Annotated in this window: 40 protein-coding genes, 2 rRNA genes and 2 riboswitches; of the genes, 32 read left to right on the top strand and 10 right to left on the bottom strand. The window is 39.9% G+C overall.

Annotated elements, in window-relative coordinates; all coding sequences use genetic code 11:
- Both M3175_RS08545 and rrf read left to right on the top strand, forming a co-directional pair.
- Window positions 1-177, top strand: a 23S ribosomal RNA gene (locus M3175_RS08545); the annotation flags it as partial.
- A 74-nt stretch (window positions 178-251) separates the two neighbouring features.
- A 5S ribosomal RNA gene (gene rrf, locus M3175_RS08540) occupies window positions 252-367 on the top strand.
- Window positions 368-1,004: 637 nt separating this feature from the next.
- Here the strand turns inward: rrf and M3175_RS08535 are convergent.
- On the bottom strand, window positions 1,005-2,228 hold the full coding sequence (locus tag M3175_RS08535; RefSeq protein ID WP_251517643.1) for an IS110 family RNA-guided transposase: 1,224 nt from the start codon (window positions 2,226-2,228) through the stop codon (window positions 1,005-1,007).
- A 403-nt stretch (window positions 2,229-2,631) separates the two neighbouring features.
- Between M3175_RS08535 and M3175_RS08530 the strand changes: the two genes are divergently transcribed.
- Together M3175_RS08530 and M3175_RS08525 are read left to right on the top strand one after the other, a co-directional pair.
- Complete coding sequence (locus tag M3175_RS08530) at window positions 2,632-3,093, top strand: CBO0543 family protein (protein ID WP_251517640.1); 462 nt, start codon at window positions 2,632-2,634, stop codon at window positions 3,091-3,093.
- Between the two features lie 275 nt (window positions 3,094-3,368).
- Window positions 3,369-4,265 (top strand): cation diffusion facilitator family transporter, encoded by an 897-nt coding sequence (locus M3175_RS08525; protein ID WP_251517736.1) that lies wholly within the window; start codon window positions 3,369-3,371, stop codon window positions 4,263-4,265.
- Between the two features lie 54 nt (window positions 4,266-4,319).
- On the opposite strand, the gene M3175_RS08520 is transcribed toward M3175_RS08525, so the two are convergent.
- Window positions 4,320-4,931: a TetR/AcrR family transcriptional regulator gene (locus tag M3175_RS08520; protein ID WP_251517636.1), complete on the bottom strand. Its 612-nt coding sequence runs from the start codon at window positions 4,929-4,931 to the stop codon at window positions 4,320-4,322.
- A gap of 911 nt (window positions 4,932-5,842) precedes the next feature.
- On the opposite strand from M3175_RS08520, the gene M3175_RS08515 reads away from it, so the two are divergent.
- The 3 genes from M3175_RS08515 to M3175_RS08505 all read left to right on the top strand — a co-directional run bounded on the left by M3175_RS08515 (window position 5,843) and on the right by M3175_RS08505 (window position 7,714).
- The gene (locus tag M3175_RS08515) at window positions 5,843-6,211 is read left to right on the top strand and encodes a hypothetical protein (protein WP_251517634.1); all 369 of its coding nucleotides are present in this window, start codon (window positions 5,843-5,845) and stop codon (window positions 6,209-6,211) included.
- A gap of 60 nt (window positions 6,212-6,271) precedes the next feature.
- Window positions 6,272-6,628 (top strand): hypothetical protein, encoded by a 357-nt coding sequence (locus M3175_RS08510; RefSeq protein WP_251517632.1) that lies wholly within the window; start codon window positions 6,272-6,274, stop codon window positions 6,626-6,628.
- A 270-nt stretch (window positions 6,629-6,898) separates the two neighbouring features.
- The gene (locus M3175_RS08505) at window positions 6,899-7,714 is read left to right on the top strand and encodes a carbonic anhydrase (protein WP_251517629.1); all 816 of its coding nucleotides are present in this window, start codon (window positions 6,899-6,901) and stop codon (window positions 7,712-7,714) included.
- 59 nt (window positions 7,715-7,773) lie between these two features.
- On the opposite strand, the gene M3175_RS08500 is transcribed toward M3175_RS08505, so the two are convergent.
- A complete protein-coding gene (locus M3175_RS08500) occupies window positions 7,774-8,343 on the bottom strand; it encodes an MEDS domain-containing protein (RefSeq protein WP_251517625.1) in 570 nt (189 codons plus the stop codon).
- 264 nt (window positions 8,344-8,607) lie between these two features.
- Complete coding sequence (locus M3175_RS08495; protein WP_251517621.1) at window positions 8,608-9,363, bottom strand: MurR/RpiR family transcriptional regulator; 756 nt, start codon at window positions 9,361-9,363, stop codon at window positions 8,608-8,610.
- 197 nt (window positions 9,364-9,560) lie between these two features.
- On the opposite strand from M3175_RS08495, the gene M3175_RS08490 reads away from it, so the two are divergent.
- The 18 genes from M3175_RS08490 to M3175_RS08405 all read left to right on the top strand — a co-directional run bounded on the left by M3175_RS08490 (window position 9,561) and on the right by M3175_RS08405 (window position 29,732).
- Window positions 9,561-10,889, top strand: a complete 1,329-nt coding sequence (locus M3175_RS08490) for a 6-phospho-beta-glucosidase (RefSeq protein ID WP_251517618.1) — start codon at window positions 9,561-9,563, stop codon at window positions 10,887-10,889.
- 121 nt (window positions 10,890-11,010) lie between these two features.
- Window positions 11,011-11,613 carry a YczE/YyaS/YitT family protein gene (locus tag M3175_RS08485; protein ID WP_251517614.1) on the top strand — a complete coding sequence of 201 codons (603 nt, stop codon included), beginning with the start codon at window positions 11,011-11,013 and terminating at the stop codon, window positions 11,611-11,613.
- A 226-nt stretch (window positions 11,614-11,839) separates the two neighbouring features.
- Window positions 11,840-12,322, top strand: a complete 483-nt coding sequence (locus M3175_RS08480) for a hypothetical protein (RefSeq protein ID WP_251517610.1) — start codon at window positions 11,840-11,842, stop codon at window positions 12,320-12,322.
- Entirely contained in the window at window positions 12,306-13,655 is a 1,350-nt protein-coding gene (locus M3175_RS08475) for a 4Fe-4S binding protein (protein WP_251517606.1), read from the top strand. The genes M3175_RS08480 and M3175_RS08475 overlap by 17 nt, the downstream gene beginning before the upstream one ends.
- An 87-nt stretch (window positions 13,656-13,742) precedes the next feature.
- Window positions 13,743-14,969, top strand: coding sequence for an N-acetylglucosamine-6-phosphate deacetylase (gene nagA, locus M3175_RS08470; protein WP_251517733.1), 1,227 nt, complete (start codon window positions 13,743-13,745; stop codon window positions 14,967-14,969).
- 3 nt (window positions 14,970-14,972) lie between these two features.
- Window positions 14,973-15,722, top strand: a complete 750-nt coding sequence (gene nagB / locus M3175_RS08465; RefSeq protein ID WP_251517729.1) for a glucosamine-6-phosphate deaminase — start codon at window positions 14,973-14,975, stop codon at window positions 15,720-15,722.
- Window positions 15,715-16,437 (top strand): GntR family transcriptional regulator, encoded by a 723-nt coding sequence (locus tag M3175_RS08460; RefSeq protein ID WP_251517601.1) that lies wholly within the window; start codon window positions 15,715-15,717, stop codon window positions 16,435-16,437. Before nagB ends, M3175_RS08460 begins: the two co-directional genes overlap by 8 nt.
- An 18-nt stretch (window positions 16,438-16,455) precedes the next feature.
- On the top strand, window positions 16,456-17,205 hold the full coding sequence (locus M3175_RS08455; RefSeq protein ID WP_251517598.1) for an SIS domain-containing protein: 750 nt from the start codon (window positions 16,456-16,458) through the stop codon (window positions 17,203-17,205).
- 35 nt (window positions 17,206-17,240) lie between these two features.
- Window positions 17,241-18,686 carry an N-acetylglucosamine-specific PTS transporter subunit IIBC gene (nagE, locus tag M3175_RS08450; protein WP_251517726.1) on the top strand — a complete coding sequence of 482 codons (1,446 nt, stop codon included), beginning with the start codon at window positions 17,241-17,243 and terminating at the stop codon, window positions 18,684-18,686.
- A gap of 194 nt (window positions 18,687-18,880) precedes the next feature.
- Window positions 18,881-20,080, top strand: coding sequence for an MFS transporter (locus tag M3175_RS08445; RefSeq protein ID WP_251517594.1), 1,200 nt, complete (start codon window positions 18,881-18,883; stop codon window positions 20,078-20,080).
- Window positions 20,081-20,233: 153 nt separating this feature from the next.
- Entirely contained in the window at window positions 20,234-21,196 is a 963-nt protein-coding gene (locus M3175_RS08440; RefSeq protein WP_251517591.1) for a 2-hydroxyacid dehydrogenase, read from the top strand.
- A gap of 38 nt (window positions 21,197-21,234) precedes the next feature.
- Window positions 21,235-22,482, top strand: a complete 1,248-nt coding sequence (locus M3175_RS08435; protein ID WP_251517588.1) for a sugar efflux transporter — start codon at window positions 21,235-21,237, stop codon at window positions 22,480-22,482.
- A gap of 73 nt (window positions 22,483-22,555) precedes the next feature.
- Window positions 22,556-23,935 carry an MFS transporter gene (locus M3175_RS08430; RefSeq protein ID WP_251517584.1) on the top strand — a complete coding sequence of 460 codons (1,380 nt, stop codon included), beginning with the start codon at window positions 22,556-22,558 and terminating at the stop codon, window positions 23,933-23,935.
- Between the two features lie 120 nt (window positions 23,936-24,055).
- Complete coding sequence (locus M3175_RS08425; protein WP_251517721.1) at window positions 24,056-24,445, top strand: ArsR/SmtB family transcription factor; 390 nt, start codon at window positions 24,056-24,058, stop codon at window positions 24,443-24,445.
- Window positions 24,435-26,555, top strand: a complete 2,121-nt coding sequence (locus M3175_RS08420) for a heavy metal translocating P-type ATPase (protein WP_251517718.1) — start codon at window positions 24,435-24,437, stop codon at window positions 26,553-26,555. Before M3175_RS08425 ends, M3175_RS08420 begins: the two co-directional genes overlap by 11 nt.
- Window positions 26,556-26,683: 128 nt before the next feature.
- A complete protein-coding gene (locus tag M3175_RS08415; RefSeq protein ID WP_251517572.1) occupies window positions 26,684-27,016 on the top strand; it encodes a metal-sensitive transcriptional regulator in 333 nt (110 codons plus the stop codon).
- Between the two features lie 13 nt (window positions 27,017-27,029).
- Entirely contained in the window at window positions 27,030-27,236 is a 207-nt protein-coding gene (copZ, locus tag M3175_RS08410; RefSeq protein ID WP_251517563.1) for a copper chaperone CopZ, read from the top strand.
- Window positions 27,237-27,314: 78 nt separating this feature from the next.
- Window positions 27,315-29,732: a heavy metal translocating P-type ATPase gene (locus M3175_RS08405; RefSeq protein ID WP_251517560.1), complete on the top strand. Its 2,418-nt coding sequence runs from the start codon at window positions 27,315-27,317 to the stop codon at window positions 29,730-29,732.
- Between the two features lie 889 nt (window positions 29,733-30,621).
- Here the strand turns inward: M3175_RS08405 and M3175_RS08400 are convergent.
- The 6 genes from M3175_RS08400 to ilvD all read right to left on the bottom strand — a co-directional run bounded on the left by M3175_RS08400 (window position 30,622) and on the right by ilvD (window position 37,544).
- Window positions 30,622-31,584, bottom strand: a complete 963-nt coding sequence (locus M3175_RS08400) for an NAD(P)H-dependent flavin oxidoreductase (RefSeq protein WP_251517558.1) — start codon at window positions 31,582-31,584, stop codon at window positions 30,622-30,624.
- A 164-nt stretch (window positions 31,585-31,748) separates the two neighbouring features.
- A complete protein-coding gene (locus M3175_RS08395) occupies window positions 31,749-32,840 on the bottom strand; it encodes an iron-containing alcohol dehydrogenase family protein (RefSeq protein ID WP_251517555.1) in 1,092 nt (363 codons plus the stop codon).
- A gap of 63 nt (window positions 32,841-32,903) precedes the next feature.
- On the bottom strand, window positions 32,904-33,746 hold the full coding sequence (locus tag M3175_RS08390) for a MetQ/NlpA family ABC transporter substrate-binding protein (protein ID WP_251517553.1): 843 nt from the start codon (window positions 33,744-33,746) through the stop codon (window positions 32,904-32,906).
- A gap of 97 nt (window positions 33,747-33,843) precedes the next feature.
- Window positions 33,844-34,509, bottom strand: coding sequence for a methionine ABC transporter permease (locus tag M3175_RS08385; protein WP_251517550.1), 666 nt, complete (start codon window positions 34,507-34,509; stop codon window positions 33,844-33,846).
- Window positions 34,499-35,512: a methionine ABC transporter ATP-binding protein gene (locus tag M3175_RS08380; protein ID WP_251517547.1), complete on the bottom strand. Its 1,014-nt coding sequence runs from the start codon at window positions 35,510-35,512 to the stop codon at window positions 34,499-34,501. Before M3175_RS08380 ends, M3175_RS08385 begins: the two co-directional genes overlap by 11 nt.
- Before the next feature lie 73 nt (window positions 35,513-35,585).
- Window positions 35,586-35,692: riboswitch (SAM riboswitch) on the bottom strand.
- Window positions 35,693-35,870: 178 nt separating this feature from the next.
- A complete protein-coding gene (gene ilvD / locus M3175_RS08375; protein WP_251517544.1) occupies window positions 35,871-37,544 on the bottom strand; it encodes a dihydroxy-acid dehydratase in 1,674 nt (557 codons plus the stop codon).
- A gap of 267 nt (window positions 37,545-37,811) precedes the next feature.
- Window positions 37,812-37,997, top strand: a riboswitch (cobalamin riboswitch).
- Between the two features lie 201 nt (window positions 37,998-38,198).
- Between ilvD and cbiB the strand changes: the two genes are divergently transcribed.
- Genes cbiB through M3175_RS08340 form a run of 7 tightly spaced genes read left to right on the top strand, consistent with a single transcriptional unit; the run spans window position 38,199 to window position 43,085 of the window.
- Window positions 38,199-39,164 carry an adenosylcobinamide-phosphate synthase CbiB gene (gene cbiB, locus M3175_RS08370; RefSeq protein WP_251517540.1) on the top strand — a complete coding sequence of 322 codons (966 nt, stop codon included), beginning with the start codon at window positions 38,199-38,201 and terminating at the stop codon, window positions 39,162-39,164.
- Window positions 39,139-40,218 (top strand): threonine-phosphate decarboxylase CobD, encoded by a 1,080-nt coding sequence (gene cobD, locus M3175_RS08365; protein WP_251517536.1) that lies wholly within the window; start codon window positions 39,139-39,141, stop codon window positions 40,216-40,218. Before cbiB ends, cobD begins: the two co-directional genes overlap by 26 nt.
- On the top strand, window positions 40,197-40,805 hold the full coding sequence (locus M3175_RS08360; protein WP_251517532.1) for a bifunctional adenosylcobinamide kinase/adenosylcobinamide-phosphate guanylyltransferase: 609 nt from the start codon (window positions 40,197-40,199) through the stop codon (window positions 40,803-40,805). The genes cobD and M3175_RS08360 overlap by 22 nt, the downstream gene beginning before the upstream one ends.
- A complete protein-coding gene (locus tag M3175_RS08355; RefSeq protein WP_251517713.1) occupies window positions 40,786-41,217 on the top strand; it encodes a bifunctional adenosylcobinamide kinase/adenosylcobinamide-phosphate guanylyltransferase in 432 nt (143 codons plus the stop codon). The genes M3175_RS08360 and M3175_RS08355 overlap by 20 nt, the downstream gene beginning before the upstream one ends.
- A gap of 26 nt (window positions 41,218-41,243) precedes the next feature.
- Window positions 41,244-41,735, top strand: coding sequence for an ECF transporter S component (locus M3175_RS08350; protein ID WP_251517529.1), 492 nt, complete (start codon window positions 41,244-41,246; stop codon window positions 41,733-41,735).
- Entirely contained in the window at window positions 41,732-42,442 is a 711-nt protein-coding gene (locus tag M3175_RS08345) for an ATP-binding protein (protein WP_251517526.1), read from the top strand. The genes M3175_RS08350 and M3175_RS08345 overlap by 4 nt, the downstream gene beginning before the upstream one ends.
- 22 nt (window positions 42,443-42,464) lie before the next feature.
- Entirely contained in the window at window positions 42,465-43,085 is a 621-nt protein-coding gene (locus M3175_RS08340; RefSeq protein WP_251517523.1) for a histidine phosphatase family protein, read from the top strand.
- The last annotated feature ends 31 nt before the right edge of the window (window positions 43,086-43,116 follow it).

Here is a 43,116-nt window from a genome sequence, read left to right as displayed (position 1 = left end):
CTATGTGCGGAAGGGATAAGTGCTGAAAGCATCTAAGCATGAAGCCCCCCTCAAGATGAGATTTCCCATAGCGCAAGCTAGTAAGATCCCTGAAAGATGATCAGGTTGATAGGTCAGAGGTGGAAGCGCGGTGACGTGTGGAGCTGACTGATACTAATCGATCGAGGACTTAACCAAATATAAATGATACTCAATCTTTTGACTTTGACTCTTTATCTAGTTTTGAAGGAACAACCTTCAAAATTTAAAAGTCTGGTGGCGATAGCGAAAAGGTCACACCCGTTCCCATACCGAACACGGAAGTTAAGCTTTTCAGCGCCAATGGTAGTTGAGGGTTTCCCTCTGTGAGAGTAGGACGTCGCCAGGCACCTGACAAAAGAGAGTAGTCATAATGACTACTCTCTTTTGTGAATATTCAACAAATTTTCTCTTTACATCAAAGATTCCTTCTTATAACGGGGCCGTAATTCCCTCATTTATTAACTTAAAAATAATTTTCCCTCATAAAAAAATAATAGAGCATAGCTCTCCCACCAACCATGCTCCTAAGAAATCTCATTAAATTCGTTAATATATATAGATCATATATACTTTTATGATTTTTATCAGCTGGTCGATAAAACTTCTATCGGTTAAAGCACCCGAGATGAAAAATAAACGGAGAATTTCCGCTTAATTAATAATGATTATTAAAAATAGCTTAAACAGACGGAGAAATTCCGCGTATTGGCAGGAAAACCTCGAAAAGGGTAGATTTTGCTTTACATAATCGGAAAACCTCCCTTTATTCAGCCCGAAACAAGCTTCATTCGATTTTTAAACGGAAAATCTCCGCTTACTTCTTACGATTAGTCAAGTGTATTTCAGTTAATTCATTAATGTTTTTTTAGATGTATTTGGGAGGGGTCCCCCTCCCAAATACATCTAAATTTTCCCATGACGAAAAGACCTCACGATATTCTTTTTTTCGTAAGGTCAGTGTGCTATAGTGAATATAAACTTGGCTACGATTTCTGAGCTGGTAGTGCGGACTCATAATCGTAAAGTATGCCGTGTGTCAGTAACTGAAACGTCACTTTCAGAAACTTATTGATACACGCCACAATCGCAACCTTATGAGGCTTTCTCTGAGGTTGCGTTTTTAATTTGTAATAATAGTCTACTAAATGATTAGGTTTTCCTTTTGCCATAAGCATCGTACAAATCATAAAAAATAAAATCTTCCGTAACTTCTTATTTCCTCGTTTATTAATACGATCACTGTATTGTGTATTGCCAGATTGATAGCGCATAATATCGATGCCAACGTAAGCGTTCAGTTGTTTCGCATTTTTAAATCGGCGAATATCACCTAGTTCGCCAATAAGTCTGCACGCTGTTGTATCACCAATTCCTGGAAAAGAGCGTAATACGGTATATTCCTTTCTTCCTTCAGACATCATAACCATTTGTTTCACAAGCTGGTCTTTCTTTTCCATTAAATCCGCAATACGTTGGGCATAATCGCGTACTTGATTACAACGAATATCTGTTGGTTCAATGGCAGGATATGAATTTTTCGCCGCTTCTAATAACACGATGGCTTTTTTCTCTGCACGTTCTAGTGAAAGATGTTTACGTGTATTGCTTTTTAAACGATTTTTAATCATTGTCTTTGAATGAGCTAATAAAAGGGTGGGATGTGGATACAATTGCACAAAATTTAAAAATAGCGCTGAACTCGGTGTAATAAGTCGTTCCAACTCTGGAAATGACATATGTAAAATGGCATGCATACGATTGCGTAAAAGAATAAGTTCTTCTTCAATTTCGTCATAATAACGAGTAATCGCCCGCATCTGTTCATAATAATCATTCTGCACATACGTCGTTTCACGTTCCAATTTAAAGTGGGTTTTCGCTAACTCATGGGCATCGCTAATATCGGTTTTATGTCGACGCATGGAAGCCATTTGTAGGTTCGCTTCAAGAGGGTTCATGCGACAGTATGTATGTCCGTGATCCCGTAGAAACTTTTCAACTGGTTTTGAATAGACACCCGTTGCCTCAAATACGATTTCAGGGGCTTGTCCATCGAGAGCTGTTATTTCCTTAATTCGAAGGTGGAGCTGCTCAAAATCCATGCGTGTATGATGCAATTCCCCTTCAAATTCACATTGTCTATAGCCATCATAAATGGCAATGGTACTTTTCCCTTTACTTACATCAAGAGCGATGACATGTTTCATATAAATATTCTCCTTTTATAACCAATCATAGAAGTCTTCACAATGCCTTATCGATTCCCTTTTCTTATACACGATCTCTAGGACCCAACATACTAAACTGATTCAAACAAGGGTGTGAAGTTGGCCTGTTTTAAATACGGACTCTAACATGGTCCCATAAGCGGATCGACCTTCCTTCACTTCTACTATAAAAAAATAGTAGCACAAACCATGGCCTTGGTTTGTGCTACTAATGTTAGTATGTTTTACTTTTATTGATAACTAGTACGACTGTCATTTCTGCACGTATTTTAAGAAAAGCAATTCTATACGGAACTATCATTACTAATTCAGTGAATAGTTTTTTCAATCAGGGGAGATTTTAGTAATATCTAAAATTAACTTTGGTAAAGGGTGCTTTGGTATGGAGAAAAAATTACTAAATTTATTAACGACAACATGTACTATTGTCGTTCCTTTTTTATTTACTGGAAAAAATATGAGAGAAAACCTAGTAGTATTTTTCTCTAAAGGTGTAATAGCCACTTTACTGGATGCATATGTTGTTGGAAAAAATAAGGTGGAATATCCCGTCCGTCCATTCCCTAAGATTTTTAAAACAAACATTGTTTATGATATGCTGTTTTTTCCTCTCTTAAGTGTTGTATGGGTGAAGCTAAGCTATCATGATAATCTTCCTAAAATCCTTTTAAAAAGCTTACTTTTTAGTGTTCCAATGAGTTTGGGGCAATGGTTCTTTGAAAAAAACACGAGTTTGTTTAAGTGGAAAAAATGGTCACCCCTCCATACATTTGTTAGTGTGAATTTTACCCTATTTTTAATTAGAGGTCTGGTAGGGTTAATAAAAAAATTAGATGTTGAATAAACAACTAATCCGTGAAAAAGGGGTAGTAAAACGAAGGTGCTGGTCTTAAGGATTAGTGCCTTTTATTATTGATATCACCTTAGTTATTTAAGGAAATAAATCTAGTATTTTTACAGATATGAATGTTCAACCCTTTTGATTAATGCATTAGTTTTTACCTTGAGAAACATAGTTATCCCTAGGTTAGATTTGTTTATCGTGCAAAAAAGGTTGCTGTAGACCCACACGAATTTACTTTGCTAATATAGATTGGCTTGGTAAGGGAGGTAGTTTTGTTGGAGGAAGAAAAATATAGAGATCTTAAACGGGGAGAAAGAGGAGCAATTATTAGTATTATTACTTATATATTCTTATCAATACTTAAGGTAGTCGTTGGTCTATGGTCAGGTTCAGAAGCCTTAAGGGCAGACGGTCTGAATAACGCCACGGATATTGTCGCTTCTATTGCTGTATTAATCGGTTTGAAATTTGCACAGAAACCAGCTGATAGAAACCATCCATACGGGCATTGGAAAGCAGAAACAGTAGCTTCCATGGTTGCATCATTTATTATGGCAGCTGTGGGCGTAAATGTTGTTTATGAGGGAATTCATACGTTTGTTAGTGGTACTCATGAGTCCCCCAACTTAATTTCTGCATGGATTGGCTTGTTCTCAGCCATCGTTATGTATTTTGTTTATCGCTATAATAGAAATCTAGCAAGAGAAATCAAAAGTCACTCTGTTATGGCGGCTGCTAAAGATAACTTATCAGATGCCTTAGTAAGTATAGGAACTGTAGTTGGTATCTTGGGTGCACAATTAAATCTTCCATGGTTAGATCCATTAACAGCTGTTCTTGTTGGTGTAATAATTTGTAAAACTGCATGGGAAATCTTTAGAGAGGCATCACATCACTTAACTGACGGATTTGATGAAGAGGAAATTATGACTTATAAAGAAACCATTCTTAACACTCAAGGAGTTAAAGAAGTTAAAGATATTAAAGCTAGAAATTATGGCAACAATCAAGTGGTGGATGCGGTGATTTTGGTTCGCTCGGACCTTAGTCTACACGAAGCTCATCACATCTCTACAAGAGTTGAAAATGAACTTAAGATCAAGCATGAAGTATATAATGTTCATGTACACGTTGAACCCCTAGAATTAGAAAGACTAGTCAAAATTAATTAAGGTATAAAGGAGTATCTCTAAAAAGGGATACTCCTTTTTTTAAAGGACTCAATTTTACCCTAAAATACTATTAACCCCTATTTTATAAAATAAATACATATCTTCGATTTCCATAATATGCGTTTGAATAGGAACACCGTACATTAATGCAAGGAACTGGCAGGATATATGATAGTAATCTGCTTCATTGACAGATTCCATTTGGGAAAGGTAATAGATAAAAATTTGGTTTAGCTCCATAGGTTTTACCTTATTTTGAAAAGCCTCTTCATTAAATAAATAATATTCATAAGGAGTAATCTCCATAATAGTTGGTTTTTCATTAAGTTTTGAGTAGTAGTGAACCAGAGAAACCATGATTTTTTTACCTAAGGTATCTTCACTTATAGTTTGAAAGATATGGAGGATCCCTTCTTTTCCATTGAAGTGTTTACTATGAATCTCATTGCTTCTTTCATAAAGCCATCGAATGACAAAGTAATCAAGAACTTGTTCCTTATAGCGAAAGTATTTAAAAAAAGTTACTTTAGTAGTTTGGATATTTTGACATAATTCTTCAACAGAGATCTCAGAAAGTTCTTTTGTTCTTAATAATCGAAGCATTTCATCTAGTATGGCCATCTTTAATTGTGCTTTTTTCTTCTCCCGAATACTGAAGTTTTCCAACTGTTTTCTTCTCCCTTATTTTATATTGAACCCAACTAGCACTATTCATCAATACAATTAGTAAACAAATACAATAGAATATTGTTGTGGACATGCTTTTAATAATTGTGAAAACATTAGCTGTTGAGACGATCATGATGGGAACATTTTCTTTAATTGAAAGCATGGTGAAGATCAAAATATTTTCTGAATAATCAAAAACCAAAGCTATTAACGGAAAAAACAGAGATATCCATAAAAGGAATTGAGAGGGGCGCTTCCCTCTTTTCAATTTAGAGTATGATCGTAGTAGTAAAACCAACATACAAAATCCGGCACCGAAATTGAAAATAGGAAAGAAGATATCCAATGGTAACTGAACATACTTATACAAATGATAACCTTGCTCAGTAAGAAGAGACAAGAATGAATTTGCATAGTTGTAGGAGTATCCTAGGGGCATCATATCAAATGTTTTCATTCCTCCGGCCTCACGTGAAATTTTAGGAATAATAGTTGATAACATTAAGACATAGATGGACTGAGATAATAGAAGAAAGCAAAGCCAATGTTTCCAATTTATCTTTTCAAATGTTTTAGTTAAGAAAGTATACATTAGCTAACCCCATTTCAATTAAAGTTAACTTCAGTTTATTAATTAACTCAAGTTAACTTTTATATTAATTGTCCATTACGATTTAGTCAACCACTTATTTCCACATTTTTTTATCTTACCGATTAGGGTGGATCATTCCTTTATAAGTGGATGCCTTTTAGCATTCAACTTTTCACGAAACTGCCTTTCTTGTAGAAGCTAGAAAATATTTCTCGAAATTACTTTAAAATTCCACACTTGTCCTATGATGCTTGTCCATTCATCTTTAAGATTAATTAATATATTAATCATGAGAAAAATATTAGGAGGAATATGGATGAGTAATATTTGGTTTCCAAGACGTGGTAGTAACAATGAAGAAAGCAGGGGAGGGAATAGTCAAAGTAAGAGTAAGAGTCGTTCTGACAGCGAAAGCAGTTCTAATTCAAATGTAGAATTTGATTCTGACATTGATAATGATTTAAGAACAGATGTGCAAAACGAAAATGATGTAAAAAACGTTGATAAAAATACAAACGTTGCTAAAATTACTAATTCAGGAAATGCAAGAGTCGACCTGAACATTGACGTTGACTCTGATTCTAATGCACGTGTTCGCTCTCGTTCTAGAGCAAATGTAGATTCAGAACAGGATCAGGATCAAGATAACAACCAAGATGTTGAGCAGGATGTTGAACAAGATTAATTGAGAATAAGACAAGATTGGATATTCCAATCTTGTCTATTTTACAAAGGAGGGTAGACAATGATTGAAAATCCAGAATGGAATAGCAAGAGGAATGTCTACCAGTTTCGTAATAAGGGGAGTTCAGATTTAGATAGTAATCAAGCAAGCATTGGACATAGTGGTAACTCAGATGTCGATGTACACGTGAATATTGATGTAGATACAAGACCAATTGCTTACGCCGTATTATGTTCACTTCTTGCAACAAAACAACTGTCCCAATCCGAATTTGAAATCGCAGTAAAAAAAATGGAGGAGCTTACTGGTGGTAACAGTAGGATGAGACAAACCATAAGTGATACTTCAAATTCCCGTGAACAGGTTCATAAAAAGGGAACTTCACAATTACGACTTTTTGGACCTAACTTCTTCTAGCTATTTAGTTAGTTATAATGAAATGGTAAGAACTGTAGAGAATCTCTACGGTTTTTTTATTGAAGAATTAGGATAAGCAGGCCATAAGCTATCTGTACTTATCGCTCTTCTTCAAGTATCGAGATTTCCTTTGAAAATTCAGATAGTAAAATTCACCCAATTTTCATAATGTAAGCGTTGCACCATGAAAATGGGTATATGTATTTTATTGGATATTTAGTATCTTATTTGTATAGTTTTTTTAAAACAGAAATGGGGAAGAACACAGATATGAAAAAGATACTCGTTTATCCAATTTTAGCTATGCTGTTAATTTCTGTAGTTGGAGCTTGTTCACAACAGACAGCAAAAGGGGAGCAGGTAACTGATAAGAACACAAAAGCAACTGAAAATGAATCTGCTCATTGGTCATATGAGGGGGAAACTAGCCCCGATCACTGGGGGGAGTTAGATCCCGCCGCTAACATTGCCTGTGTAAACGGTAGTGAACAATCGCCAATTAACATTGAATTTTCGCAAGTTGAAACTGTAGGGGGTGAAGAAGACCTTCAAATCAATTATGAGCCAACGTCATTTTCGCTCATGAACAATGGCCATACTGTACAGGCAAATGCTGTGAGTGGCAGTAACAGCATTCTTATTGAGGGAAAGGAGTATAAGCTTGCTCAATTTCATTTCCATACCCCAAGTGAGCATGAATTCAACGGTAAAAATTATGAAATGGAGCTACATCTTGTACATAAAGATGCAGATGGAAGGATTGCTGTCCTTGGTGTGATGATACAGGAAGGTGAAGAAAATAAAAATTTGGAAGCTATCTGGGATATCTTACCGAGTGAGGAAACAGATAAAGATATAGCCATTAATGAACCAGTTGATGTAAAAACATTGCTACCTGTAGATCAAACAGCTTTCCACTATGAAGGTTCATTAACAACCCCTCCTTGCACAGAAGAGGTAAAATGGACCATATTTGAAATGCCGATTGAAATGTCAAAACAACAAATTGAAGCATTTCGAAAGATTTTTCCTGAAAATCATCGTCCAGTTCAATCTCTAAATAATCGTAAAGTCATAAAAAGCTAAATAGCAATTGTCTTATGATATTAAAGATGGTTGATCCAAGATGATTAACCCTCTTTTTTTTAGAGATCCTTTATTGGCTGGTATTGTTCGGAGATAATGATATCATCTTTTAATAGAACATATGGATGAGTTTCCATCAACATAGTAGTAAGGTAATCTGGCATTCTCTCTCCTGCATACGCACAAATTAATGGAAACGAAATTGTATTTACAGCTTCGTCTACAATTTTCTCAAAGTCCTCTATCAAATGAAGCGGATCTTTCATACTGGCCCACTCAACATGTGCCCATGATCGAAATGAAATTTTATTTTCTACATATGGCTGTACCATTTTATTAAAATACTCAGTGATGGCTGGTGGATGGTAGCTTCCACTTGAATAATAGAAATCGTAGTTGTTTACACGATGAACAAACTGCAATTGGTCCTTATTTAACCGTTTGCTCAGTTCATTTTGTATAATTGGGTAGACACGGTCATTTTCTATAAGAATAACGTATTCTCCCACCGAAATCCCGTGTTGAATAAAGCTCACAACTTGTTTAATGTATTCCTCTATTCCATTATAGGGATACAGCACATGAGCACTCTTTTGCTTTTCAAATAATTGGTTCATATTGCTATTCAAGTTTTCACCTCAGTTGCCTTATTTGTCTTTATTCTCTTTCAATCTCTTCAACTTTAACATATTGAAAATTCTGTATACAAGAAATTTTGGCAGAAAAAGAGAATAGTACGTAATATGTTTGAAATGGTAATAAATTTAATTCGAGTGTTTATCCAAGAGGGATTATTACACATTTAGTTGAAGTTCTAATGGAGGGGACTTTACTTTAAGAAGATAATATAAAATACGCTCCGAGCTTTTGGCTCGGAGCTCTTCTATGTTAATTTATTGCATAGGAGGGGTTTCTTCGTAGTTCTTCTTCCTACCCAACTCATATACAAGTCGAGCAGTTTCTTCTAATATATAGATTACTGGAATTTGTGTGGTTACATTTGAGTGGTCTACAAATTCTTCAGAGACGTAATAAGAAATATTCACATCAGCTAGTTTGGCAATTGTGGATTGACGATTGTTGGTGATACTTATAATTTTGCTTCCTTTGCCTTTTAACTGGTGGATATGAGAAATGGTGTAGTTCCCTTCACCTGAAACAGAAAGAGCAATGGTGATACTATTATTCAAGTTTGCGTGAATAGGCATAAATGGATCTTTAATATACATGGAGAACTTTCCTAAACTTGAAAAATATCTTGCTCCGTACTCGGCAAGAATCCCTGAACTACCAATCCCGATAAAAATAACGCTATCTGCTTCGGCGATTACCTCTGCAGCTTCCTCTAATTTTGAAGTGAATTTTTCATTTTGTGTTCGTTCAAAAAACTCTGCTAACACATGCTGGCTACTTTTTATGCTTGGCTCATTTTTTTCATCAATTAATAACTTTAATTTTACTTTAAACTCGGAAAATCCTTCGCAATTTAATTTCCTGCAAAATCGCATAATCGTTGAGGTGGAAACATGGGTTTCATCTGCTAGATCGCGGATTCGCATGTAGACCACTTTCTCTTTATTTTGTGTTATGTAGTTGTAAAGTAGCATCTCTAGTTCGTTGAATGTTGCAATTACCTCATTCGTAAACAAAGCCTTCTCTCCCTTACACGTTCCCGCTTTTCTTCACTTTTATTATTATACACTAATAGAGAAACACAGTGTTATTTTTATGGAACAAATGCCTTTTCGTGTGAAACAAATCAAACGCTTCCAAAACTATATCCAAAAGTTCAATTCCCCTCTAAAATAGGATTTAGTTAAGCAGTACTTAATTAGGAGGATGAACAATGAGTAAAGGTATTAAGATCGTCACAATTGGCGGAGGTTCAAGTTATACTCCAGAATTAATCGAAGGATTTATTAAAAGATACGATGAGCTACCAGTAAGAGAACTTTGGTTAGTTGATATAGAAGCAGGGAAAGAAAAGTTAGAAATCGTTGGAAACCTTGCTAAACGTATGGTTGCAAAAGCTGGTGTTCCAATGGAGGTTCACTTAACATTAGATCGCAGAGAAGCGTTAAAGGGTGCAGATTTCGTTACGACTCAATTCCGTGTGGGTCTACTAGACGCTCGTGCGAAGGATGAAAGAATTCCATTAAAATATGACGTAATTGGTCAAGAAACAAACGGTCCTGGTGGACTTTTCAAAGGTCTTCGTACGATTCCTATCATCCTTGATATTTGTAAGGATATTGAAGAACTTTGCCCGAACGCATGGTTAATTAACTTCACAAATCCAGCTGGTATGGTAACGGAAGCGGTTCTACGCTACAGCAATATCAAAAAAGTAGTTGGACTATGTAATGTTCCAATCGGTATGAGAATGGGAATTGCAAAAGCATTGAAAGTTGAGCCTGAGCGCGTACATGTTGACTTCGCTGGTCTAAACCACATGGTATATGGACTAAATGTATACCTTGACGGTGTTAGTGTAATGGATCAAGTAATTGAAGCAATGGCTGATCCAGAAAATGAAATGACTATGAAGAACATTTCAGGTCTATCATGGGAGCCTGACTTCATCAAAGGTGTAGGGGTTATTCCATGTGGATACCACCGTTATTACTACAAAACAGGTGAAATGCTTCAAGAAGAACATGAAAAAGCAGCAGCAGAAGGTACACGTGCAGAAGTAGTTCAAGCTCTTGAAAAAGATCTATTCGAACTTTACAAAGATCCTAACCTAGACATCAAGCCACCACAATTAGAAAAACGTGGCGGAGCATACTATAGTGACGCTGCATGTAACTTAATTAACTCGATCTACAATGACAAGCGTGATATCCAACCAGTTAACACTCGTAACAACGGAGCTATTGCTAGCATTGAAGATGATTCAGCTGTAGAAGTAAACTGTATTATCACTAAAGAAGGTCCTAAGCCAATCGCAGTAGGAGATCTTCCAGTAGCAGTAAGAGGACTTGTACAACAAATCAAGTCTTTCGAAAGAGTAGCAGCAGAAGCAGCAGTGACAGGAGACTACAAGAAAGCTGTTCTTGCTTTAACGATCAACCCGCTTGTGCAATCTGATAAGCTTGCTAAGCAAATCGTTGATGAAATGTTAGAAGCTCACAAAGAGCATTTACCACAATTCTTCACGAAAGTTGAAGCATAAAAGCACGATATGAAATGGCTCTGGGGCATATCGTTCCAGAGCTTTTTCTATGGGAAAAATTAATTTACCTCTTTCTACACCGGGTATTTACGGATGAGAGTAGGTTGTGGAGGAACCAGTGATGTTAAAGAAAACATCCTTCTTTTTTATTGGGTTAGTGATCGCATGTTTAGGAGTGGGCTTAATCATTAAGTCCGGTGTAGGAGCAGGACCTTGGGATGCATTTTTTGTGGGCATAGTTAATAAGTTGGGTCTTACCGTTGGAATTTGGGTTATGCTCATCCAGGCGTTTTATTTAGTGTTTAATTCCATCATGTCAAAGAAACGAATACAGTTTGAATCAGTTATTACTGTAATTCTCTGGGGTGTTATTATTGATTTTCAAATGGGTGTTACCTTGAAGAATGTACAGCTCACAGAGGCTGCATGGACAACGCAATGGGGTGCATTCCTAGCTGGAATCGTTCTTACTGGTATTGGAATCGGAATCTATTTAACCTCTAAATTTCCAACGATGCCGTATGATGGTACGATGCTTATTATAAGTGAGAGATTTCATCTCACGTTAAATGTATCTCGAACCATTTTAGAAGGTATTGGCTTAGCTTTTGCATGGATTGTTGGTGGACCGATTGGTTTAGGAACTGTGATTATTATGTTAATGATTGGACCACTCATTCAAATTTGTACGCGCTACTCTACTCTTATCTATGAAAAAATATAATTTAATTTCTAGGAGCTCCTACTGTGTTAGGGCTCCTTTTCTTATGTGCAGTGTCTATCAAAAAGTTGCAACAAACCATCAGAAACTTGCAACAAACTCAACCGTTAGAGTGATAAATCATATCTACTGTTCTTAAATTCTACAAACAATCTACATAAATTCTGCATATCCTCCGATTACATTTGAGCTAAGTACTTATTCAATACTTTCGGAGGTAATATTCTATATGAAAAAATGGAAATTCACTCTTTTTACTATACTGTTCCTATTTTTCGCCAACTATTCAACCGCACTTGCACATGAAGGGGAAGAACAAGAATCAGATTCAGATAACTACTTAAAGGACTTCTCTACTAACGAGCATGATCATTCAGACACCGAAGAGGAAGTAACGGATTCGCATGACTCTCATGAGATAGAAGGAAGTTCACATAAGAGTGAGGGTTCCAGTTCACATGACTCTCATGAAACAGATGCTACATCCGATCATGGTAGCCAAAATCATTCTGAAACCACCAATGATGAAGGTGACCATGATGACTCCAGCTCCCATAACGAAGAGGGTGCACATGGTACGTTCACTGGAGAAGAGAAAGGCCCTAACTACATCGTATTATCGAGTTTTGCATCAGTTAATGCGGGATTCCTTCTAATTGGTATTTGGAACAAAGTTAGAAAGAGAGGAAACAAACATGGCCTTAACAAATAAAAAATCTTCTATTGACTTATTGTCAATTCCGATAATAAAGAAGTTTATCAAAAGCAAATGGTATCCAGGCATTTTTCAATGGATCGTGTTAGTTTTCTTCTCTGTTATCGTGTTTGAGTTAGTGGCAGGGACGGTAAATCCACATCGTAACTTTGGAACAACGATGACGTGGGTATTGTGGTGGCCGGTTATTCCGATCTTATTTATAGCCTTGGGTCGTTTTTGGTGCGCCATCTGTCCATTTGGAAAGCTAAGTGATATCATTCGTAAAATGGTAGGCAGTGAGAGGCCCATGCCGAAGTTTCTAAGAACATATGGAATATGGCTTATTGACTTATTCTTCATCGCCATTACATATAGCGATCATGTATGGGGAATTGTGGAGTCACCTCGTGGATCAGGATATTTGCTGCTTTTACTCGTCACAATGGTGGTTGCCACATCCGTTTTTTATGAGAGAAGAACGTTTTGTAAAACGCTTTGCTTTTTAGGAGGATTAGCTGGGAATTACTCTCGATCAGGAGCGTTAGAACTAAGAGGAACAGCAGAAATATGCAGAATGTGCAAGACACAAAGCTGCTTTAAGGGGAGTGAACAAGCGGAAGGGTGTCCGATGTTTCAGTTCGTTCGTACCATGGATTCGAGCGCAGAATGCAATATTTGCGGAAACTGTGTGAAAAATTGCCCGAATGATTCTATCAAGTTACAGGTACGTGTTCCAACAAAAGAGCTTTGGAGTCTTAAAAATCCCAAGCTTGAGCATGCCTCACTAGCAGCTGTTATCATGGGGATTGTGTTTGTGCAGAACATCACGATGCTTGAAATATGGGGGCAAATCCTCGAAACAATATCAATTGTAACGGGTACCTCAAATTATGTTGTCAATTTTACAATTGCCTTCATCATCTCAATGACGCTACCTATCTTATTATTATTAGGTGCAGCCAAGCTAGCAACTTTGCTAGGGATGCCTAATTCAATTAAGAAAAATTTTATCTTGTTTGGTTATGCCTTTATTCCGCTGGATCTTGCAGGGCATCTTGGACATAATTTGTTCCATATCATCACAGAAGGAAAAGCAATTTGGTATAATTCGCTTGCCTTTATCGGGAAAGAAATAACAAGTGGGGACTTAAGCTTGGCGACTACATCTACGGTTCAAATGCTTCAATACTTTATTATTACGATTGGATTTTTAGGTTCTACTTATACGGCATACAAAATGGGGAAAAAGGCTAGCTTTAAAGCTATGATGCCTTACTATGGATTAATGCTGTTACTAGGTATCATTAATATTTATTTATTCTCACTCCCAATGAGTCATCGCGTATAAAAATGAAGCTGCTAAGCAATTGGCAGCTGTTTTTCTTTGGTATAAAATTGGTCTAGACAACTATATGTATAGAGTGATATGATAATCATGCAAAAAGGTCACAAAAGAAAGAAGGTAGAAAGGATGATTTCTTCTCATTCACCCCTTTTACTAAAAGGGATGAGAGTGTTTTCCGAACAGGGAATTATTGAAAGCGGTTATATTAAGACTAGTAATCAAAAAATAGTAGAAGTAGGATCACTCGAGATGCTACCTGATGAAAGTGGATTTGAAGTTATTGAACTTCCTTCTCACTTTAATCTCCTCCCTGGCTTTATCGATGTGCACATTCACGGAGCCAATGGTGCAGATGTCATGGATGCAACCGAGGATGCCTTGAATACGATGGCAACTTCTCTTCCACGTGAAGGAACAACAAGCTTCTTGGCTACAACCATGACACAGTCTCATGAAAAAATTGAGAGTGCCATAGAAGCCGCTGGTGAATATATCAGAAAAAATCAAGCAACCACCCAAGCAGAGATTCTAGGTATCCATCTTGAAGGGCCATTTGTAAATCCTGATAAAGCTGGTGCGCAGCCAGTGGAACATATGTTGCATCCAAATATCGAACTGTTTAAAAAATGGCAAGCCCTTTCAAAGGATACGATAAAACTTGTTACCCTTGCTTCCGAGCTTCCTGGTGGATTGGAGCTTATCAAATATTTAAGTGACCACCATATTATTGCCTCCATTGGTCATTCAGATGCAACCTATGAAGAAGTAAAGCAAGCAGTAGAAGCGGGTTCCACTCATGTTACCCATTTATTTAACCAAATGAGAGGGTTGCACCATCGGGAGCCTGGTGTGGTCGGAGCGGCACTTTTATTAGAAGAGTTAAAGGCCGAGTTAATTGTGGATGGTATTCACGTTCACCCAGAAATGGTCCGATTTGCTTTTCAGCAAAAGAAGAAGGATGGTCTTATCTTAATTACGGACTCCATGAGAGCCAAATGCCTGAAAAATGGAGTGTACGAACTCGGTGGTCAAGACGTGTATGTAAAAAATGAAATGGCGACGCTTTCAGATGGAACACTCGCCGGCAGTATATTAGAAACCCAACGGGCTGTGAAAAATATGATCACATATACGAATTGTACGCTTGAGGATGTTGTGCAAATGGCATCGATTAACCCTGCAAAGCAATTAAGCGTATACGACAGAAAAGGAAGCATTAAAGTTGGAAAGGATGCTGACCTTGTCATTTTGGATAGAGACCTTAATGTGGAAATGACAGTTTGTCGTGGATCGATTGCATTTCAGAGAAAGGAATAGATGATGAAACTAATTGAAGTAAAAAACTATGAACATATGTGTGAACTGGCAGCAAGTTATATAACTGATAAGGTTCGAGCTAATCCAAACATTACGCTTGGTTTAGCAACAGGGGGAACACCTCTAGGGACGTATGAAAAGCTGATTGAGGATTATAAGCGTGGAAAAACATCTTACAAACAAGTTGTGAGCTTTAACTTGGACGAATATATTGGGTTAACAGGACAAAATCCTAATAGCTACCGTTTCTATATGAATGATCATTTTTTTAACCATATTGATATTGATCTGAACAATACCTTTGTGCCTAATGGAACAGCGGAAGATCTTGAGCAAGAGTGCCAAAAATACGACGAGCAAATTCTAGCAAAAGGTGGAATTGATCTTCAGTTATTAGGAATCGGATCAAACGGTCATATCGGTTTTAATGAACCAGGTGCTTCTTTTGGGTCGCAAACGCATGTGGTGGATTTAGCCGAGTCAACGATAGAAGCAAACTCCATATATTTTGAGAAAATGGAAGACGTGCCGAAAAAGGCTGTTACCATGGGAATCGCTTCGATCATGAAGAGCAAGGAAATTCTCTTACTAATTTCAGGTGAGCATAAGCATGATGCGCTAGCCAAACTATTAACCGGTGATTTGAACGAACAGTTTCCGGCTTCCATCTTAAAGCAACATCCTTCTGTCACTATCATTGCAGATGAAGCTGCCATTGGAAATTTAAAAATAAAGGAAGTTACGTATGATTAATAAAAACTCGCCTATTCCCATCTATTATCAGCTGGAGGAGCTGATAAAGGATCAAATTGAAAAAGGGGATTTGAAACCTGGAGATGCCCTTCCACCGGAGCGAGAATATGCGGAAACCTACCAAATTAGTCGAATGACAGTTCGCCAAGCATTCACAAAGCTGGTTAATGACGGGTACTTATATCGACTCCAAGGGAAGGGTACCTTTGTTGCAGAAAGAAAAGTCGAACAAGGACTACAAGGTCTAACAAGCTTTACTGAAGATATGAGAGCTAGGGGCTTGGAACCCGGTAGCCAGCTGATAAACTTCGAAGTCATTCCAGCACCTGTTCGTATCGCCAAATACCTTTCGATTGAGGAAAGTAGTCCTGTGTACGAAATCAAACGAATCCGTCTAGCTGACCAGGTGCCAATGGCACTTGAAACTACCTATATATCTGCAGAAAAGGTAAAGGGCCTGACAAAAGAGATTGTGAATCGTTCGTTGTATGAGTATATCGAGGGTACGCTAGGTTTCCGAATTGATCATGCAAGACAAATTATTGAGTCATCAGTTGCGAATCAAATTGAATCAGAGTATTTAAGCATTAAAGAGGGTGCACCGATTATGTTGATTCAGAGAAACACATATCTTGAAGATGAAACCCCCATTGAAGTGGTGAAATCCTCTTACCGAGCAGATCGCTACAAGTTTATGATCGACATGAAGAGATAGAAGGGGAGGTGGGAGAACATGATGAAGGAGTATTTTCAAAAACTGAGAGACTTACTCGATAAGGTTGAATATGAGGAACAGGGCAAGATGAAAGAAGCGGCTCATGAGATTGCCCGATGTATACAAAATGATGGCATCATCCATGTATTCGGATCTGGACACTCCCATATGCTCGCAGAAGAACTCTTTTACCGTGCAGGTGGACTCGCTCCGATTAGCCCGATTCTCATAGAAGATTTGATGTTGCATAAAGGAGCAGTTGAATCATCCAATCTAGAAAAAAAGAGTGGTCTTGCAAAAAAGCATCTTTCTTCTAGCAATATTCTAGCAGGTGATATCGTCATCGTGGCTTCCACTTCTGGAAGAAATCCCGTTCCAATAGAAGTGGCTGAAATTGCAAGCGAGAGGGGCGCGTATGTCATTGCTATTACTTCGCCTCGTTATGCAGCTACACAAGCTTCTAGGCATGAAAGTGGAAAGTATTTGTTTGAGATGGCTCATTTAACCATTGATAATCATATAGAAATTGGCGACACCCTTTTACATCATTCTAAGAGTGCAAGTGGGTTTAGCTCCGGTTCTTCCATTATCGGTATGACGATCGTAAATGCAATCATGGCTGAAACGATTAAGCTGATGCTAGAAGAGGGAAAAGAGCCACCCGTGTTTTTAAGCAATAATGCCAACGATGCTGGTTCGCATAATCAACAATTAATTGATCGCTACAAGGAAAGAATCCCTATGTTAGTAACAAATTTATATAAATAACTTTTTTTGAGGAGAAAGAGGAGGGAAATAAAATGGTGATGAAGTATTTACAAAAAATTGGTCGTTCACTTATGCTTCCTGTGGCCGTTTTACCAGCAGCAGCTATTCTGATGGGGATTGGTTATTGGATAGATCCATCTGGCTGGGGAGCAGGTAGTCCAGTTGCAGCGTTCCTGATTAAAGCAGGAGGATCCATCATTGATAATATGGCGATTCTTTTTGCGGTTGGGGTTGCGCTAGGAATGTCCAAGGATAAAGATGGATCGGCAGCCCTAAGCGGTCTCGTTGCGTATTTGGTGGTTACCACCTTACTTTCAACGAACGCGGTGGCAATGCTTCAAGGAATTGATCCAGCAGACGTAAATGCTGCGTTTGGAAAAATCGGGAATCAATTTATTGGTATTTTATCAGGGTTAGTCGCAGCGTTTGCCTACAATCGTTTTAGTCATGTAAAGCTGCCAGATGCGCTTGCCTTTTTTAGTGGAAAACGTCTCGTGCCAATTATGACTGCTGTGTCAATGTTAGTGGTATCATTAGTTCTTTTCTTTGCATGGCCAGTTATATTCACTGGGTTGGTTTCATTTGGTACAGCATTCAGTAAGCTTGATTTTATCGGAGCAGGTTTGTATGGATTCTTTAACCGTTTGTTAATTCCAACAGGGTTACACCACGCACTCAACTCTGTATTCTGGTTTGATGTGGCTGGCATAAACGATATCGGTAACTTCTGGTCTGGAAATGGAACAAAAGGAACAACAGGGATGTACCAAGCTGGATTTTTCCCTGTTATGATGTTTGGTTTACCAGCAGCAGCTCTTGCGATGTATCATACGGCGAAAACCGCTCGCAAAAAGCAAGTGGCGTCCTTAATGCTTGCAGCAGGATTTGCTTCATTCTTTACTGGGGTAACAGAACCGTTAGAATTCGCATTTATGTTCGTTGCACCAATGTTATATGTGGTTCACGCAGTGTTAACAGGAATTTCATTAGCAGTGGCTGCCCTTTTCCATTGGACAGCTGGATTTGGCTTTAGTGCTGGTTTCGTTGACTTTGTATTAAGCTCAAGATTGCCGCTCGCTAACCAACCATATATGCTTCTTGTGCAAGGATTAGTATTTGCAGCTATTTATTATTTCTTATTCCGCTTCTTAATCACAAAGTTTAATTTAATGACTCCTGGTCGTGAAGAAGAAACAGAGGAAACAGGAGAAGCCGTTTCAGCTGGTCGTGACAAGTTCGCACAAATGGCAGCTGTTATTTACGAAGGTTTAGGTGGAGATGATAATGTTACCTCTGTAGACAATTGTGTCACTCGTCTTCGCGTAGAGGTAAAGGATATGGGAGCTGTTGACCAAGCGAAAATCAAATCAACAGGCATTCCAGGAATCAATATTGTTGGGCAAAACAGTATACAAGTCATTGTCGGAACACAAGTGCAATTTGTAGCTGATGAGGTTGAAAAAATTCGTAACAACAAGTAAATGGTAAGAAATTTCAAATGAATATTGTCAATAAAGCCTGTAAACAGCGAATGTTTACAGGTTTTTTGGGTTAAATTTTAGTAAAGTCGGTATTTATCGTACATTTTAAAGAATGTTTGATGGTATACTTAGGTGTATTTGAGGCGAGAGATAAACGGTATATCTATTTCTCGTAGGGGGATGGAGGTGCGCACGTGAGTGCAGAACAAAGGAAAAAATTAATTGTACTTATGATTAATATGTTTATAGCTATTGGGAGCTTCGGTATTATTATCCCAATTTTACCTGCATATTTGCAATCAATTGGACAGGGAGGAACAGCAGCCGGTCTAATGATAGCGATTTTTGCTGGAGCACAGCTTATTTTCTCGCCGATTGCCGGAAAATGGACCGATCAATACGGTCGAAGAAAAATGATTATTTACGGACTAGCTGGATTAACCGCATCGATGTTTATTTTTTATGCAGTTGATACCATTTGGTGGTTATATTTTTCACGGGTAATTGGTGGAATTGGAGCAGCCCTTCTTGTACCTGCCATATTTGCGTATGTAGCAGACATTACCACGATGGAGCAGCGTGCCAAAGGAAACAGTTTGATCTCAGCTGCTATGTCACTTGGAATTGTGATTGGACCGGGGATTGGAGGCTTTTTAACGGATTACGGATTAAAAATGCCGTTCCTAATCTCAGCGATTGTTTCGCTAGTAGCAGTCATATTTTCAATCATCGTTCTAAAAGAAAGCCAACAGGAACAAGCAGAAGGAATTCATTATGATGATGAATCAATGGTGAAAAAGCTTGTTCGATCAGTAAAAATGCCTTATTTTATTCCTTTAGTAATTACCCTCGTTATGAGCTTTGGATTAATGGCTTATGAATCAGTATTAGGTTTGTTTGTTGATAATGAGTTCGGTGCGACTCCTCAGGAAATTGCCTTGATGATTACAGCGACAGGAATCATTAGTACGATTGTTCAATTGTTTGTGGTTGATCGATTGGTGGTAAACCTTGGGGAAGAGAAAGTCCTAAACATCTTCTTAGGAGTTGCCACAGTAGGGTTTTTGTTATCAATTTTTGCATCAAGCTATATGCTGTTCTTTGGTATTACTTTAATCATCTTCTTAGCAACATCTATTCTACGTCCAGTGTTAAACACCCTGATCTCAAAGCTTGCTGGTCATGAACAAGGTTTTGCTATGGGGATGAACAATGCGTATATGAGTATCGGGAATATTCTTGGACCAACACTTGCTGGATTACTTTATGATGTGAATATCATTTATCCATTTGTGTTAGGGTTAATATTATTAGTGTTCACATTGATGACTACAATGATTTGGGTAAAACGCTCTCCGAAACAACCGAAATTGGGTACACCTGAAAAGGTTTAATAAGGTGATGTATTAAATTAAGATGTCAACTCGCTTCCCTAATGGTGAAGCGAGTTTTCTTATGTTTTAATAGAGCTAAGGAGATGAATAGGATGAAATTTACAATGGGATTTATTGGTTTTGGGAAAATATCTGAAAGGAGAGAGGTTACACTTGAAGCCGACGGTCTATATCACAAGAAAAATGCCCGATGAGATCATTCAAAGGATAGAAGAGCATTGCATGATTCGAATGTGGGAGGAAGTAGATATTCCTGTACCAAGAGAGGTGTTAGAAAAAGAAATTCGGGAAGTGGATGGGCTACTTTGTTTGTTAACCGAAAGCATCGATCAAGCTTTATTGGAAAAAGCAAAAAGATTGAAGATAATCAGTAATATGGCAGTAGGCTTTAACAATATAGATATTGAAGCAGCAAAGTTAAAAGGAATTACGGTTACCAATACTCCTGGGGTCTTAACTGAAACAACTGCCGACTTAACATTTGCGTTAATAATGGCGACAGCACGTAGATTAGTAGAGTCATCGACTTATTTGAGAAATGGGAACTGGAAAACATGGTCTCCTATGCAATTGACTGGTCAAGATGTGTACGGAGCAACATTAGGAATCATCGGCATGGGGAGAATTGGAGCAGCTTTGCTAAAAAGAGCCCAGGGCTTTGACATGAAAATTCTCTATCATAATCGATCTCGGAAGCTGGATCTGGAACAGAAATTTTCTATGACGTATGTTGAAATGGATCAATTATTAAAGGAATCTGATTTTGCGTGTATCATGACTCCTTATACTCCGGAAACGAAACATTTGATTGGAGCAGAAGAATTGGCTTTAATGAAAAGCAATGCCATTTTAATCAATACCGCACGCGGTGGAATTGTAAATGAGGATGCATTGTATAATGCTTTACAGTCAGGTCAGATTTGGGCAGCTGGATTGGATGTATTTGAGGAGGAACCCGTTCCCTTGAATCATGCATTATTAACACTGCCCAATGTAGTGACTCTTCCTCATATAGGGAGTGCGAGCATTAAAACGAGGCTTCAAATGGCCCATCTAGCAACAGATAATTTATTATTAGCTCTAAATAATCAAAAACCGAAACATGTAGTTGTATAAAAGTGATAGCTTCATAGTCCAACAGAAGGATTGATGATATGAAAAAGAATATGATTAACGCAACAAAGGAAAAGGTACTATTTATTTGGAGAATTCCATCCTTACCGGTCCTTTTTTTAATTAACACCATCCTTGGTTTTTCCACTTCTTTCTTTATCCCCTACTCATCTCTTTTCGGTATTGATGAGGTCGGAATGAGTAACGCAGCATTCGGTGTCTTTATGACCGTGCTGGCTTTAGGTGGGGTTACCATTAGCAGTTCATTGGCAAAGTTGTCAGATACAAGGCTTAGTAGAAGATATCTGCTTATCCTCACTACCTTCGCTGGGGTGATTGGGTATATTTTATTTGCATACTTACGAAATTATTTTGCTTTGTCTGTAACCGCATTCTTTCTATTAGGGGCATCAGCGGCTTCTGTTCCTCAATTATGGGCATATGCAAGAGATGCTTTAAAAGAGGCTGCTATCCCAGCTGAGGATACGCCTTTTATCATGAATATTTTTCGAATGTTTTTTGCTTTGGCATGGACGGTGGGACCTGCTCTAGGGGCCTGGCTCTTAATATTGGTTGACTTCAAAGGGTTGTTTTTATTCGTAGCCGCAGGGTACTTGCTTGCTTTTCTAACAGTTGTTTTTTTATTACAGGAAGTGTCAAAACAGAAGATTGTGAGTCAAGAGGCATTGTCCGTAAAAAAATCGATTATCAAACCGCATATTTTTGCCAATCTTGCTGCGGCACTATTGCTATCAACTGCTACATCTATTCATATGTTAAATGTGCCTCAATTCGTTACGAAGGTACTTCATGGAACGGAAATGGATGTTGGTTTGATTTTTAGTGTGCCACCGATTTTTGAGGTTCCGATGATGATCGGGCTAGGTTTACTAGCCACAAGAATGGATGTTGCCTTGCTTGTGAAAATTGGATTTGTTACTGCTTTTACGTATTTTCTACTATTTAACTTTGTTACAGAGCCTTGGCAAATCTATCCCTTACAGATCTTGAGTGCCGCACAGGTTTCCATTACGGCTGGAATTGCTATTTCGTATTTTCAGGATTTTATGCCAGAAGCCCCGGGTACGGCAACGACTCTTTACATGAACACAACACAGATTGGATCTACAGTAGGGTATTTGTTGTTCGGGCTTATTTCTGAGTTTATCAATTATGATCATATGATTACGGTCTATACTCTTTCTGCCGGCTTGGCATGTGTATTTATGGTTCTCTATGGTAAAGAAAGAAGAATGCAAACCGCAGCACAATCGAATGTATCAGGTTAAAGTTAATGCTTGAAAGCCTGTTGCTCCCAACCTAAAGATAGGGGCAGCAGGCTTTTTTCATAAATCGTGTGTAATGGGGAAAAGTAGGAAAAGAAACGTTGAACGCTGGAAGGGTGTATTCAAAGTGGGATTAATGGAATACCGAAAACTTGATCGTCCGTTGCAAATTCTCCTATTAGGAGTCTTGCTTGCTCATCTAGGGTCCTATCTTGTAATGCCGATGCTTCCGATTGTACTAACCACTGAAACAGAGCTATCTTTAGTACAGATTGGGACGATTCTAGCAACGATAGCTATTGCTTTTCAATTTGGAAGTATTACAGGAGGAGTTCTTGCGGATCGAATAGGGCGACGTTTTATCATCGGCTTGGGTGCTCTGATTACAGCAGGTGGAGTAATAAGCTTTGGATTATTTACTGAATACCTGTTACTTCTGGTTTCAGCAGTCATCATGGGTATTGGGAATGGATTAAATGCTCCCTCTACGAAGGCAGCGATTGCAGCATTTGCTTCTTCAAGTGGAAATCAAACGACTGCTTTTTCTCTTCGTGGGATTGCGGCCAATGTTGGGACCGGTACAAGTGGACTAGTGATATTTTTTCTTTTTGCTGAAGCCTCAAGAACGATCTTCTTTATCGCGGCTGCTATATATGTAGGGCTAGCTTTAGTGAGTTGGCTCTTACTTCCGAAAAATTGCGGCGACATCCCTTGTCCATCACTGCCAATAGGGGCATATGGGGAAGCGTTAAAGTATCGGCCATTTATCATTTTTAGTGTCGTAACCGTTTTGATTTGGGCACTATATGCGCAGTTTTCACTTGCATTACCACTGCGGGCTACAGTCGTGTTAGATAACCCGAAAAATATCTCTTTAATATGGACAATCAACAGTTTTATCGTTATCACCCTGCAAGGCTTGATAACCAAACGGTTTATTACAAAAATGAACCCAATCTCTGCACTAGGAGTAGGTGTATTATTTATTACAGTAGGGATCTCCTCGTTGTTTTTTTCAAACGGATTTTTCCTCTTTATAGTAAGTGGAGCGATCTTTGTGATTGGTGAAATGATGATTTTGCCAACGGTAGATAGCACGATTTCTCAGCTTTCCAAACCAGAGCTGATCAGTTTATTTTTTGCATTATCAAATGTGGTGTATGGATTAGGGGAAGCGGGAGGAAAAACAATAGGTGGCCGCCTTTTAGATGTAGGTGGTGTGAACAATGCCTCTCCTTCGATCGCCTTTACGATTGCGGGATGCATCATATTTTTCCTTATCATGATGTTAAGAAAGTGGGGGCCATTAACTGATTCTTTGACAAAGGCAGCACAGAATCCACAAAGGCCTGAGGTGGCTCCGAGAATCTCGGCAGAACCAGCGCAGAATCGAATACATCCACTACACCGCTTCGAACCAGAAATCTTTTTCCGAAAAAAGCCTACAACGGAATAAAAGGTAGGAGGACAAAGAAACTGTCCTCTTTTTTTATTATTTCTATCTTTGTCACAACTACCATTTCATCTCATATGCTATAATATTCAAAAGAATGTTTGAATGAAATGGGGAAGTGCAATGGCGAAAGAGGATGTGTGTGAGGTCACTTGTATTGATGAGGAGAAGGTTACGAAAGTTAAAAATGAGCTTAGTATGCAAAACACGATAGAGGTCTCCAAGCTTTTTAAGGCATTAGCCGATGATACACGTGTAAAAATAGCTTATTCGTTAAGTGTAGAGATGGAGCTTTGTGTATGCGATGTGGCTAATATTGTTGGCTGCACGGTTGCTACTGCTTCGCACCATCTTCGTCTCCTTCGAAACCTTGGTCTTGCCACCTATCGAAAAGAAGGGAAACTGGTCTACTATTCCTTAGACGATGAGCATGTCAAACAACTCGTTAACATCGCCTTTACACATCAAAAGGAGGTGGCATTACGTGGATCATTCAACTGCAATGACCAATAGTAAGCAAGTGTATCGCGTTCAAGGCCTAACGTGCGCAAGCTGTGCCAAAAAGTTCGAAACGAACGTAAAGAACCTGGATGGTGTATTTGATGCAAATATAAACTTTGGAGCTGCCAAACTGACCGTGTTTGGGGAGGCAACGTTAGTTGAACTTGAAAAAGCCGGTGCATTTGATGGTATTAAGGTTCAACCCGAAAAAGCTCGTATTCAAGAAGTGAAGGAACCGTTTTTTCAAAAGTATGCAACGGTGCTGGCTTCCTTTGTGCTTCTACTTTTAGGATGGGCCATTGGTGAGGTAAGTGGGGAAGAATCTTTAGCATCAATAGGAGCTTATGCGTTCTCCATGATCCTAGGAGGTTACCGCCTGTTCCAGACAGGATTCAAAAATCTACTCCGCCTCGAGTTTGATATGAAAACACTCATGACCATTGCCGTTATTGGAGCTGCGGTAATCGGTGAATGGGGTGAAGGGGCAACTGTTGTGATCTTGTTTGCGATTAGTGAAGTACTTGAATCGTATTCGATGAATAAAGCTCGACAATCGATTCGCTCACTAATGGATATTGCTCCAAAAGAAGCCATGATACGGCGTGGACTTCAAGAGATGGTGATTGACGTTGAAGACATCCAAATTAATGATGTTTTACTTGTAAAGCCTGGTCAAAAATTAGCTATGGATGGCATTATCGTAAAAGGTATATCATCCATCAATCAGGCAGCCATTACTGGGGAGTCCGTACCTGTTGCAAAGGGAGTGAACGATGAAGTTTACGCCGGTACCCTGAATGAAGAGGGCTTCCTAGAGGTAAAGGTGACAAAGCATGTGGAAGATACGACAATTGCGAAAATCATCCATTTGGTTGAAGAAGCGCAAGCGGAAAAAGCACCATCACAGGCATTTGTTGACCGCTTTGCAAAGTATTACACACCTATTATTATGTTATTCGCTCTTGGAGTAGCGGTTGTCCCGCCGTTATTGTTGGGGGCAGAATGGAATGAGTGGGTATACCAAGGCTTGGCCGTGTTAGTGGTGGGATGTCCATGTGCTCTCGTTATATCCACACCTGTTGCGATCGTAACAGCCATTGGAAATGCAGCGAAAAGAGGCGTTTTAATCAAAGGTGGCATTCATTTAGAGGAAATGGGAGCCATTAAGGCGATTGCATTTGATAAAACCGGCACGTTAACTAAGGGGATTCCAGTAGTCACCGACTATGAAACCGCCCCGAACATTCCTGCCAACGAGACATTTGCCCTTATATCAGCTCTAGAGAAGGTCTCTCAGCATCCACTTGCATCTGCTATTTTAAAAAAGGCAGATCAATGGGAATTGAATTACGACCATTTAGAACTTGAGGAATTTACTTCTGTAACGGGAAAAGGGGTCCTTGGGAAAGTTGCCGGGACGGAGTATTATGTTGGGAGTCCAATTTTTATTCACAAACAACTTAAAGGGGGCTTACCAGCTGTCTATCGTGAAAAAATCACTGTGCTTGAGAAACAAGGAAAAACGGTGATGGCAGTTTGTTCTTCTGAACATTTCCTAGCCATAGTGGCAGTGGCCGATGAAATACGAGGAGAAACAAAAGACGTGGTACAACAGCTTCACTCGCTCGGACTGCAAAAGACCATTATGCTTACAGGAGACAATGAAGGTACGGCTAAGGCAATTGGACAAAAGGCAGGAGTAAACGAGGTAAAAGCGAATCTTCTCCCTCAAGAAAAACTCTCATTTATTAAAGAATTACGTGCCACTTATCAACGAGTAGCTATGGTTGGTGATGGGGTAAATGATGCACCTGCCTTAGCAGCTTCTTCCGTTGGCATTGCGATGGGAGGAGCAGGAACGGATACAGCCCTTGAAACAGCGGATATTGCGCTTATGGCTGATGATTTGAGAAAGCTTCCGTTCACGGTAAAGTTGAGTAGAAAAGCATTAAATATTATTAAACAGAATATCACTTTTTCACTTGGTATAAAGCTGTTGGCGCTATTATTGGTTGTCCCTGGTTGGCTCACATTATGGATTGCCATCTTTGCTGATATGGGAGCTACGCTTATTGTAACGTTGAACAGCCTACGATTGCTTCAGGTGAAAGATGAATCATAGGGCTTCCTTTTGGGGAGCCTTTTTCATATAGAAGATATGTTCAAAAATTATCCATATATTTCTTTTATTTTCAGTTTACATACTATACAGGGGTATGCTATTATAAAATCATAAAAGGAGGGAGTCATATGGATCAAGATGATTCTTTGCTACATGAAGAGGAAAGCTGCCATAGCAGTGATCGGAAAAGCCACCATTCAGATAAAGTGAAAAGCAATCTTGTCACACGATTAAACCGCATTGAAGGCCAAATTCGTGGAATCAAGGGACTAATTGAAAAAGACACATACTGCGACGATGTCATAACACAAATTTCCGCCACACAATCAGCTTTAAACAGTGTCGCGAAAATATTGCTAGAAGGCCATTTAAAAGGCTGTGTGGTTGATCGTCTGCAAGAGGGCGATATAGAAGTATTAGATGAGGTACTCGTCACGATTCAAAAATTAATGAAGAAATAAGGAGTTGTAAATCATGGAAAAAGTTACTTTACAAGTAGAAGGAATGTCTTGTGGTCACTGCGTAAAAGCGGTAGAAGGAAGCGTTGGTGAATTAGCAGGAGTGTCAGCTGTAAAGGTTGACCTAGAAAACAAATCTGTTGCTGTAGAATTTGATGCTGACAAAGTATCATTAGATACAATTAAAGAAACGATTGATGATCAAGGTTATGATGTAAAGTAAGAAAGAAGAATCGTGCTAGAAATAGCACGTTCTCTTTTCAAAAAAATATACCCTATATAGGTATAAGGAGTTTTTCATATGAGTGAAAAAGTACTAGAAAGCCAATTTCAAATTACCGGTATGACTTGTGCTGCATGTTCTACTCGCATTGAAAAAGGTCTGAAAAAAATGGATGGAGTCACGGATGCAAATGTAAATTTAGCTTTAGAAAAAGCGACAGTAAAGTTTGATGCCGCTGTAATCGGGCCAGCTAAAATTCAAGAGAAAATTCGTGCTCTTGGATATGACGTAATCACTGAAAAAGCAGAGCTAAATGTGACAGGCATGACCTGTGCAGCTTGTGCCACACGTATTGAGAAGGGGTTAAACAAACTTGATGGTATCGTCGGTGCTAACGTGAACCTCGCTCTTGAAAAAGCATCAGTTGAATACAATCCAGCAGCGGTATCTGTTACTGATATGGTTCAAAAAATAGAAAAGCTTGGATACGGGGCAACTGTAAAATCTGACGAAAATGAAAAGGAAACAGTCGATCACCGTTTAAAGGAAATCGAGAAGCAACAAGGAAAGTTAATTTTCTCTTTGATCTTATCTCTTCCGCTTTTGTGGGCAATGGCAGGGCACTTTGCATTTACCTCCTTTTTATATGTTCCCGAAGCGTTCATGAATCCATGGGTACAAATGGCGTTAGCCACACCAGTCCAATTTTTCATTGGTAAGCAGTTTTATGTAGGCGCCTATAAAGCATTGCGAAACAAAAGTGCGAACATGGATGTGCTCGTCGCGCTCGGCACCTCTGCTGCTTATTTCTACAGTGTGTATATTGCCATTGGAACTATTGGACACAACGCACATGGAGTTGGATTGTATTTTGAAACAAGCGCAGTTTTAATCACATTAATCATATTAGGAAAATTGTTTGAAGTGAAAGCAAAAGGTCGATCTTCTGAAGCGATTAAAAAGCTTATGGGGCTTCAAGCGAAAACAGCCCTTGTTGTTCGTGATGGAGTGGAAGTAGAAATTCCGTTAGAGCAGGTCATTGCTGGAGATGTGTTGCTGGTTAAGCCTGGAGAAAAAATTCCTGTGGATGGCGTCATTTTAGAAGGGCAGTCAGCACTTGATGAGTCCATGCTGACAGGTGAGAGTGTTCCAGTTGATAAAACTGTTGGTGATGTGGTCATTGGAGCAACTCTAAATAAAAATGGATTTTTAAAGGTGCAAGCAACGAAAGTCGGCAAAGACACAGCTCTTGCACAAATCATAAAGGTGGTAGAGGAAGCGCAAGGATCCAAGGCACCGATTCAGCGCTTGGCGGATTCTATTTCAGGGATTTTTGTCCCAATCGTAGTTGGAATTGCCGTTGTAACCTTCCTTGTGTGGTTTTTCTGGGTCGCACCTGGAGACTTCCGAGAAGCATTAGAAAAATTAATTGCCGTTTTAGTGATTGCTTGTCCTTGTGCACTTGGTCTCGCTACACCCACTTCAATCATGGCAGGTTCTGGCCGTGCGGCAGAATACGGTATTCTTTTTAAAGGTGGAGAGCACTTAGAAATGACACACCGCATTCAAACAGTCATTCTTGATAAAACGGGAACGATTACCAATGGAAAGCCGGTATTAACGGATGTAGTAACTTCCATGAATGAAGACGAATTCTTATCATTGGTTGGTTCTGCTGAGAAGCAATCTGAGCACCCACTTGCGCAAGCCATTGTGGAAGGAATTAAGGAAAAAGGAAGTGCACTTGTCGATGTGTCTCAGTTTGAAGCCATACCTGGTTTCGGAATTAAGGCTATGGTTGCTGAAAAAGATGTGTTAGTCGGTACTCGTCGTTTGATGAAGAAATACAAAATTGATGTGGCAGAATCCGTTCTCGAAAGCATGGTTTCTTTTGAAAAAGAAGGGAAAACAGCGATGCTAGTAGCGGTTGATGGTGCTTTTGCCGGTATTGTTGCAGTTGCTGATACGATAAAAGAAACGTCACGGTCAGCTATTGCGCGCTTGAAGGCTATGGGACTTGAAGTCATCATGATAACTGGTGACAATGAGCAAACGGCGCAAGCAATTGCAAAAGAAGCTGGTGTCGATCGGGTCATTGCCGAAGTGCTTCCAGAAGGAAAAGCTGAGGAAGTGAAAAAGCTGCAGGCAGCTGGAAAGAAAGTGGCGATGGTTGGCGATGGAATCAACGATGCTCCAGCTCTGGCAATCGCTGATATCGGGATGGCGATTGGAACAGGTACCGATGTGGCGATGGAAGCAGCGGACATAACGCTCATCCGAGGGGACTTAAACAGCATTGCAGACGCTATCTTTATGAGTAAAAAAACGATTACAAACATTAAGCAAAATCTATTCTGGGCATTCGCCTACAACACACTAGGCATTCCGATTGCCGCACTTGGCTTTTTAGCTCCGTGGCTAGCGGGAGCAGCCATGGCCTTCAGCTCAGTATCAGTAGTGTTAAACGCATTACGGTTACAGCGAGTGAAGCTTTAATAATAGATTATTCAATGCCTCGACTTGGGTCGGGGCATTTTTTTGTATGGGAGCGGTGGGGGGTATGACTCGTTGGGCATAGAATAAGAGGTTGCTCGTGTCATAAAATGAGTGTTTTGACGTGTGGTGGATGGAATATGGAAGAGGAGAGGCCATTTGATTCCCGTGAAGGCAGAAATCACAAGCTAGCGGTAACCAAAGGGGCCATTTGATTCCCATGAAGGCAGAAATCACAAGCTAACGGTAACCAAAGAGGCCGTTTGATTCCCATGAAGGCAGAAATTACAAGCTAGCCGTAACCAAAGAGGTCGTTTGATTCCCATGAAGGCAGAAATTACAAGTTAGCGGTAACCAAAGGGCCATTTGATTCCCATGAAGGCAGAAATTACAAGCTAGCGGTAACCAAAGGGGCCATTTGATTCCCATGAAGGCAGAAAACACAAGCTAACGGTAACCAAAGAGGTCGTTTGATTCCCGTGAAGGCAGAAATCACAAGTTAGCGGTAACCAAAGAGGTCGTTTGATTCCCGTGAAGGCAGAAATTACAAGCTAGCCGTAACCAAAGAGGTCGTTTGATTCCCATGAAGGCAGAAATCACAAGCTAGCGGTAACCAAAGAGGTCGTTTGATTCCCGTGAAGGCAGAAATCACAAGCTAGCGGTAACCAAAGAGGTCGTTTGATTCCCATGAAGGCAGAAATTCCAAGTTAGCGGTAACCAAAGGGCCATTTGATTCACATGAAGGCAGACATCACATGCCAACGGTAACCAAACCCTACCCGATCAAAAGCAAGTTAACAAAAGCCATCCACCAAAACCCCGATCCACTGAACGGAGAAAGTACAGAAAAAAACTCAGAGGGTTAGCCACTTGAGCTAACCCTCTGAGTTTTTTAATTATTAATCGCTAACCGATACTCGTTCGTTAGATTTTCGAAGATTTTCTTTACAGGAAGAATCTCTTTAATTTCATGAACTCTTGCTCCTGCAAACACAAGTCCATTTTCGACATCGCCCGCCATTGATTTTAAAAGGGAATCAAGGGTACAGAAACGATATGAGCAATTTTTTAAGCAATCTCTGCATTTTGTAATTTTTAGCTTTTCAGAAGTAGTGAGTAACTCTGTAAAGTGATTCGCAATCGCGCGACCGTGAAGACCAACTGTTGTTTTGACGAGCAGCGTATCTTCTTTCGTCGCTTCGACGTATTTCTGCTTAAAGGAAAGTGGTGCATCACATTCCTCACTCGCTACAAATCGAGTTCCCATTTGTACTCCAGAAGCTCCCATGCTAAATGCTTTGGCAATATCTGCCCCAGTCATGATTCCTCCCGCTGCGATAACCGGGATCGATACGGCCTCCACCACTTCAGGAAGAATCTCAAATAATGGACGTTCGGTCCCAAGATGGCCACCCGCTTCATGTCCTTCAACAACAACTGCCGCTGCACCAAGGCGCTCCGACATTTTCGCTAGCTTCGCTGAGGACACAATTGAAAGCACCGGAATACCTGCTTTCTTACCCCATGCATACATATCTCTTGAAATCCCAGCACCTGAAATAATAAAATCAACCTTTTCTTCAAGTGCCGCCTTCATCTTCTCTGCAAAGTCATTCATTGCAAATAAAACATTAACACCAATATATCCTGCATCCTTCTTCACAAGCGCTTTAGCTTGACGAATATGGTTTCTCATTTCTTCAACAGAAATCCCTGTGCCCGAAATTATGCCAATTCCACCTGCATTTGCAACAGCAGATGCAAGCTTGCTTAGGGAAATTCCTACACCCATGCCACCTTGAATGATCGGAGCTTTCGGAAGCATATGTCCGATTTTTAACTGAGGAAAATTCATGATCATCACCCATTTCTTTTAATCTCCATTAGATTCTAGCATGTAGTATAGGAGAATGATGTGATATATATTACTAGGTACTAAAAATTGATAATAATAGTTGGTAACATTTTGTGAACATTGAATAATAAAACTCAAATTGGATATAAAAACCCCTTGTTCTGTTAAACAAAGGGGTGAACAAATGTTTCTAGTGTTAGAATAGCGGTTAATATATCGTCTGAAGTAAAGTCTTTCTCTAAGTAATGAATGGACTCACCAGGCGCTACCGTTCTTTCGGCGATTGCTTTAAGTTTTTCGAGATCGTCTTGGTTCAGCCCTAGATCCCTTAATAGTTTTGGAAGCTCTAAAGCGTTGTAGAAAGCAAGAAGGGAGGTGACCTCTTCTAAATCCTCCTCGAGCATAAGCTGAACGAGAATACCGTAGGCCACTTTTTCACCGTGTAAAAGATGATGGGTTTCATGGGCAACGGTTAATCCATTATGAACTGAATGAGCAGCAGCAATTCTGCCATACCGGTCTCCGAAGCCGCCAACCATCCCACCAGCTACAATGATCGTTTCAACTACCTGTAAAAAAGCAGGTGACGAAGTTTTTGCTTCCATCGCCTTTAATGCCGCCTGGCTATGTTCAAGTAGAACAATCTGGCAAAGCCTAGCGCTTTGATGGGCGATTTTTACTGGTAACGGAAGGTCTTGTAAGTCACGTACTAACACATCGGCTTCGTACCATTTGGCTAATGTGTCTGCAATCCCGGCGCGAACATACTTAATTGGTGAGTTAAGAATGATTCTTGGTTCTATTAAGACGATTAGTGAGCTTTTCGGAAAAAGGGTATAATGTGTGAATTCGCCTTCTTCTGTATAAAACACGCTTAACGGAGTCCAAGCGGAACAGCTAGAGGCAAGAGTCGGTATAAGAATGGTTTCTGTGTTTGTTTCATGTGCCACTGCCTTTGTCAGATCAAGCACTTTTCCACCACCGATACCGATGATGGCGTCTATGTTTGTACCACTAACTATCGTTGAGATTCTCTGCACTTCATTTATTGAGCACTCCCCCTGATAGGGAACAAAGGTGAGCTTTACATGTGGCATCTCTGGAAAATAGGAAGATGCTGCTTTCCAAGATTGTTCGCCGTGAATGACTAAACAGTGATTAACTGAATGGGAGAGAAGTAGATTTTCAAGATCATTTAACGAACCCTCATAACAAGCATAATAGGAGGGAGCGCCACGCACTTCGAGTTTGGTCATTGTCTTCATACCTTTCTAGTAAAAACAACGCCGGATGAGGGCGTTGTTCTTTGTGTTTATTAATTAGCGATTTACCATCCATTCTGGTTTACCGAAGCCTTGGAAGTCCTCGTCGATGATGGCTTCAAATTCTTCTGATTCTACAATTTCTTTTAGATCTTTAGCAAATTGGCTGTCAATATTCTTTGTATCTACTACCACACGGTTGCGGTATTGATCAGGCATGTTTTCAAGTTGCAAGGCATCAAGTAAGTCCATTTTCGCCGCTAAAGCGAAGTTTCCTGGTACTGCAGCAAGGTCTACGCTGTCAACTGCACGTGGAAGCTGAGCTGCTTCAATTGGTTGGAATACTAAATTTTTTACGTTCTTATCTACGTCTTTTTCTGAAACCGTTAATGGGTCAGCATCCGCATTTAATGTGATTAGACCAAGATCTTCTAAAATTAAGAAAGCACGTGCTGCATTTGTTGGGTCATTTGGAATCGCAATAGCAGCTCCCTCGGAAATTTCATCAATAGAAGTAAACGTTTTAGAGTAGATTCCCATTGGTGCAGTTGGAACTGAAATCACATCAGTTAGTTCAATCTTATTTTCTTTTGCAAAGTTTTCCATGTAGATTTTGTGCTGGAATAGGTTCGCGTCAATGTCTCCCTTGGAAAGAGCTAGATTTGGTTGAACATAGTCACTGAATTCTACTACTTCTACTTCATAACCTTTTTCCTCTAATAAAGGCTTAATGGCATTTGAAACCATGTCACTGTATGGACCAGATGTTGCTCCAATTTTCACTTCTTTTTTCTCAGTCGTCTTTTCTTCAGAAGAAGATGCCTCCTCAGAATTTCCACCGCAAGCTGCAAGAACAGCAATCGCAATCAAAACTACAAAACTCAAAAATAACTTTCTCATCGTAAATACTCCCCCAATAATTTTATGGTGTCTGTCACCCTTCGTGGACAGTTGGTGCGTTTTTGTCCTTCTGGGATGGACAGTGGTTAAATGTGATTTATCTTTTGTTTACTGCTTTTGCTAGTCGGTCACCGAAAAATTGGATGAGCTGAACTAAGCAAATTAGGATAATGACGGTGGTGAACATGACGGTGTTGTCGTAGCGATAGTATCCGAACCGGATGGCAAGGTCTCCAACACCGCCCCCTCCAACGATTCCAGCCATAGCAGAGTACGCAACTAAGCTAATAATCGTAATTGTCACGCCTTGGATAATTCCTGGCTTTGCTTCAGGAAGAAGAACGTCCTTGATGATCATCCACGGAGAAGCCCCGACAGCGACCGCTGCTTCAATTACTCCTTTATCAATCTCCCTCAGTGACTGTTCTACCAATCTAGCAAAGAATGGAATTGCTGCGACAGAAAGTGAGACAGAAGCAGCTGTTGGCCCAATTGTTGAACCAGCAATTAAGTCTGCCAAGGGTAAAAGTGCAATAAGTAAGATGATAAACGGAATCGAACGAATCATGTTTACTAAAAATCCGACTATCTGATTGAATAGGGAATTCTCTAAAAACAGTCCACGATCGGTCACAAATAATAGTACCCCCACCGGCAAGCCGACTATCATCGCTACAGCAATTGAAATTCCCACCATATAAATGGTTTCAAAAAATGCTTTGTTCAAATCAGGTAGTAATTCTATTAAGCTATCAAGCGGCATCACGGATCACCTCCAACCTTTCTGTGCGAGATGCGATGTATTGAATCGCATGTTCTACTTCAGCCATGTTACCTGTAAGTTCCATAATGAAGATTCCAAGTGGAGTCTCTTTTATGTACTCGATTTTGCCATGTAAAATATTGCCCTTTACTTGGAACTTCTGTAGCGCATCTGAGATCACTGATTCTTCAGCGATTGCCCCGCGGAAATGAATCTTTACAATTTTCCCTTTGCTTGAAGTTAGCAATTTTTCTGGTATATCGAATTGTAAAATGGTATTGATGAATTCCTTTGTTAGTGCGTTCGTTGGATTTGCGAATAAGTCATATACCGGTCCTTCCTCAACAATTTTGCCGTCCTGCATAACGGCCATTCGGTCACAAATCTCTTTTACGACTTCCATCTCGTGTGTAATCAGTACAATCGTTAACCCTAACTCTTGGTTAATCTTTTTTAACAAAGATAAAATTGATTTCGTCGTGCTAGGGTCTAGGGCAGAGGTAGCTTCATCACAAAGGAGAACAGACGGATTATTCGCTAATGCTCTTGCAATTCCTACACGTTGCTTTTGTCCACCGCTTAACTGTGACGGATACACATCACGCTTATCGGACAAGCCAACCATATCAAGCAGCTCAGAAACCCGTGCATCAATTTCTACTTTGGATTTATGAGCCGCTTTTAGAGCAAAAGCTACGTTTTCAAAAACCGTCTTTGAGCTTACGAGATAGAAGTGTTGAAAGATCATCCCAATTTTCTGACGGGCATTTCTTAGCTCCTTTTTTCGCAGTGACGTAAGAGAAACTCCGTCGATCTTAACTTCCCCTGAGGTAGGAGCCTCCAATAAATTCAAGCAGCGTAGTAACGAACTTTTTCCAGCACCGCTATATCCTACAATTCCAAAAATTTCGCCTTTGTTCACGGTTAGTGACACATGGTCCACACCTACGACTTCACCTTTTTTCGTTTGATAGACTTTCAGCAAATCTTTTACTTCGATCATTTATGTCACCCCTTAAGCTATGAAAATACAAAAAAGCCTCTTTCCAGTCAGAAAGAGGCATCGTTATATATACGACTTATCTTTCAGAATGGAATCATTCTGTAGGAAGTGGCACCGTTCCATGAAATGGAGGTTGCCGGACGTCATAGGGCCTAATCCCTCAGTCACTCTTGATAAGTAAAGGTCTTATTCATTTGTTACATGAATCATAAATCTAACAGAGGAGAAGTGTCAACAGCTGTTTTTAATAGAAAGAAGTTTAGGGAACGCTTACATGCCTGAGGCTGTAAGTGTAAAAATTTTTATAAAAAGTTAAAAACACCCATTCATAGATCGTGAATGGGTGTCGGAATTTGAATTAAATTTTCATAACTCCACCGGTGCTAGCAGAAGTTACAAGCTTCGAATAACGAGCTAGATAACCCTTTTTCACCTTTGGTTCAAAGCCTTTCCAGTTTGCTTTGCGCTCTGCCCATTCTTCATCAGAAAGAACAACGTCCATTGAGCGAGCGTCAACATCGATTACAATTTGATCTCCATTTTGGATAAACGCTAATGGTCCACCTTCTGCAGCTTCTGGTGAAGCGTGACCGATAGACAATCCACGTGAAGCACCAGAGAAGCGGCCATCTGTTACAAGAGCAACCTTCGCGCCAAGTCCCATTCCCATGATTTGAGAAGTTGGAGCTAGCATTTCAGGCATACCAGGTCCGCCTTTTGGTCCTTCGTAACGGATGACTACAACGTCGCCTTCTTTCACTTTTCCGTTCGCAATGCCGTGAAGAGCTTCATCTTGTGAATCAAATACAACAGCAGGTCCTTCATGGCGATTTCCACCAGTGATTCCACCAGTTTTAATGATGGCACCGTCTGGAGCAAGGTTTCCAAACAACACAGCTAGGCCACCCTTTTCGCTATGTGGATTATCAATGGAATGAATCACATCATAGTTCTTAACATCACAGCCAGCAATATTTTCACCAAGTGTTTTTCCTGTAACGGTTAATGTATCCAAGTGAAGGGCGCCTTCTTTCTTGGATAATTCGTTTAGTACCGCAGAAACTCCGCCCGCTTCATGCAAGTCTTCAATGAATACATCAGAAGCTGGAGCAAGCTTAGACAAGTGAGGAACACGAGCCGCTACTTCATTGATTCTTCCGATTGGATAATCGATTTCTGCTTCATGAGCTAATGCTAATGTGTGAAGTACAGTGTTAGATGATCCGCCTAATGCCATATCCAGGGCAAACGCGTTATCGATTGCTTTTTCTGTCACGATATCACGAGGCTTAATATCCTTTTCAATTAGTTCCATTAACTGAGTTGCTGATTTTCTAACAAATTCTCTACGTTCAGGAGCTACTGCTAAAATCGTTCCATTACCAGGAAGTGCCAATCCAAGTGCTTCTGCCAAACAGTTCATTGAGTTTGCTGTAAACATACCAGAACATGATCCGCATGTTGGGCAGCCGAACTGTTCTAATTCTAAAAGTCCCTTGTCATCAAGTTTTCCAGCTTGGTATGCACCTACACCTTCAAATACTGAAGAAAGTGAGATCTTTTTGCCATCGCTAGTTACGCCAGCCTTCATCGGTCCACCACTTACGAAAACAGTAGGGATATTTAAACGAAGCGATGCCATTAACATACCTGGAGTGATTTTGTCACAGTTCGGAATACAAACCATTCCATCAAACCAGTGAGCAGCGACAACCGTTTCAACCGAGTCAGCAATGATTTCACGGCTTGGAAGAGAATAGCGCATGCCGATATGGCCCATCGCAATTCCGTCATCTACACCAATTGTGTTCATTTCGAATGGAACTCCGCCCGCTTCACGGATGGCGTCTTTTACAATTTTTCCAAACTCTTGTAAATGCACATGTCCTGGCACAATATCGATGTAGGAATTAACTACCGCGATAAACGGTTTGCCAAAATCCTCTTCTTTTACCCCAGCCGCACGTAAAAGGCTTCGGTGTGGTGCGCGATCAAATCCCTTTTTTATCATATTACTTCTTAATTCTGCCATTCTAATTTCCTCCCAATCTATCAAAAACACAATGGTGTTAATGTTTTAAATTATTAAAAAATTTTAACAAATAGATGGGGACTTGTAAAGAAAGATGACAAAACTATCATATGGTAGATTTTAAAAGTTACTATTATTCGTACTGTTTTGTTACTTTTTAATATTCTTATAGTGATAGTAGTATGGCGTTTTGCCACAATGAAAAATTAATATTAGTGATTGCCTTGTCATTCCCTTTTTACAAGATTAGTATTAAGATATGAAAAGTATATATGAGCAAGAATAGGCGTACTTCTTTTTTGAAGTCTAGGGAAGTTGGTGAAAGTCCAACGCGGTCCCGCCACTGTAAATGGGAGCAGACTGTAAAGAACCACTGTGCAATATTGATTGCATGGGAAGGTACAGAAAGCAATGACCATGAGCCAGGAAACCTGACTATATCTTGACACCGTGTACCTACGAGGATAGGTGGTGTGGTCGGTTTCTTACATAAGGAAGAAGCTTATTCCAACATCTCCATTTCTATGTGGAGATGTTTTTTTATGTAAAAGTGGGCCAGTTTCACCCTCCGCAAGCTGGTGTTGCTACGCAACAAAGGCTTTCTTCGGGTGGAAACTGTCCAACTTGTTAAATATCTAAGAAGGAGGGTTACCCATGTTTCTTCAACATTTATTGGCAATGACAATTGCTTATTTTATCGATTTACTTCTCGGGGATCCGATCGATTTGCCACATCCGGTGAAATGGATTGGAACAATGATCTATAAACTCGAGAAAGGGTGGAATAAAGGAACGCGAAAAAAATGGAAGGGATTGGCCATGGTGGTTACGCTACTCCTGCTCGTCGTGGGGATTACGATCCAAATTACGATGCTTGCTTATCAAATTCATCTCGCGGTCGGAATTTTGGTTGAAGCAGTGATCATCTGGACGACGATTGCTCAAAAAAGCTTAAGGGAAGCAGCAATGACGGTGTACGGTCCATTAAAAAAGGGAGATATCGTGGAAGCTCGTCACAAGCTATCGTATATCGTTGGCCGTGACACGGAGCAACTTGATGAACAAGGTGTGGTTCGCGCAACAATTGAAACGGTCGCAGAAAACACAAGTGACGGAGTAACTGCACCCTTATTTTGGGCGTTGCTCGGTGGTGCACCTCTCGCAATGCTGTACCGTGCGGTCAATACATGCGATTCGATGGTAGGTTATAAAAATGATCAATACATGGAGTTTGGCTGGGCGTCGGCGAAGCTTGATGATTGGTTAAATTTGATACCAAGTCGCCTAACCTCCATCTGTATGCTCTTTAGCAATATGCCTGTCCGATCCTCGTTAAAAGAGTCGGTGAAAATCGTTCTTCGTGATGCCAAGAAACATCCGAGCCCCAACAGTGGATGGGGAGAAGCTGCTGTGGCTGCCTTACTTGGAATTCAGCTCGGAGGTATTAATTATTACAAGGGCATTCGCTCCGATCGAGCCAAAATGGGAGAACCCCATTTTCCTGTTACTGGAGAGCATATTTTACAAACCAACGGCATTTTAACTCGAACAGTACTCGCATTTTTACTTTTATTATGGATTGGAGGGATGATCGTTGAAGTGGCCTACGCACGGATCTAATCCACAATTTTTATATAAAGCACTTCATCTAGAAAAACCTGAATCAGTGATTGATTTTAGCGCCAATATTAACCCGCTCGGTCCACCAGCCATAGTAAAAGATAGATGGAATGAGCTGTTTTCGCTTGTATCTGATTATCCGGATCCAACGGCAGAAAGGATTACAGGTTTGCTTGCAAAGAAAGAAGGCGTAAGAAAAGAGCAAATCTTAGTTGGTAACGGAGGGGCGGAGCTTATTTCTTTGGTCGGACGACTGCTCTCTGGTAAAAAAGCACTCATCGTACAACCAGCCTTTTCTGAATACGAAGAAGCATGCCGAGTGAATCAATGCGAGGTACGCTATCACTTGATGGATGTAGACAGCTGGGATTTACGTTTAGATGAATTACTAGTGAACTTACGTGAAGTAGACGCTGTATTTCTGTGCAATCCAAACAATCCAACAGGAATGTTTTTTCCGAAACAAACCATCGACCTGCTTGCCCGTGAATGTGCCCAATACGGAACCTTTCTCATCGTCGATGAAGCCTTTTACGACTTTATAGAAGGGTACGAATCAACCGTCTCCTGTCTCCAACATGGCGGAAATATGGTCATTCTTCGTTCCATGACAAAAATGTTCAGTATTCCAGGAATCCGCCTAGGATACTTAATAGCAAATGAAGCCCTGCTAGAAAAAATTAGGGAATGCAAACCGCATTGGAGTGTAAATGCAATAGCTATGAAGGTGGGGGAATGGTGTTTGTCAGAAAGTGACTATGTAGAACAAACCATTCAATTGATCAAACAGGAGCGGGAGAGGCTACAGTCTTTTTATCATGAGCAGGTGTTCTCTTATTCCCCATCAACCGTAAACTTTTATTTGCTAAAAGATACGAAAGTCTCCGATCAACTTCTGTTTTTTCGTTTTTTAATGCAAAACGGGATGATTCCAAGACATACGATGAATTTTCCGGGACTTGACGGAAAGTGGCTCCGACTGGCGATAAAGGGACCAAAGGAGCACGAAAGATTATTAGAGGTGATGAGTGAATGGCGGAAGCTGGACAGGTGATCTTTATCAGTGGTGGAGTTAGAAGTGGAAAAAGCAGCTTTGCTGAAAAAACAGCCATGGAACTAACAAAGATAACTCACGGAAATCTCCATTACATTGCCTCTGGAGTTGCTTTTGACGTGGAAATGAAGGACCGAATTAAAAGGCATCAACAGCAAAGAAATGAAGGCGAGCAACAGTGGGAAACATGGGAGGAGCCCTATTTTTTACATAACCTCTCAACTGTTTTTCAACCGAATGATATTGTGCTCTTTGATTGCCTAACCAATCTATTAAACAATCGCTTGTTTCAAACTGAGGAGAGGCTGATGGACCCGTCTTTTCATGAAGAAGTCAAGAAATCGATCATAGAGGGGATCCTTTCGATACAGAAAAATTGTCATACCCTCATCGTCGTTAGTAATGAAATCTTGAATGAACCGATCCTCTCAAGTGACCTTGTTCTTGTCTATGCAAAGCTACTTGGCAGGCTAAACCAACGGGTGGTTGCAATGGCAAAAGAAGCGTATCTCGTTGAAGCAGGAGTTCCGATTTGTATGAAAAAGGAGGGTGATGACCTTGCATTTCGTGATGGGAGGAGCATGTAACGGAAAAGCCGAGTGGGTACGTAACCATTTCGACAGGTGTCAGTATTCAAGAGAAATTTGGATAAAGGCTTATGAATGCTCGTATTATGACTGGCTTAACGAAGATTCTGCTTCGTCCTTAGTGGTAGTCGAAGGAATCGAATATTGGATCAGGGAGCTATCGCTTCAACATGAATCAGATGCAGTAAGAAAGATATGGAAAGAGGCACTATTGAAATGGGCTCGTTGGGAAAAGGAAGGTTGGAGAAGAAAGGTCGTGGTCATTGGTTCAGATATTACAAGAGGAATTGTACCTGTTGAAAAACTGGATCGGAAATGGCGCGATGATGCGGGATGGACGTTTCAGGATACGGTCCAATTATGTGAAAGAGTGGATCATATTTGGTATGGAATTGGTCAACGGATTAAGTAATTACAATTTAGAAGGAGGAAGAAAAAATGAAGGTATCAAAAGTAACTTGGATGGCCGTATTTATCGCTTTAACAGTTATAGGTGGTGGGATAAAAATTCCAGCTATCATCGGAAGTGTCGCGCTTGATTCGTTTCCAGCAATCATTGCTGCCGCGCTTTTAGGAGGAATTCCTGGTGCGATCGTCGGTGGATTAGGACATATGGTATCTGCGTTAATTGGAGGAATGCCTCTTGGACCTATGCATTTCTTAATCGCTATCGAAATGGCTGTGCTCACATGGATGTTTGCTTACTTTTACCAAAAAGGCAGCAAGTGGATGGCATCTATTTTATTCGTGCTAGGTAATACCTTTGCAGCTCCACTGCCATTTATCTATTTAATTTCAAAAGCATTTTATATTAGTATGGTTCCATCTTTACTGATTGCATCTATTCTTAATACCGTTTTAGCTATAATCGTTGCACCTCGTCTAGCTAGCATAATGAAACCAGCAGTAGCGGGGAAATTTCAAAAATGAGAGATGTCCAATTACTTAAAATGGGAAAAGAAACCCTTGTGGTAGCTTCAGATAATAGCGGGGCGATCGGATTAAAAAAGCTCGATGCGGTACAGGTTCCTTACGATATTGTTGGTTATTATACCTTTCGTGTGGCAGCCATGGAATGCTACTCGGCGGGAGCTATTCCTGAAGCAGTGATTCTTCAAAATTTCTGTGGAGAGGAAGCCTGGGAAGGACTCGTAAAAGGAATTACGAGAGGGCTACTTGAGCTTGATGTACCAGACATTCCGATCAATGGAAGTACTGAAAGTAACTTTGCACTAGTCCAATCTGCCGTCGGATTATCGGTATTAGGAAAAAGAACAAGTTATGCGCCCTTGAGTGCAAGCCCCTTTCTAGAGGATACGAAAGTGGCGGTAATTGGTCTTCCACTTGTAGGAAATGAAGTAATAGAGCAGGAAGCAGAAGTAGCTCCATTACGATTAGTGAAGGAACTCTCAAAACTAGATGACGCAGTTTTATTACCTGTCGGGTCAAAAGGGATACTTTATAAATTGAATCGTTTATTTTCAAACCGAAATTTTTTAAAAAATGAAGTGACGAGTGTAATGAATATAGAAAAAACATCTGGACCATCTACCTGCTTCCTGATCGCATTTCCAGCTCATAAAGGGCCTATGGTAAAGGAACTTTCAGGACATTATTATCATGAATTAGCTTTTTGAAATTCAATAGGGAGTGACCATTATGGTTGATTTATATATTGCTAGGCATGGACAAACCACATGGAATGTGCAAAAGCGTATGCAAGGCAGACTGGATTCCTCCCTTACAAAAAAAGGAGTGGAGGATGCTAAACGATTAAGAGACTACTTAGCTGATACCCCTTTTGATGAGGTGATCTCTTCTCCTAGTGGAAGGGCTTATACCACCGCGAAGCTTATCTTGCCAAATGAAACCAACATGAAAACAGATCCGCGACTAATGGAAATACATCTAGGAAAATGGCAGGGGAAAACGGATGACGAAATTCATCGTGAGTTTCCATTGGAATATGATCATTATTGGAATGCTCCAGAGCGATATGACAACGATGGTGGTGAAACCTTTACAGACGTAATTACTAGAGTCGAAGATTTTCTACAGGAAATAGAAAGAACATATGTGGAAGGGAGAGTGCTAATTGTCACTCATGGGGTAGCCATTATGGCTTTTTTATCAATAGTGAAAAAGCTTCCATTAAAGAATTTCTGGTCTGCTCCCATTAGTGAGGGAACGAGTTTAACCTTGATACGACTGGAAAAAGGGGAAAGAAAGCTCTTGGTTGAGGGGAGCGTAGAACATCTCTCACTAGTAACAGTTCCATAATATAATCATTTAAGTAAAACTTTATAGGAGA

This window comes from Robertmurraya korlensis (assembly GCF_023715225.1).
Taxonomy (GTDB): Bacteria; Bacillota; Bacilli; order Bacillales; family Cytobacillaceae; genus Robertmurraya_A.
The sequence above is the reverse complement of the archived record's forward strand: the minus strand, read 5'-3'. Positions and strand labels throughout refer to the sequence as shown.

Bases quoted from the DNA above. Each gene is read 5' to 3' on its own strand.
- M3175_RS08490 (WP_251517618.1), top strand. From the start codon at position 9,561: ATGAGTAAAGGTATTAAGATCGTCACAATTGGCGGAGGTTCAAGTTAT.
- M3175_RS08430 (WP_251517584.1), top strand. From the start codon at position 22,556: ATGGGGAAAAGTAGGAAAAGAAACGTTGAACGCTGGAAGGGTGTATTC.
- M3175_RS08345 (WP_251517526.1), top strand. From the start codon at position 41,732: ATGAGAGATGTCCAATTACTTAAAATGGGAAAAGAAACCCTTGTGGTA.
- M3175_RS08455 (WP_251517598.1), top strand. From the start codon at position 16,456: ATGATGAAGGAGTATTTTCAAAAACTGAGAGACTTACTCGATAAGGTT.
- M3175_RS08530 (WP_251517640.1), top strand. From the start codon at position 2,632: ATGGAGAAAAAATTACTAAATTTATTAACGACAACATGTACTATTGTC.
- M3175_RS08405 (WP_251517560.1), top strand. From the start codon at position 27,315: ATGAGTGAAAAAGTACTAGAAAGCCAATTTCAAATTACCGGTATGACT.
- M3175_RS08425 (WP_251517721.1), top strand. From the start codon at position 24,056: ATGGCGAAAGAGGATGTGTGTGAGGTCACTTGTATTGATGAGGAGAAG.
- M3175_RS08415 (WP_251517572.1), top strand. From the start codon at position 26,684: ATGGATCAAGATGATTCTTTGCTACATGAAGAGGAAAGCTGCCATAGC.
- M3175_RS08350 (WP_251517529.1), top strand. From the start codon at position 41,244: ATGAAGGTATCAAAAGTAACTTGGATGGCCGTATTTATCGCTTTAACA.
- M3175_RS08515 (WP_251517634.1), top strand. From the start codon at position 5,843: ATGAGTAATATTTGGTTTCCAAGACGTGGTAGTAACAATGAAGAAAGC.
- M3175_RS08420 (WP_251517718.1), top strand. From the start codon at position 24,435: ATGACCAATAGTAAGCAAGTGTATCGCGTTCAAGGCCTAACGTGCGCA.
- nagB (WP_251517729.1), top strand. From the start codon at position 14,973: ATGAAACTAATTGAAGTAAAAAACTATGAACATATGTGTGAACTGGCA.
- M3175_RS08480 (WP_251517610.1), top strand. From the start codon at position 11,840: ATGAAAAAATGGAAATTCACTCTTTTTACTATACTGTTCCTATTTTTC.
- M3175_RS08360 (WP_251517532.1), top strand. From the start codon at position 40,197: ATGGCGGAAGCTGGACAGGTGATCTTTATCAGTGGTGGAGTTAGAAGT.
- M3175_RS08395 (WP_251517555.1), bottom strand. From the start codon at position 32,840: ATGACCAAACTCGAAGTGCGTGGCGCTCCCTCCTATTATGCTTGTTAT.
- M3175_RS08510 (WP_251517632.1), top strand. From the start codon at position 6,272: ATGATTGAAAATCCAGAATGGAATAGCAAGAGGAATGTCTACCAGTTT.
- M3175_RS08505 (WP_251517629.1), top strand. From the start codon at position 6,899: ATGAAAAAGATACTCGTTTATCCAATTTTAGCTATGCTGTTAATTTCT.
- M3175_RS08485 (WP_251517614.1), top strand. From the start codon at position 11,011: ATGTTAAAGAAAACATCCTTCTTTTTTATTGGGTTAGTGATCGCATGT.
- M3175_RS08435 (WP_251517588.1), top strand. From the start codon at position 21,235: ATGAAAAAGAATATGATTAACGCAACAAAGGAAAAGGTACTATTTATT.
- M3175_RS08340 (WP_251517523.1), top strand. From the start codon at position 42,465: ATGGTTGATTTATATATTGCTAGGCATGGACAAACCACATGGAATGTG.
- cbiB (WP_251517540.1), top strand. From the start codon at position 38,199: ATGTTTCTTCAACATTTATTGGCAATGACAATTGCTTATTTTATCGAT.
- M3175_RS08460 (WP_251517601.1), top strand. From the start codon at position 15,715: ATGATTAATAAAAACTCGCCTATTCCCATCTATTATCAGCTGGAGGAG.
- M3175_RS08390 (WP_251517553.1), bottom strand. From the start codon at position 33,746: ATGAGAAAGTTATTTTTGAGTTTTGTAGTTTTGATTGCGATTGCTGTT.
- M3175_RS08385 (WP_251517550.1), bottom strand. From the start codon at position 34,509: ATGCCGCTTGATAGCTTAATAGAATTACTACCTGATTTGAACAAAGCA.
- M3175_RS08475 (WP_251517606.1), top strand. From the start codon at position 12,306: ATGGCCTTAACAAATAAAAAATCTTCTATTGACTTATTGTCAATTCCG.
- M3175_RS08380 (WP_251517547.1), bottom strand. From the start codon at position 35,512: ATGATCGAAGTAAAAGATTTGCTGAAAGTCTATCAAACGAAAAAAGGT.
- ilvD (WP_251517544.1), bottom strand. From the start codon at position 37,544: ATGGCAGAATTAAGAAGTAATATGATAAAAAAGGGATTTGATCGCGCA.
- copZ (WP_251517563.1), top strand. From the start codon at position 27,030: ATGGAAAAAGTTACTTTACAAGTAGAAGGAATGTCTTGTGGTCACTGC.
- M3175_RS08535 (WP_251517643.1), bottom strand. From the start codon at position 2,228: ATGAAACATGTCATCGCTCTTGATGTAAGTAAAGGGAAAAGTACCATT.
- nagA (WP_251517733.1), top strand. From the start codon at position 13,743: ATGCAAAAAGGTCACAAAAGAAAGAAGGTAGAAAGGATGATTTCTTCT.
- M3175_RS08400 (WP_251517558.1), bottom strand. From the start codon at position 31,584: ATGAATTTTCCTCAGTTAAAAATCGGACATATGCTTCCGAAAGCTCCG.